Origin of the sequence: Aliiroseovarius sp. S1123 (assembly GCF_023015885.1) — a bacterium.
In the GTDB taxonomy this organism is placed as follows: Bacteria; Pseudomonadota; Alphaproteobacteria; order Rhodobacterales; family Rhodobacteraceae; genus Aliiroseovarius.
The window spans coordinates 224097-281150 of the sequence record NZ_JALKBE010000004.1 but is presented as its reverse complement, the minus strand read 5'-3'; the positions used below and the strand labels follow the sequence as shown (position 1 = coordinate 281150).

Sequence of the window (57054 nt, the reverse complement as noted above, 5' to 3'; positions counted from 1 at the left end):
GCGCCTGAACGCCTGCTGCTCGAGGGCCAATCGCGCAACACCGCGGAAAACGCCCGTCTCAGCCTGACACTAGCCGACCCCGCCCCGGATGAAACCTGGGTTCTGGTTACCAGCGCCTTCCACATGCCGCGCGCTATGCGCAGCTTTGACGCCGCTGGCTGGGATGGCCTTGTGGCCTGGCCGGTCGATTATCGAACGTCAGGGTTTGGGGACCGCATCGGCTGGGATCTCACCCAGAACCTGTCTGTCCTGAACACCGCAATCCGCGAGCATGTTGGCATGCTTGCTTATCGTTTTACTGGTCGCTGACCCAGAGGCATTCGACGAAATAGCCTGCGGAACATGCGTCCTGAGAAACGCGCCTATCTAGCTTTTGAGTGCTCAAACACAGTGCACATTACTCAACCGTTACCGACTTCGCTAGATTTCGAGGCTGGTCGACATCGGTCCCACGCGCAAGAGCGGTATGGTACGCCAGCATTTGCGCTGGCACCGCATATATGAATGGAGAAATGAAAGATGGCACTGAAGGCAGCGTGATGGCGTGTTCTGATTGTCCGGCCTTATCGTGACCTGCCTTGTCCGACAGAAATATGATCTGGGCACCGCGTGCCATAACTTCCTGCATGTTTGATACCGTCTTGTCGAACAGGCTATCACGCGGAGCAAACACCACAACTGGCATATCTTTATCGATCAATGCGATCGGGCCATGCTTTAGTTCCCCAGCGGCGTAGGCCTCGGCATGAATATAGCTGATCTCTTTGAGTTTAAGAGCGGCCTCGAGTGCAAGCGGATACATCAGACCGCGACCCAAGAAAAGAACATCATCATGGCTTGCGAGCGTTTCCGCGATACGTCGATAGTCTTCATCATGATTCAGCGCCTGTGTCATATACTCAGGAACGCTTTGAAGTGTTGAGATGTGCTGGCTACAAGTTACGGCGTCGAGTTGCCCGCGATCCATTCCTGCCTTCAACGCAAGAAGCGCGAGAACAAGGAGTTGCGCCGTGAAAGCCTTGGTTGAGGCCACCCCGATTTCTGGGCCCGCGTGCAACGGCAATGGCGCGTCTACTTCGCGTGCAATAGAAGAGGTCGAAACATTTACCACAGCGATGGTCTTTGCAACGCGATCTTTTACATAGCGCAGCGCTGCCAGCGTATCGGCGGTTTCTCCGGACTGGCTCACGAAGACAACCATCGTTTTTTTAGTGAGAACCGGAGTGCGGTATCGGAACTCCGAGGCCAGATCGATCTCGACGGGTACACCCGCAATCTCTTCGAACCAATATTTCGCGACATGGCAGGCATAATGCGCGGTTCCACAGGCCACCATAATCACCCGGTCTGCGTCTTTGAAATCAACAGCTTCTGGTAATTCAATTTTCTTAAAATCTGCGCTCAAATAAAAGCCGAGTGATGCTTGAAGGACTGCAGGTTGCTCTGCCATTTCTTTGGCCATGAAGTGCCTATGGCCTGATTTATCAACCCGCGTGTTCTCAACAGCGACACGCGTGACGGGACGAGTCACGATCTTTCCATGCGCATCGTGAATGATGACCTGGGTGCGCGTAAGCGCCGCCCAATCTCCCTCCTCAAGATAAATCAACTGATCTGTCAGCGGCGCCAGTGCGATCGCGTCCGAGCCAACATACATTTCGCCATCACCGATGCCGATCACCAAAGGTGAACCACGCCGCGCAGCGATCATCAGATCCTCTTCTCCCTCGAAAAGAAATGCGAGCGCAAATGCGCCGTCGAGCCGCGCCAATGTTGCGCGCGCTGCATCAAGCGGTGACATTCCCTGTTGCATGAAGCTACTGGCAAGATGCACGATCGTTTCGGTATCGGTTTGTGAGGTGAATTCTGCACCGTCCGCCCTCAATTCATCACGCAACGCGCGGAAATTTTCGATGATGCCATTATGAACGACGGCAACACGGCCAGCATGATGTGGATGCGCATTGGCCACCGATGGGCCACCATGAGTTGCCCATCTTGTATGGCCAATACCAGCTTTACCTTTCAGTGGTTCATGAACGAGCAGATCGGACAGATTGATTAGTTTGCCGAGAGCACGACGGCGTTCTACACGACCATCATCAACAGTAGCGATACCTGCGCTGTCATAGCCCCGATATTCCAGCCGCTGCAAAGCGTCGAGAATGATTGGGGAAACTTCGTGCTTACCGAGAATGCCGACGATGCCGCACATAGGCTCTCCTTAGGAATGTTTTCTGGTCTCTGCGCCAGTGTCTGCCTATAGCGTTTGAAAGCAGGGAACCATATCTGAATGAGTTGAGTGATTTATTAGCCTGCCCGGATATGCTCCGCACTGACTGCAACGCGGGTCTGTCCACCCATGATGTCCATCAGCACCCAGACGCGCCGGTCCGGTGCCACGGACTCGATTGTGGCAATCACATCCGCAAACGGCCCCTTGGTCATCGTCACCTCGTCGCCGGGCTTGAGAAGCTTCGGGGGCAGCATCTTGCCCTCCTGATCGCAGCGCAGCATCAACTGGCTGACCAGATCAAGCGGGACAGGCGTTGGCTCCTTGCCAAGGCTGACGATGCGCGTGATGCCATAGGTGGAATTGACTGCGCGCCAGCGCCCCTGCAGCATATCGAGGGCCACAAAAAGATAGCCAGGGAACAGCGGGCGCTTCTGAACGGTGAACTTGCCCCGGACGCGCGTGGTCTCTTCATGAAGCGGCAGGAATGTTCTAAACCCTTGCCGGACCAGATTGCGTTCAGCGATCCTGTGGCTGTTGGGTTTGAACTGCGCCAGAAACCAGGTCGTTCCGCTGTCGTGATAGCTCATTCAGGCCCCCTCGCTCAATTCTGAGCGGACGTTGCCTTCAAATTCACCCGCGTTCAACCCCGAACTTTCTGCGACTGCGAAAGACCTTGATGCGCCTCGTCAGCTTATAGCAGAAACCTATTGAAAAGATGAGATAAAAGACACTCACGGCTTGATAGCCTGCGAAACCTACGCAAACGTCACCCCGACTTGAAACGCGGGGAGAACAATACCTTGGACGGTGGGAGTGGCAAAGTAACAGAGTTCCGGGCAGCGCAGTACGTGCGCATGTCGACCGAGCATCAGCAATACTCAACCCACAACCAGGCCGATAAGATCCGCGAATATGCAGACAAGCGCGGCATCGAGATCGTGAAAACCTATGCGGATGATGGCAAAAGCGGCCTTTCGATCGGCGGCCGCGCCTCCCTGCAGAAACTGATCTCGGATGTCGAGTTGGGCGTGGCGGATTTCAACGTCATTCTGGTCTATGACGTCAGCCGCTGGGGCCGGTTTCAGGATGCTGATGAGAGCGCCTATTACGAATACATCTGCAAACGCGCCGGGATAAACGTCGCCTATTGCGCTGAACAGTTTGAGAATGACGGCTCGCCAGTTTCGACCATCGTTAAAGGCGTCAAGCGCGCCATGGCGGGCGAATACAGCCGCGAGCTGTCAGTCAAGGTGTTTGCAGGCCAATGCCGTCTGATTGAGCTGGGGTTCCGCCAAGGTGGAGCGGCGGGCTTTGGTCTGCGCCGGGTGCTGGTCGATGAGCGCGGCACCATCAAGGCTGAGCTGAAGCGCGGCGAGCACAAGTCGCTACAGACTGATCGCGTCATTCTGATGCCCGGGCCCGAGGAAGAAGTGGCGTGGGTCAACAAGATGTATCGCTGGTTGATCGACGAAGATCTGAGCTTTCGCGAAATTGCTGACCGGCTCAACGAGGCAGGGATTGCCACCGACCACGAACGACCCTGGACATCGGGCACGGTGCGCACGGTTCTGACCAATGAGAAATACATCGGCAACAACGTCTACAATCGCAGCTCCTTCAAGCTGAAGAAGCTGCATGTCGATAACCCGCCCGATATGTGGGTGCGCAAGGAAGGCGCGTTTGACGGCATTGTGCCGCTGGAGTTTTTCCTGACCGCACAGGAAATCATCACAGCACGCTCGGTGCGGCTGTCGGATGAAGAGCTGCTTCAGCACCTCCAGCGTCTCTATGCCGATGCGGGCGAGCTGTCGGGCGTGTTGATCGATCAGGCGGCCGACATGCCGGGGGCCTCCACCTACCGCACGCGTTTCGGATCCCTGACACGCGCCTATGAGATGATTGGTTATCGCTCGGACCGTGATCAGGAGCGGATCACGCTGAACAAGCGGCTGCGTAAGATGCACCCGGAGATCATTGCCCGCACAGAAGCCGCCATCGCCGCTGTTGGTGGGCAGGTAGCACGCCACCCCAAGACCGATCTGCTTAACATCAATGACGAGTTGCGCGTCAGTCTGGTGCTGGCTCGTTGTCAGCCAATGAATGACGGTCGGCATCGCTGGCGCATCCGCTTTGACCCCTCTCGTTACAAGGCTGATGTCACGCTGGCGATCCGGCTTGATCATGCAAATGAGGCCGAGCTCGATTACTTTCTGCTGCCCTGGCTCGACCTGCCCAGTCAGGAAATCCGCATGTGCAACCGCAACAGCATCGCTTTTGAGGCCTTCCGCTTCGACGATCTCGACTTTTTCTACGGAATGGCCGAGCGGGTCGGCATCTGGAGAAAGCCAAAATGATCCATCACCCCCATCCCAACCCCAGCAAGGAGTACAAACCATGAACGATACGCATGCAGACAGGAGGCTCGCCCATGATGACTGATACACCCGACAGCGTGACCATGGTGCCGATCGAGCGTGTCGAGGTGCTGAACTCGCGCGATCGCAACATGAAAGTGTTCGAGGAGATCGTGGAAAACATCCGCACCATCGGCCTCAAAAAGCCGATCACGGTGACAGAGCGCGACGGCGCGGACGGCAAACCCGCCTTCCTGCTGGTTTGCGGGGAAGGACGATTGAATGCCTTCCGCCTCTTGGGTGAGACGCACATCCCGGCACTGGTCGTGAATGTCAGCGATGAAGACGCCTTCATCATGAGCCTTGCGGAAAACATTGCCCGGCGCGGCCACCGCCCGCTGGAGATCCTCGCCGACATAGAATTGCTGCTGGCGCGGGAATACACCATCGATGACATCATCCAGAACACCGGCCTGTCGCAGAAATACGTGCGCGACATCGTCTTCTTGCTGGAAAAGGGCGAGGAGCGGCTGATCGAAGCCGTTCAACATGGCACGATCCCTCTGACCACCGCCCTCGAGATCGCCCGCGCCAAAAATGATGACGACGATCTGGGCGACATGCTGGAGGAGGCTTACAAGACAGGCCAGCTCAAGGGCCACCAGATCACCGATGCCAAGCGGCTGATCGAGAAACGCCGCGAGAAAGGCCCGAAATCGGCCGCGCGCCCTAAGCTGCCCAATTCCGCCCATTCACTGGTCAAGACCTATCAGAAGGAGGTCGCCCGCCAGCACAAGATGGTGCTGAAAGCAGAACATGCGCAGCAACAACTTCTGCTGGTGGTCCAGGGCCTGAAATCCCTCTTCACCGATGAGAACTTCGTCACCCTGTTGCGCGCGGAAGGGTTGGACAGCTTGCCCAAGTACCTCGCCGAGCGCGTTGAAATCGTCTGAGAAAGGACAAAACCATGACTCTGCATAACACCGTCAAGCCGATCTACCCCGGTGCCTTTCCGCCACCCAGTGCCGAGGAGGATAGCGATCTGACCTATCCCAAGGGGCCATTGAACCTGACCCTCGGCTTTGATCTCGAGACCTACCAGATCCCGCTCGAAGAGCTGATGCCCAGCAAGAAAGTGCCAGATGGTGTCATGACCACCCGCAAGTTCAAGCAGATCGTGTCTTCAATCCGCGAGATCGGGCTGATCGAACCGCTGTCAGTGATCAAGCCGGATGCCGAAGCGCCAGGATTTCTGCTTTTGGATGGCAATCTGCGCGTGCTGGCGCTCAAGGAGTTGGGTCAGGAAACAGCCCCCTGCCTGATCGCCAAGGATTTCGAGACCTACACCTACAATCACCGGATAAACCGGCTTTCAACGGTGCAGGAGCATTACATGCTGCGCCGCGCCATCGACAAAGGCGTCGCCAAGGACCGGCTGGCGCGCGCCTTCAACGTAAACCTGTCGACCATCAACAGTCGGATCAACCTTTTGCACGGGATTTGCCCTAAGGCGGTCGAGTTGCTGCAGGACCATCAGTTCGCACCTGATGTCACACGTCATCTGCGCAAAATGAAGGCTGCGCGCCAAATCGAGGCCGTGGAGTTGATGATTGCCGCCAACAGCATCACCGCCTCCCACGCCGACGCGCTGCTGAAAGCCACCCCGTCTGAGCAACGCAGTGACACCCCGGCGCCGAAACCGGATCAACCCAAGGGTGATCCGCTGGAGCAGATCGTGCGCCTTGAGCGCGAAATGAGCCAAGTCCAGACCAAGTACAAGGATGCCGAGCAGAACTACGGATCGGAGCTGCTGAACCTTGTCGTCGCGAAAGGCTATCTGACGAAGCTGATCGGGAACGATGCTGTGAAATCCTACATCGATCGCCACGCCCCGGAGATTCTTGAACAGTTCGAGTTGGTGGTGAACACGCTCAGCATGGAAGAGGCCCTGCAACAAGAAGCAGCATCAACATCGGAGAACCTGCTGCCGGACGCTGCGGTGGGCCCAGCAGAGGAGGCCAATCAGAGTGACGCACAAGACGGTTGACGGCGGGTCACACCAGAAATCAGCGTACAAGACCGGCGCTTGCCTGTCATAATCAGGCGGTGCCGTCAGATCATCTCTTGCGCCCCCGCGTCCGCTCATTTACGAGCGGCTTATGATCGATGCTACGGCACCGGCGGTGACGCCTCTGGCTTGCGCATCGGCCCCGCGCACTTGTGAAGCGACTTCATCCTATCGACTGCCGTTCTGCAGTCCGGGTGTCATATAAAAATCATATCATTTGAGCAATTCGGGCTTTTCGCGGATGCAGCATTGTGATATCGTTCAAACCTGAACGATTATGCTTAAATTAAAGCAACCCATTCGAAACAGAGCAAACCCGAGAAGAGCCAAGGGCACTTCTTGTGCGGCAGCCTGCGAAAAGGACCCCACCTAATGGCCGGACAGCGCAGTAAAGCGCAAGAGGACGTGCGTTTCCGCGTCCTGCGCCTCCTTCAGGAAAACCCGGAAATGTCCCAGCGTGACATTGCCTCTTCGGTCGGAATTAGCGTTGGCGGGGTTCATTACTGCCTGAACGCGCTGATCGACAAAGGAATGGTCAAGTTGGGGAACTTCTCGGCTGCCCAAGATAAAAGGCGCTACGCATACATCCTGACGCCAAAAGGTCTATCCGAAAAAGCCGCACTCACATCGCGGTTTCTCAAGCGCAAGATGGAAGAATACGAGGCGCTCAAAGAAGAAATTGATGCGCTGCAAAGCGAAATGGAACTGGGTGCCGACATGGCACCTCGTCCACGTAAGTAAGTTTCATGCAAATCCAATTTGAATCAAAGGCCCTCTATCAATGAAGATTGCAATGATTGGCACGGGATACGTCGGGCTTGTTTCCGGCGTGTGCTTTTCTGACTTCGGTCATGAGGTCACATGCGTGGACACCTCAGCTGAAAAAATAGCCAAGCTGAACTCCGGAGAGGTTCCAATCTACGAGCCTGGTCTCGATATTGTTATGGCGCGCAACGTTGCTGCGGGACGCCTACAGTTTTCCACGGAAACAGCCGCTGCTGTGGACGGTGCCGATGCGGTGTTCATCGCAGTTGGCACACCTACACGGCGTGGGGACGGCCATGCTGATTTGACCTATGTGATGGCTGCTGCAGAAGATGTCGCCCGCGCTCTGACCGGATATGCGGTCGTTGTGACCAAATCAACGGTTCCGGTCGGCACCAATCGGCGTGTGGCCGATGTGATCCGGCAAACGCGCCCAGACTCCGATTTTGACGTGGCCTCCAACCCCGAATTCTTGCGTGAAGGCGCCGCAATTGAGGACTTCATGAAACCTGACCGTGTAGTTGTCGGTGTCGAAACCGATCGCGCCAAACAGGTCATGGGAGAGATCTACCGGCCGCTATTTTTGCGGGATTTTCCGATTATCTACACCGATTTGGAAAGTTCCGAATTGATTAAATACGCAGCCAATGCGTTCTTGGCGACAAAGATAAGTTTCATCAACGAGATCGCGGCGCTCTGTGAGCGCGTGGGCGCTGACGTAAAGTCTGTTGCCAAAGGCATGGGGATGGACGGACGCATCGGAAACAAGTTTCTGCATGCGGGCCCCGGATACGGAGGATCATGCTTTCCAAAAGACACGTCTGCACTTGCGCGCATCGGACAAGAGCACGGGATGCCGATGCGCATCACGGAAACCGTCATCTTGGTAAATGATGCAGTCAAGCGGCGCATGCTCGATAAGGTGATGGAGCTATGTGACGGCACCGTCAACGGAAAGCAGATCCTTGTTCTCGGTGTGACCTTCAAGCCAAACACAGACGACATGCGTGATGCGCCAGCTCTCACAATCGTGCCCGCGCTTGTTGGTGCCGGGGCAAAGGTTCGCATTGTCGATCCGCAAGGCAAACGCGAAGGTGAAGCTTTGCTACCAGGTGCATCCTGGCACGAGGATCCCTACGAGGCCGCTATCGATGCTGAGGTGATAATCATTCTAACCGAATGGAATGAATTCCGGGCGCTGGATCTCAGCCGCTTGGCAGGCGCAATGACGTCACCAAAAATGGCGGATTTGCGCAACATTTACGAAGAAGCGGACGCAGTCGCGGCCGGGTTTAGCGCCTACGCGAGTGTTGGGCGATGAAAGAAAGTAACAATATGCAACGCGTTCTAATCACAGGCACCGCCGGGTTTATCGGTTTCCATCTTGCGAAACTGCTGCTTGCCGAAGGGTTCATCATCCACGGCTTTGACGGGATGACGGATTACTACGATGTGGCGTTGAAGCAGCGGCGCCATCAAATGCTGCTGCAGAACCCGAACTTCGCAGCCAGCGAAGGCATGCTTGAGGACCAGGCGGCCTTCGACCGTGTGGCGGATGAATTCGCGCCGGACGTGATCGTCCATCTCGCGGCCCAAGCAGGCGTGCGCTACAGCCTTGAGAACCCGCGGGCTTACCTCGACAGCAATGTCATCGGTACGTTCAATGTGATGGAGGCCGCGCGTCGCCTCAAAGTCCAGCACCTGATGATGGCTTCGACTTCCTCCGTCTATGGTGCGAACGTAGAAATGCCATTCATCGAGACCGAAAAAGCTGACACACAGCTGACGATTTATGCTGCCACCAAGAAAGCCTCGGAGAGCATGGGGCATGCCTATGCCCACCTCTACGATTTGCCGACCACGATGTTCCGGTTTTTTACCGTCTATGGACCGTGGGGGCGGCCAGACTTGGCCCTGTACAAGTTCGTTGATGCCATGCTCGATGGTCGTCCGATTGATATTTATAACAATGGCGATATGTACCGCGACTTTACCTACGTCGATGATCTGGTGCGCGCGATCCGCCTGCTGATCGACGCGGCCCCGGTGCGCCCCGAGGACGGCGTGGTTCCCGAAGGCGATAGTTTGTCGCCTGTTGCACCCTACCGCGTGGTGAACATCGGCAACTCCGACAAGGTACGTTTGCTGGATTTTGTCGATGCCATCGAGGACTGCCTCGGCCAAAAAGCGGACCGGAATTACATGGGCATGCAAACCGGCGATGTGCCCGCGACATGGGCCAATGCAGATCTGTTGAAAACATTGACCGGCTATCGTCCCCAGACCGATTTTCGTGATGGCATCGCGAAATTTGTGGACTGGTATCGGGAGTATTCTGGAAAATGACCACTACTGAAATCCAAATTGCAGCTTACTCAGCTAAGCGGAAACTAGGTACACTGGAAGTTGGCCGTGGCTTGGCGGCATTAGCCGTGGTGGCACATCATGCGAGCATTTCAAGCGACGCATTCACCTCATCAGATCACGCGAGCATGTTCCACTTTGGACTATATGGGGTCGACTTCTTTTTTGTTCTGAGCGGCTTCATAATTTATCATATCCATCAGAATGACTCGAGAGAGTATGGCGCAGCGCGACGCTTCCTCAGCAAACGTATCCGACGGATCTACACGCCCTATCTGCCAATCACATTTGCCTTGATCGCCTCCTATTTGCTTTTCCCTGGTCTGTCTCAGGGGGATCGAGAATGGGGTTGGTTTACTTCGCTTACATTGATGCCGTCGAATTCTCCGCCAGCGCTGTCAGTCGCTTGGACGCTGACTTTCGAAATGGTTTTCTATCTGTTCTTTCTTTCTTTCTTTGTGACCCGATACTTTTGGCACATTGTCTGTGCATGGGTCGCTCTGGTGCTCGGTGCCGCAGTGCTTAACGTGGATGAACAGCTCTCAAATCCTCTCGTGAGGACAGCGCTTCATCCACTGATCCTTGAGTTTGTGGCCGGCATGGTAGCTGCGCATCTGTTCGGTAGAATATCCCCAGCGCGATGGTGGGTACCACTATGTCTGGGCCTTTCGGGAGTAGTGGTATTTTCTCTTTTATACGATCCCCATCGTGTCGTGCTGGGTATCGCTTTGGCCCCAATGGTGCTTGGCTTAGCTCTCTTTGAACAGCGATACTCGTTTAGATTATCCAATTCGTGGGCATTGCTTGGAGCATCAAGCTATGCGGTTTATCTCATCCACAACCCGCTACAATCGATCATCGCACGTTTTTTTCAGGCCTACGATATTTGGTCTCTAACATTTGCGGCATGCGTCCTGATCAGCCTTGCTGCCGGTGTTTTCTACCACCTCATTTACGAACGCCCGATACTGCGCACTCTGTCCCAAAAGCAGCGCGCAAGGGTGCCCACAAGCACATAGGAATTCTATAGGGTTGCTAAATTGAACATGAATAAGACAATCGCTGTTATTGGCCTTGGCTACGTCGGCCTTCCGCTTGCGGTGGAGTTTGGCAAGGTCCGACCTGTGATCGGCTTTGATATCAACCAAGGCCGCATTGATGCGCTGCGCAATGGTAGCGACAGCACACTGGAAGTTTCCGGGGATGAGCTTCGTGATGCCGCGCATTTGTCTTTCACGACCGATCCGGCGGGTCTGGCTGAGGCGAACATCTATATCGTCACGGTCCCGACGCCGATTGACGCGCACAAACGCCCAGATCTTGCCCCACTGGTCAAGGCTTCTGAAACTCTGGGCAAGGTTCTGAAGCGCGGCGACATCGTGATCTACGAATCCACCGTCTATCCCGGCGCCACAGAAGAAGACTGCGTTCCGGTGCTGGAGCGCGTCTCGGGTTTGACCTTCAACAAAGACTTTTTCGCTGGGTACTCCCCTGAACGGATCAACCCAGGCGACAAGACCCATCGTCTGCCTGATATTCGCAAGGTAACGTCTGGATCGACGCCAGAGATCGCCGAAGAGGTAGACAAGCTTTATGCCAGCATCATCACCGCTGGAACCTACATGGCCGAAAGCATCCGTGTGGCCGAGGCAGCAAAGGTTATCGAAAACACGCAGCGCGACCTCAACATCGCGCTGATCAACGAGTTGGCAATCATCTTCAACAAGATGGGGATCGACACCGAAGCCGTGCTGAAAGCGGCCGGGACCAAATGGAACTTCCTGCCCTTCCGGCCCGGCCTGGTCGGCGGACACTGTATAGGGGTCGATCCATATTATCTGACCCACAAGGCCGAGGCGATGGGATATCACCCGCAAGTGATCTTGGCGGGGCGGCGCATAAATGACGGAATGGGCGCCTATGTTGCAGGGCAACTAGTCAAGGCCATGCTCAAACGGCGGATCCAAGTCGATGGTGCGCGGGTGTTGGTTCTGGGTTTGACATTCAAAGAAAACTGCCCAGACCTACGTAATACTCGTGTTGTCGACGTCGTGCGCGAGTTGCAGGATTACGGCATTCAGGTTGATGTGCACGATCCGTGGACGAACGTGGATGAGGCGCGCCATGAATACGGGCTGGACCTTGTGCAGACCCCGCAAGATGGCGGCTATGACGGGATCGTTCTGGCCGTCGCGCATGACCAGTTCAAGGCGATGGGGGCGGACGTGATGCGCGGTTTTGGCAAGGCTGACCATGTCCTTTATGACCTGAAGAATGTTCTTGATACGCAAGAAAGCGATCTGAGGCTATGAGACACCCCGCTTTGTCTAAGATCGACGGAGTTCAGCTTTCTCTGCGGCTCGTCCAGCCAGAGGATGCCCCGTATATTCATGGGTTGCGGACGGATCCGACCTACAATGGCCACCTGTCCACCGTGACTGGCACAGTGGAAGATCAGCGCAGTTGGATCGAAGCTTATAGAACGCGTGAGGCCGCTGGTTCAGAATATTACTTTGTGATCGAGCGTAAGGACGGTTTGCGCTGCGGCGTTGTGCGCCTTTACGACATAACCGGTGATCAATTCACTTGGGGAAGCTGGATCCTCGATCATAACAAGCCGCGGAAGGCCGCTTTAGAGAGCGCTGTTTTGTCATTTGGCGTTGGTTTTGACACTCTCGGGCTCGATATGGCGAACGTCGATGTGCGGGTAGAAAACACTCATGCAGAAGCCTTTTATCGCCGTCTTGGTATGACCGAAGCTCACCGGACACAGCAGGATATTTTCTTCATCTATTCGCGGGCGCAGTTTGCAGCAGACAAGCTGGCGCACATGGATGTTCTGCAATCGGGAAGTAACAATGATTGAACAAAACACACCTTTAGCCGGTCATGTGCGGCTCATCGACCTGCCCGTTGTGACCGACCCACGAGGCGATCTTACCTTCATCGAAGGTGAGCGCCACGTCCCGTTTCCGATCCGACGTGTCTATTATCTCTACAACGTGCCGGTCGACGCGGAACGTGGCGGCCACGCACACCGTGATCTGGAACAGGTGGTTTTTGCCCTATCCGGCAGCTTCAGAATGAAAATAGACGATGGTAAAAACAAGTCTGAATATTGGCTGCGCGATCCGCGCAAAGGTCTTTACATCAATCGATTGATCTGGCGTGAAATGGATAGCTTCAGCCAAGGTGCGGTTTGCATGGTTTTGGCATCGCACCCCTATGACGAATCTGACTACTTCCGCGACTATGATGATTTCATGGTCGTGGTAAACGAGGGCGTAAAATGAAAATTCCCTTCCTCGATCTTGGCGCATCCTACCGCGAACTGAAGCCTGAAATCGACACGGCAGTCTCGCGCGTGCTGGATAGCGGTTGGTACATCCTCGGACCAGAGGTTGATGCATTTGAGGCGGAATGGGCCGAATATTGTGACGCCAAACATGCTGTCGGACTGGCCAACGGACTTGATGCGTTGATCCTTGCGCTGCGCGCGCTTGAAGTGGGTCCGGGTGACGAGGTGATTGTGCCGTCCAACACCTATATCGCCACATGGCTGGCCGTTTCTGCAGTCGGCGCTACGCCGGTGCCGGTCGAACCCGATCCAGCCACCCACAACATTGACACGACGCGGATCGCTGCGGCGATCACGCCGCAGACCAAGGTGCTTTTGCCGGTGCATCTGTACGGGCAACCCGCCGATATGGATCCGATCCTGACCCTCGCGCGGCAGCACGGCATTGCGGTGGTCGAGGATGCGGCACAGGCCCATGGCGCACGTTACAAAGGTAAGCGCATCGGCGCGCATGGCGATATTGTCTGCTGGAGCTTTTACCCCGGCAAAAACCTCGGCGCCTTGGGCGATGGTGGTGCCATTACCACAAACCGTCCCGATCTGGCTGACAAGGTGCAGGTGCTGCGTAACTATGGCAGTCGTGTGAAGTACGTGAACGAGGTGCAAGGCGTGAACTCGCGCCTTGATCCGATCCAGGCGGCAGTGCTGCGGGTGAAGCTGAAGCATCTCGACGACTGGACCGACCGTCGCCGGACGATCGCGGACCTCTATACCAAAGGGCTGGAAGACAGCGGGCTGATCCTGCCCCATGTTCCCGACTGGGCCGACCCCGTTTGGCACCTGTACGTCGTTCGCAGCACCGAACGGGATGCGCTGCAACAGCGCCTTGGAGCGGCTGACATCGGCACACTGATCCACTATCCGATCCCCCCGCATATGCAGGAAGCCTATGCAGGGCTGGGCATTGCCGAGGATGATTTCCCCCTCGCACGCCGGATGGCGGATGAGCTAGTGAGCCTGCCGATTGGGCCGCAGATGCCTGCTCAGCAGACGACAGCCGTCTGTAATATCGTTTGTGCTGCAAGTTGACACAGCCTGTGTTCGATAATTCTTGCGGCCTGATCCGTTCCATGGCGTTTATTGGCAACGCGCAAGCAGTCAATACCATGATTTCGATTTCGTCGATGAAAGTGTTGGCAATTCTATCAGGACTTTCCGGCGTTGGCCTGATTAGCATGGTTTGGTGCCGGTCAATTGCGGCACAATCCCTTTACCGCAGTGCTGTCGATCTTCGCCCAGCAGTTCCTAAACGGAAATGATAATGTGGTATTATAGATGATTTATCGCCCAGAGATCGACGGACTACGCTGCGTAGCAGTAATTCCTGTCATTCTATTTCATGCAGGTTTACCTTTGTTTTCAGGTGGTTATGTTGGAGTAGACGTATTTTTCGTGATCAGTGGTTATCTGATCACTTCAATAATTCTATCCGATCTGGAAGCAGATCGCTTCTCAATTAGAAATTTTTATGAGCGTAGAGCGCGCCGCATACTGCCTGCACTAGTTTTTGTTTTGATATTCAGCCTTCCCTTCGCTTACATTTGGATGCTTCCAGGGGAGCTTATCGCCTTTGGTAAAAGTTTGATTGCAACGGTGTTTTTTGGCTCAAACATCCTATTTTGGCGGGAGTCTGACTATTTTGGCGCTGCTGCCGAGCTTAAGCCATTATTACACACTTGGTCTCTAGCGGTAGAAGAGCAATTTTACCTTTTCTTTCCACCGATTTTTGCGTTTCTGGTTCGACGAAGGAAGATGCTGCTTATCCCTACAATGCTGGTGACAATCCTAGCCAGCCTTGCTTTGGCTGAATGGGGCGCGCGCCATGCGCCTAGTGCCACGTTCTATCTGCTGCCAACACGGCTGTGGGAACTTCTCATCGGCTCATTGCTGGCAGTTTATAGTGTTCATTCGGTCCGTCAGGTTCCAAAATTGCTTGCAAACTCTTTAAGTTTTGTTGGACTTTCACTAGTTATGTTGGCTATTTTTGGGTTCAATTCTTATACTCCCATGCCAAGCGTTTGGACACTCGTGCCAGTAGTGGGCACTGCGCTAATTTTAGGATTTGCACACAAACAAACATGGACAGCTCGTTTGCTTAGTATGCCGCCACTCGTCGGAATTGGTTTGATTAGTTATAGCGCTTATCTATGGCACCAACCTGTATTAGCTTTCGCACGAATTCGTCTAATCACTGAACCGGACGGGATTCTACTAATTGGCATATTAGTGCTAACGTTTTTTTTGGCATGGCTAAGTTGGAGATTTGTAGAGCAGCCCTTCCGAGGGTCGTCACCTTTACTTGAGGGAGGCCAGAGCATCGGCTTAGCGACTGTTGCTACAATAGCCATTGTTACCTTAATAGGCGCAACACTTATCATAGGGGACGGTTTAGACGGACGTAGAACACCGTCCGGGAGTAACTTTAGTGATTTTGCAGATTTCGATGATGTCTTAGCTCCTAACTATGGCCTTCACCCCGATTGTGATGTCGGCCAATTCACACTTTCACCCAACTGTCGCACATCAGACGAGCCGGTACTGGCACTTTGGGGTGACAGCTTTGCGATGCATTTAGCGCAAGCTCTTCAAGTCCGCACCTCGTCGCCTTCAATGGTTCAACTGACACTCAGCCAATGCGGTCCTATTCCCAACTTAGCGGCCCAGGGTAGCATCACATCATGGCAAGACTGTCTTGGCTTCAATGACTCGGCGTTGAATTGGATATTGAACCAACCATCTATTAGAACTGTTGTAATTAGCTCTCCTTTCGACCAGACGCTGCGTGACTTGCGGGATCGAAATGGAAACATCATCGCAGATCCGGATGTACGCAGGGACGCAATTTCCAATGAATTGACGTCGCTATCTACTTTGTTGGCTAGCGTCGGCAAGAACTTGATTGTAGTGTCGCCACCTCCAAGAACTGGTGCAGATCTAGGATTATGCTTTGTGCGCAATCATCTGATGGGTAACGCTGTTGACACATGCGATTTCCCCGTCGAGGACCATCACATTTTTAGCTTTGCCTCCCGCCATTTATTACAAGTCGTTTCACAAACAGTACGGGTGGTGTGGTTGGAAAATTTTCTTTGTGAGGCTGGCACATGTCGAGTAACGCTAGACGGTGTTCCAGTTTACAGAGACGTAGGGCATTTGTCGGTTGATGGCTCGACAAAACTTGGAGCAACGTTTGATCTACTCGAATAGTCGATATCGATGTCATTCAATTCTCCTACCTCATATAAACGACAATGATAAATGAGTTTTCAAAATGAATCCCTGCCTCGACGGCAGCGCCGCTTACTTAGGGCTGACATTGACACAGCCATTCGTCGCGTTCTTGGGTCAGGCTGGTACGTCCTCGGGCCTGAAGTCGATGCATTAGAGGAAGATTGGGCGATTATGCGCAGAGTGTTTCAAAAGGTCTTGACGCATTGATCCTAACACTGCCATCGCTAGACATCGGGCCGGGCGACGATTTGCTCGATCCGTCTAACACTTACATTGCTAATTGGCTGGCGGTGACGGCAGTAGGACCGCGATCCGTGCCGGTGGAAAAGTACAACGCCGATCTTTCTAACCGGTCCCGTGTGCTGATTAAATATGGAAGCCGCAAAAATTATGTGAATAAGCTGCAGGGCGTAAACTCTCGCCTTGACTCAATTCAAGCCAATGTGTTGCGGGCAACGCTGCCGGATTTTGACGCTTGGACCGATCGACGCAGGCCGATTTCCACGGTCTATTCCGAGGGGCTGTTGGAAAGCAGACGGCTCTTACCGCACGTGCTAAATCGGGAAAATTCAACTTGGCATCGATACGTCGTCCGCTCACCCGATCGCGATAGATTGAAACAAATACTGGCGAAAGTAGGGATGAGAACGATGAACCAACGCACATTACTTTCCCACACACGGGTGGCGTATGCACGCCTTGTGCCTGGAGCGCTACCACTGGCCTATAAGATGAAAAATGAAGAAATAATCCTGCCTATGGGTCCACATCTTAAGTCTGCCGATGCGGCAAAGGTGGTCATAGCGGTAAACGCGGTGACGGTATGACCGGCCCCTCGTCCTATCGCACGATCCTGCGGTCCTCCTCAATTATCGGTGGCGCACAAGTTATTAACATCGCGGTCGGACTTGTGAAAATGAAATTCGTAGCGGTGTTGCTAGGGCCAGCAGGTGTTGGGCTATTAGGTCTCTATTTGATACTTATGCAGACAGCGTCATCCATTGCGGCCTTGGGAATAGGCAGTGTCGGAACTCGTCAGATCGCGTCCGCCCATGCCTTGGGCGGCGACGAAGCGGTAGGTCGCACACGTCGGGCGCTGTTCTGGGGAACGATGGCGCTCGCACTGATCGGCGCTGTGATATTTTTTCTTTCGAGCGGTTTGATCGCTCGAACGATCTTCAGAGACGAGAGCAAGACTACTGCAGTCGCTTGGCTCTCATTGGGCGTGGCGCTAACGGTTGCGGCTGGATCACAGAGCGCACTCTTGACTGGTCTGCGCCGCATCGGCGATCTGGCGAGGATAAACGTGGGCGCGGGTATCTTGGGAGCAACACTTGGCGTGGTGGCCCTCTGGCTATGGGGCGCTCAAGGCCTAATAGCCATGGTGGTCTTAGCGCCACTTACATCATTTCTCTTGGGCCATCGTTACGTCTCTCGCCTTGGTCCGCCCGCAGGGCCGAACGCGCGCTTTCCCGAAATGTTGAGCGAATGGAAGACGTTGGCCACCCTGGGCTTTGCCATTATGCTCAGCGGTCTCGTAAGCACATCGAGCAACCTTGCCGTCCGAACACTGGTGCAGCATGATCTTGGGTCCGAGGGAATGGGCCAGTTCCAAGCAGCATGGACAATTGGAATGACATATCTGGGCTTTGTGCTTGCCGCAATGGCAACAGATTATTACCCAAGGTTGAGCGCCACAATCAATGACCATGCTAGCGCGACCCGTCTGGTCAACGAACAGACAGAAGTGGCGCTACTGCTGTTTGCACCGGTGCTTCTGGCCATGCTGGGACTTGCGCCATGGGTCATCCAACTACTGTATTCGGCTGAATTTGGGGCAGCAGTCGATGTACTTCGCTGGCAGCTTCTAGGCGATATCCTGAAGGTAATGAGTTGGCCACTTGGCTTTGTTCTGTTAGCTAAAGGGGCAGGCAAAACCTTCGTTGCTATAGAAAGCGTTGCAGCGAGTGTTTTCGTACTGGGCGTCGTAGTCCTGCTGCCAATCATGGGCGTTTCGGCAACGGGCATCGCGTTCCTTGCCTTATATGTGGCGTACCTACCGCTCGTCTGGTGGCTGGCATCGCGAGCCATCCGATTCCGCTGGACACGCGCGGTCAAGATCCAGGGGCTTGCGTTGATAAGTGCCGCGCTGACCATAATGATCGCCGCTTATTGGAGGGAGATCGCAGGTGCCGTGCTTGGGATTACGTTAGCTGCTGCCGCTGCTCTTTGGGCGCTCCTAAGATTGTCGGAAATGTCAGGGGCAGGTGGCAAACTGCGTAGCGTTGTGTTAATAGGGAAACAGGTAAGGCGATGGATAATCAGGTAAAGATAAAGAACTGCGATAGCACTGCGCCGTTATTAAGTACGGAAGATCCCCCACTCGTCACCTTTGCGATCTTCGCTTACAATCAAGAGCGGTACATTCGCGAAGCGGTAGAAGCCGCTTTTGCGCAAAGCTATTCTCCTCTAGAAATTATTCTTTCGGATGATTGCTCCAGTGATCGAACTTACGAGATCATGGAGAGCATGGCAGCAGATTACAATGGAATTCATAGGGTACTACTTAATAGAACTAAAAATAATTGCGGGACGATAGATCACATCTTGAGCGTAAGTAGGCGGGCGCAAGGGGACCTATTTATTGTAGCTGCTGGTGATGATATTTCGCATATTGATAGAGCTATGGAAACCGTGAAGGCTTGGAGGAGTAGCCGAGCCCAAGTCATTCAATCTCATTATGATGAGTTTAATGATGCGGGTGATTTAGTAGCTAAAAATCTCGGTCAAAGAAGATCTGCAACCATACAAAAGTGGTTTAATGGTTGTGATTTTCAGGAGCAGAGTGATTATCTTCCAACCATAATAGGTTGCTCGGCTGCTTATGAAAGGACTAAGCTTGATAAGCTTCCCTTCAATAATAGAAAATGCCTTAACGAAGATGCAATGATGACAATTTTAGGAATTTTGGAAAATTATAAAATTGAAACTATTCCTAAAGTCCTGATGTTTCATCGACGACACCAAGAAAACGTGTCATCTGATGAGAATGCAAGAAGCTTTAAGGGAGTAAAGAGAAATGAATTTATAAAATCTAGGTTTGCACAGTCAACCGTCGACTTCATTGATTACTTTTCTGAATTTCTATTGTTGGAAGGTTCACGTGAGCGAGGGCGTAATTGGTCTATTGTCGCACAAAATTTGCTAAATGATCGAGAGTTTTTGAATCTACATGCAGATTTTTGGAGTCTCCATTTTGTTGGGAGAGTAGAGAGCCTAATGCGCTCAAGAACGTCAAGCGAGGTGCGATTTATTCTGCCTCGATTATTTGGGGTGAACTTTTTTTCCCTGATTAAGTTGACATTTGGTAGGAATTGAAAATGACTGAAGGTCATAGAGTTTACTCTAAGCAAATCGATTTTAGTTCTAGGAATAAAATTTTCGAAAAATTCGATTATATTGAGTATACTCCTAGCGCAAAATATATTAACCGCAAAATCACATTCGTCAGGCTCGGGCTTTCAGTCTCGAATTTTGAGTTGAATTTGATGTTAAGTTATTGGTACCCTATTGTTCTAATGAAGAACCTTTTCCTCCCTTACCTTTCTTTTATGCGGCGCGGAGCAGAGAAGGTTGAAGCTCCTATTGGCAAAATACCAGCAATCATTCACAGTGGCTGGGCGAGCGGTTATTACCATTGGGTAACCGAAACTCTTCCGCGCGCAATTATTTTAAGGGATCGCTTTCCTGATGCATTGCCTCTTATTCCGCTGGACGTGTATGGGCGCTATATAGCAACACTTGAAGCAGTTGGTTTTCAGGAGGTGTTGCCCTACCCTGACCATAAAAATGCAGTATGCGATCGCATCGTGCTTACGGATTGCCCCAAAATATTTGGAACGACTTCCCCAAGCCTTATGTGCCAAGTGCGAAAGGAAGTATTTAAAGGTCTAGGAATAAACACCGCAGATGGAGCTGATTTTGTATATGTCTCAAGGTCAAAGTCGCGCGGTCGCAAAATTGCCAACGAAGATGAGATCATTTCGCTGGTGAAAAGATTTGGTGGTGAGATAATTAATTTTGAAGACTATGATTTTCCTAGTCAAGTTAAGCTTATGTCTTCCTGTAAAGTTATTGTCGGCATTCATGGCGCTGGTCTTACAAATATGGTTTTCATGCCCCCTGGTGGAACAGTCATTGAGCTACTTCCTGTAAGAAATGGTTTGCGCGATTACCGCAAAATTGGGAACTCATTCAAGCATCAAGCATGCTACTGGCGGCTTTCTGAGGCGATGGGGCACACCCATGATTTCATTCTAGGAGAGCCCACTACCTCATGGTTTCAAAGGACAGACATGGCAGATGTAGCGATCTGCCCATCTGATTTCAAATTAGCCTTAATTAGAAGTGGTCTTGTAGAGAGATGACTATTTCGATCATTCTTCCTGACCTCCGCGGCGGTGGCGCAGAGCGAGTCATGCTGGACATAGCCCATGAATTCGCACGGCTTGGGCACGAAGTTGAATTGGTACTCATGCAAGGAGTGGGTGATTATTTGCCCGAGGCGCAGAAAAACTTCACCATCGTTGATCTGGCAATCCCGCGCGCGCGTTCCATTTTCTCTCCGTTGGCACGTTACCTTCGTCGGCGGCAACCTGCGGTGCTGATTGTGGCAATGTGGCCGCTGACTGCCGTTGTCCCGATTATTGCGCGTTTGTCTGGTTATCGGGGTAGAATCTTGGTGACCGAGCACGGTATATTGTCAAAGCAATATGGAGATTGGGGTGTTTTGCACAACCTGATACTGCGTCTGTCCACGTTTGTTGGTTATCGGTTTGCACACTGCCGTGTGGGCGTATCGCAGGGTGTTTGTTTAGATATGTCTAATGTGGCCTGCCTAAAGAGAGATCGTATTGTTACGATATACAATCCAATCCGTCGGGCAATATCCCCCAAAAGCGTGGACGTCAAAGTAGCTAATAGTATTTGGAGGGGGAAGGGGCCTCGCATTCTGACCGTCGGTAACCTAAAGCTTGTAAAGAACCACCCCCTCCTTCTGCGCGCGTTCGCCGCGTTGCCCCTACACGAAGCGCAATTAATGCTGCTTGGGCAGGGTCATAACTTGGCTGAATTGCAGGCACTTTCGGTTGAACTGGGAGTAAGCGATCGGGTAATATTTGCTGGTTTTCATCCTGACCCGTCGTCGTTCTATGCCACAGCTGACTTATTCGTTCTTTCGTCCGACCGCGAAGGTTTCGGCAACGTGATTGTCGAAGCACTGTCTTTTGGCCTACCTGTTGTATCCACTGATTGCCCATCTGGTCCCGCCGAAATCCTTCAAAAAGGGCAGTTCGGTCGTCTGGTTCCGGTAGGAAATGCGTCAGCGCTAGCCTTGGCGATGACGGAAGCGCTGGAAGCCCCAGTTGACCAAAACGCTCTCATCTGCCGCGCGGAAGAATTTGCGCCTGAGATCGCGGCTCAAAAGTATCTTGAATTGTTAGGCTTGACATGATCTCCAGTCTCTACATAACCAGGAACGGTCTGCTTGAACCACTCGGCCAAAGTCAAGTATTTGGTTATTTGCGCGGGCTTTCCCGGGATTATTCCATCACATTGATCACATATGAAAAATCGGAAGACTGGGCCGATACTGCAGCAATAGCGCGTGCCCATGCCGACTGCGCTGCGTATGGGATCCGCTGGCTGCCGCAACGCTTCCGACCGCATCCAAAGATCATTTCCCCCGCACTCAGCATGATGCGGATGATATGGCTTGTCCGGCGCGAAGTGCGTCGTGAGGGGATCAGGTTGATTCACGCCAGATCTTATATCCCAGCGGCAGTCGCATTGGTCGTCAGCCGGATGACTGGAGTGCCATTTTTATTCGACATGCGCGCCCTTTGGCCGGAAGAGCTGATTACCGCTGGCCGGTTGCGGCGTGGGTCATTGATCCACAGCGCCATTGCGGGGGCAGAGCGGGCCTGTTTGGTTAAGTCAGCCGGGGTGATATCCCTGACCCATGCGGCGGTGAAGCATCTAAAATCAGTGTATCCTAGGGAATTGGCCAACCAGCGCCTTGTCGTGATTCCCACCTGCGCCGATCTGGATCGCTTCACGCCCAAGGCTGAAACGCGGACAGGCCCCATCGTGCATGGCTGCATTGGCACAGTCCTGTCTGGCTGGTTCCGCACGGATTGGTTGGCAAACTGGATGCGTGTCGCGGTAGCACGCGATCCCGACGCTCGGTTCGAGATCGTAACGCGCGATGAGGCGCAACGCGTGCGCGCGGAACTTGACCCGACAAACGAACTGGCGAGAAGGCTCATTATCGGTCCGCGGCCTTCCAAGGACATGCCAGACGCTGTGCGAGGTCACGATCTTTCCGTCATGTTCTATGCGGGTGGCGAAATATCAGAGCTTGGACGATCACCGACCCGAATGGCCGAGGTTCTGGGATGTGGCCTTCCTGTAGTGGCAAATGAAGGGGTCGGTGACGTGGCCGATATTGTTCGCAAGAACAATGTCGGCGTGATTGTCGAGGGGGCTAGCGTTCAGCAGATGGGAACAGCATTCGCTGCACTCCAGACCCTAATGAAGGATCCTGATTTGCCATCACGATGCCGCGCCACGGCCGAGGCTGTATTTTCTCTCGAAACAGGGACCGAGGCGTACCGCGAAATTTATGCGTCGATCCTCAACATGAAAGACGCCTGATGTGTGGCCTGACAGGACTTCTCCGCTCAGCACCGAGGGATGACATCATTGGTCAGGTGGCCAGGATGACTGCCCTCCTTGTCCATCGTGGTCCCGATGATGAAGGGGTCTGGTCCGAGGGCCAAATCGGCTTGGGCCACAGGCGACTTGCAATACTCGATTTGAGTGCAACGGGTGCGCAGCCTATGCACTCGGATTGCGGACGTTATGTGCTGGCTTACAACGGCGAGATTTACAACCATCTCGACTTGCGTCACGCACTTGAAATCGAAGATGCCGCTCCGCCATGGCGTGGACAGTCCGACACCGAAACCCTGCTGGCCGCAATTGAGCATTGGGGGCTCGACGACGCGCTGTGCCGCGCGCATGGTATGTTTGCGATCGCATTGTGGGACCGGAGCAAGCAACGCCTCAGCCTTGCGCGTGATCGGATGGGTGAAAAACCGCTTTACTGGGGTTGGGCAGGGAAGGATCTGATATTTGGGTCTGAACTCAAGGCGCTCCGCGCCCATCCCGACTGTCCGCGGGAAGTTTGCCGCGAAGCATTGGCTCAATATCTGCGGTTTATGTATGTGCCCGCCCCGCGCAGCATCCATCCAGGCCTCTACAAGCTGGAACCTGGCACGATCCTCTCTATCGACGGTGGGCCACCCGCCGAACCACCCAAAGAAACAATCCGCCCAGGTGGGCATCATGGCAGTCTTAGCATCCGCCGCTATTGGGACCTGAACGCAGAGATTGAGGCAGGCGCGCACAACCTAATTCAGGACGAACGCGAAGCTGTTTCAACGCTCGGCCAAGTTCTGGGCAAGGCGGTCCAGCGACAGATGTTGTCGGACGTGCCTCTTGGCGCATTCCTGTCCGGCGGTGTGGACAGTTCGGCCATCGTCGCGCTGATGCAAACTCAAAGCACACGGCCGGTGCAGACCTTTACCATAGGATTTGATGAAGCTGCTTTTGACGAGTCCCCTCATGCCGCCGCCGTAGCTCGGCATCTTGGCACTGATCATACCAAATTGCGCGTGACCGATGGCGATGCGCGCGAGGTGATCCCAGATCTGCCGCAGCTTTACGATGAGCCATTTGCGGATTCATCGCAAATTCCTACTCATCTTGTCTGCCGTGCAGCGCGCCAACATGTGACTGTCGTGCTTTCTGGAGATGGTGGCGACGAGCTGTTTGGCGGCTACAATCGCTACATTCGCGGTCCCGGTTTGTGGCGGCGCATCTCGAGGGTGCCGACCCCAATGAGGCGGCTTGCGGGTCATGCCGTCCAGGCGGTGCCTGAGCACGGCTGGAACAAAGTTGGGGCTGCTTATAATCGGATCAGAACTGGAGCTGCGGGAATTTCTAACTTAGGCACCAAGGTTCATCGATTTGGCGAGAGGCTGCGCTTGACCGACAGTCTTGATGATCTGTACCGCAATATGGCGAGCACATGGATCGAGCCCGAAATGTTGATCGTGGGCGATGTAACCGAACCAACTTCACAACTCAACGACCCGCTGCCAGAATTCGGCGCTGGCGATCCGGCGATGCGGATGATGGTGCAGGACATGCGCACCTATATGCCTGACGATATTCTTTGTAAGGTCGACCGCGCCGCCATGGGGATCAGCCTGGAAACGCGCACGCCTTTCTTGGACCCGGATGTTATCGCGCTCGCCACGCGACTGCCGATGGGCATGAAAATTCGCAACGGCCAAGGCAAATGGGCACTTCGACAGGTGCTTTACCAACACGTGCCACGCGAGATCATTGACCGCCCCAAGGTGGGCTTTGCGATTCCGATCGGGCTTTGGTTGCGCGGCCCATTGCGAGATTGGGCCGAAGACCTGTTGTCACACAAGCGCCTCGCTGAGGACGGGCTGTTCAACCCCGACATCATCCGCCAGACATGGTCTGAGCATCTTTCGGGAAACCGGGACTGGTCTGCACGGCTCTGGACTATTTTGATGTTCCAAGCGTGGCACGCGGCGCAGGCGCACACATGAACATTCTGCTGTTGTCGCGTTACACTCGCATGGGTGCGTCTAGCCGGTTGCGAACGATGCAATATCTGCCTGCTTTGACGAGCGAAGGCTTTAACGTTCAGGTCGCGCCTTTTTTCGATGACGCCTATTTGCATGCACTTTATTCTGGGCAAGGAGCAAAAGGATCAAAGCTAGGATACGTGTCCCAACGCATCAGGCAGATGCGAACGTACCCCCAGCCTGATTTGATCTGGCTGGAGTATGAAGCCTTGCCATGGGCTCCATGGATGATCGAACGCTCCTTTCTTCCACGAGGAGTGCCGATTGTAAGCGATTACGATGACGCCGTCTTTCATCGTTATGACAAAAACCGACGCGGGACTGTCCGCAGCATTCTTGGTGACAAAATAGGACGGGTAATGGCGGCCTCGGCCCTGGTAATGGCGGGCAATAGATATATTGCGAATTACGCCGAACGCTTTGATGCGCCAAGGTTAGAAATGGTGCCAACGGTTGTAGATCTCGACTTATACACCATTGATCCAAAAGCTAGAAATACGGACGATCTGCGCGTAGGCTGGATCGGCACTCCTGAAACCTGGGAGGCGTTTGCCAATCCCATTCACCATGTGCTGGACCCGCTCCTTGCAAAGCACCGGGCGCTGTTTCGTGCAGTTGGAGCAGCCATGCAGCCCGCAACCAGCGGAACGCTTGAAATCCTCCCTTGGACGGAAGAAACTGAAGTTTCTTTGATACAGAGCATGGATATTGGCGTCATGCCACTGCCCAACACAGATTGGGCACGGGGTAAATGTGGGTACAAGCTGATCCAGTACATGGCGTGCGGCCTGCCGGTCGTGGCTTCTCCGGTCGGCGTGAACAGTGAGATTGTCGAGCATGGTGTGAACGGCTTTCTCGCCGAAACCGACCCGGAATGGCGTTCAGCAATCGAAACGCTTCTGGCGGACGGAGAATTGCGGCGCCGAATGGGAGCCGCAGGACGTAGGAAGGTAGAAGAACACTATTCTCTACAGGTCTGGGGGCCACGCGTGGCACAGATGTTGCGCAGTGTCGCGGATGAGGGGGCGCGCGCGTAATGCTCTATGTCGGGTTGACCAATTTGCTGTTCCTCTTGCGCTATGCGCTTGCGCGGAATGGAGGATTGCGCAAGCAGATCTATTTCCTGGTTCTGGCAACCCTCTTTGTGTTCTCAGCCTTCCGCTATCAGGTTGGCTGCGATTGGTCTGGGTATTATTACCAGTATCTGAGCGCTGCGAATTTTGAATGGTCGTCTGTTACAGAAATCCGAGAGCCAATCTGGTGGGCGATCCTTGGGTGGATCCAAGATATGGGTTTGCCTTACCCGGTCGCCAATATTGCCTCTAGCGCGATTTTCTTTCTCGGCGTTCATGTTCTGGCGCGACGGCAGCCTGATCCACTCGGTTTTCTGGTTCTTCTGTTTCCAATTCTGATCATCAACTTGCCGATGTCCGGAATCCGCCAGGGCGCGGCGATTGGCTTGTTGTGTATCGCCTTCGTGGCCTTCATCGATCGCCGCCCGTTGTGGTTTGCGTTCTGGGTTGTGCTGGCCGCCGGGTTCCATTCGAGCGCGCTGATATTCATGTTGCTCTTGCCAGTTGCAACCGGACGCTACACTCGAAACCGCTTGATGCTTGCCGCGATCCTTGCCGTCCCAGGCGCGTTCTTTCTCGCCTCGGGCGACGCCGCAGAAGTTGCCACCAGTCGCTATGTCGGGACAGGGGTTGACGCAGCAGGCGCTGCATTTCGCGTCGGCCTCCTTGGACTTTCAGCGCTGTATTTCTTCCTGTTCGTACGCAAAAAATGGCTGTGGACATGGCCTCAGGATTATAGCTTGGCCAGCATCGGAGCTATCGGGATGGCACTGGCGCTACTTCTCGTCGCGGTCTCCTCAGTGATCGGCGACAGGTTCGGCTACTATCTAATTCCGATCCAAGCCATGATCTTCGCGCGACTTCCCTTTTTACCATTTCGCGCCAACGCGGCGCTGCATTCTGCTCTGCCATATTTGGGGCTGTTACTGGTTTTCACAGTCTGGTCGCAACTGTCCGGGCATTTCAACCTATGCTACATCCCATATCAGACTTGGTTGTTTGGTTTCCCCGGCGGTGATCCGTTTGGTTTCTAACATCCACAGCAGAAAGGCGTACTGAACAATGCGGGTTCGCAAGACCAGTTTAGCAGGGATCTTAATGATAGAGCCCGATCGCTTCGGTGATCATCGAGGCTTCTTTGGGGAGACCTACAGTCAGCGCGTTTATGCGGAGCTGGGGATCGATGAAAATTTTGTGCAGGACAACCACTCGCTGTCAGCTGAGATTGGCACCGTGCGCGGCCTCCATTTCCAAGCTCCCCCTGCCGCGCAGGCCAAGTTGGTTCGTTGCGGGCGCGGTGCGATCTTTGATGTCGCCGTCGATATCCGCAAGGACAGCCCGACATATGGCAAATGGGTTGGCTACGAACTCAGCGCCGAGAATGGTGCGCAGCTGTTCATCCCTGCAGGCTTTGCTCATGGGTTTGCCACGCTGCAGCCCGATAGTGAGATCATCTACAAATGCTCGGACTATTATGCACCAGAAACCGAGGGCGCGCTACGCTGGGATGACTCGGCCATCGGAATAGACTGGCCATTGCAGGAAACGGCGATCCTAAGCGACAAAGACGCCGCGGCCCCAATGCTGACCGATCTCGACAGCCCGTTTCACATGGAAGGATAGGCACAGATGAAGATCCTTGTGACAGGAGGTGCGGGCTTTATCGGCTCGGCGGTGGTGCGGCTGGCGGTGGCACGGGGCCATCAGGTAGTGAACCTTGACGCGCTGACCTATGCCGCCTGCCTGTCCAATGTGGCGTCCGTCGCAGACAGCCCGCTTTATGCCTTCGAGCAGGCTGATATCCGCGACCGCGCGGCGCTGGATCGTGTCTTTTCCACCCACAAGCCCGATATCGTCATGCATCTGGCCGCCGAAAGTCATGTCGATCGCTCGATCGATGGGCCGGCCGATTTCATCGAAACGAATATCACCGGCACGTTCAACATGCTGGAAGCGGCCCGCACCTATTGGATCGCGCAAGGCCGACCTGAGGGCTTTCGCTTACACCATATCTCAACGGACGAGGTGTTCGGCTCACTGCCCGCGGATAAATCAGTCATGTTCACCGAGGATACGGCCTACGATCCACGCAGCCCCTATTCTGCCTCCAAGGCAAGCTCCGATCATCTGGTGCGCGCCTGGGGTGAGACCTATGGCCTGCCCGTGGTCCTCAGCAATTGTTCGAACAATTACGGCCCGTATCACTTCCCTGAAAAGCTTATCCCGGTGGTCATTCTGAACGCGCTGGCGGGCAAGCCGCTGCCGATTTATGGCGATGGCAGCAACATCCGCGACTGGCTTTATGTCGAGGATCACGCCGATGCGCTGCTTTTGGTGGCGCAACAGGGCGAGATTGGGCGCAGCTATAATATCGGCGGCGAGAACGAACGCAGCAACCTGCAACTGGTGCAAACGATCTGCGCCATCCTTGACCGGCTGCACCCGCGCGAGGCCGACTGCTATGGCGATCTGATCACCTTTGTCACCGACCGCCCCGGCCATGATGCACGCTATGCGATTGATCCCGCACGTATCCGCAAAGAGTTGGGCTGGCGCCCCTCGGTCACTGTAGAAGAGGGGCTGGAACGCACCGTGCGCTGGTATCTGGAGAACGAGGACTGGTGGCGCCCATTGCTGGTGCGTGCGGGCGTCGGCCAACGGCTGGGCACCACTGAGAAAGCCGCTTCATGAATACTATTTTGGTCTTTGGCCGCAGCGGGCAGGTCGCGACCGAGTTACAACGGTTGGGCAGTGTTGTGGCGCTAGGGCGTGATCAGGTCGATCTCACTGATCCTGCGGCTTGTGCAGCAGCAATTTACGCCCACCGGCCCCGCGCGGTGATCAACGCCGCTGCCTACACCGCCGTGGATCGTGCCGAAGAGGTAGAGGCGCTGGCTACCCTCATTAATGGCGAGGCCCCCACCGCCATGGCGCAGGCCTGTGCGGCATTGGACATTCCGCTTGTGCATATCTCAACCGATTATGTCTTTGCCGGTAACGGCACCCATGCTTGGGCGCCTGATGACAGCGTCGACCCACAAAACGCCTATGGCCGGTCAAAGCTGGCGGGCGAGGCAGGCATTCGCGCCGCGGGCGGAGCCCATGCAATTTTGCGGACCTCATGGGTGTTTTCCGCCCATGGAGGCAATTTCGTCAAAACCATGCTACGCCTGTCGGACAGCCGCGATGAGTTAAGCGTTGTAGATGATCAGATCGGCGGCCCAACCCCCGCCCGCGCGATTGCCGACGCCTGCTTGTCTATCGCCCAGCAACTATGCGACGTGCCCACCAAGACCGGAACGTATCATTTCAGCGGCGCGCCCGATGTCAGCTGGTGCGAGTTTGCCCGCGCAATCTTTGCCCAGGCGGAGCGGGGCACCCGCGTTATCCCAATTGCCACGCGCGATTATCCCACACCCGCAGCGCGGCCGCTGAATTCGCGGCTGGATTGCAATACAACGGAACAGGTTTTCGCCATCCCCCGCCCAGATTGGCGCGCAGGACTGGCCGATATAATGACAGAGATAGGTATTACCCCGTGACAACACGCAAAGGCATCATCCTAGCAGGCGGGTCTGGCACGCGGCTTTATCCCATTACCATGGGTGTGTCGAAACAGCTCTTGCCGATCTATGACAAGCCCATGGTCTATTACCCTCTGACAGTGCTGATGTTGGCCGACATTCGCGAGATCCTGATCATCACTACCCCGCATGACTTGGAACAGTTCAAACGGACGCTTGGCGACGGCAGCCAATGGGGTGTGTCCCTGAACTATATGGTGCAGCCCAGCCCTGATGGGCTGGCGCAGGCGTTTATTCTTGGGGAAGAGTTCCTTGATGGCGCGCCCTCGGCGATGGTGCTGGGCGACAATATCTTCTTCGGCCACGGGCTGCCCGACCTGTTGCAAGAGGCCGGACAAGCGCAGGCGGGTGCCACTGTCTTTGGCTATCGCGTGGCTGATCCGGAACGCTACGGCGTGGTGGATTTTGACGAAGATGGCACTGTGCGGTCGATCATCGAGAAACCAACCGTGCCGCCATCGAACTACGCGGTGACCGGGCTTTATTTCCTTGACGGCACAGCACCAGCACGGGCCAAAGAGGTGCGGCCATCGCCCCGCGGTGAATTGGAGATCACCAGCCTGCTTGAAAGCTATCTGGCCGACGGCACACTATCGGTCAAAAAAATGGGCCGCGGCTATGCTTGGCTGGATACTGGCACCCACGCCAGTCTTCTGGACGCCGGAAACTTCGTCCGCACCCTGACCGAACGCCAAGGTCAGCAAGTGGGCTCGCCCGACGAGGTCGCCTTTGAGATGGGCTGGATTGACGAAGACCAACTGAGAGCCCGTGCGGAACAGTTCGGAAAGAACGACTATGGCTCATATCTCAAGGGGCTCGCCCGGTAATCTGTGATTTGACGTTGGCGCCCCAGAACAAAGCGTTTACATCTTGCTGGCACACGCGCAGTTGCCCCCGCAGCACCATATAATCCGCGAGCCAGCCGACGATGACACTGCCTTCGGGCAGCGCGTCGATCTCATCAGCCACGCGCCGCTGCTCTTCGCGATTATACGCCACGACCGGCGGACAGACAGAATTTGAACGCTGCTCAGAACTCCCCGTCGCGCAGCCTGTCAACGAGATCATTGCGGTTGCGAGGACGGCGGCTGGCTTCGTCCAGCATCTGACGTTGGGCATGGGTGACAGCCTCCAGGGTGTCGAGCCGCTCGGCAGCGCGACCAGCGCGCTCACCTGCACGGCGCAAGTTGAAGAGAAAAAACACGATAGTGAGAACGGCGAGCGCCGTCCTGATGAGCCGCCGCGCCAAGGGCGAGGCAATCAGTCCGCTCAGCATGGTGCCCCACATTAGCGACGCCCCTTTCGCCAGTCGTCGACGCGGGCCCATATCGCCACCGCGATCCCTGCCAAGGCCAGAAGGATGAAAATCCAGCGCAGGCTGTCGAGGTGCGTCACCAGCGGCAAGACAGTTCCCTGCGCTTCGGCCAGCACCTCTTGCACCACCTCGACGCCCGCCGCACCCATTGTCGCGACGCCCGCAGTGCCTGCGCCCTTGAGCGTCCGGCTTTCAGCGAGGACTTCCCGCGCGGTCGGCACCTCAGCTGCAAAGGGCACCGCCCGTACCGGAAACCGCTCGCCCCACTGACGCGTGGGCCCGAGATCGACATGGATGAAACCCGAGCGCGGATAAAAGCCGAAGCCCAGGTAGCCCACAGCGCGCGCCGCCGCTTCGAATGCAACGGGATCGTGGTTTTCCATCGCGATGTCGAAGGCCGTCGCCTCCATGTGCTTCGAGCGTGTCGCGCCACCCACCGCGCGATTGTGCTCTGGACTGCGATAGGCTGAGCGGATGATCAGCGGCTTTCCCAGCCGGTCGCGCAGCGCCTGCAATTTATCCAGCGCTTCCGGGTGCAGCTTCAGCTTGCCGGTGCCGCGGCAGGCAATCTCGGCGGGCGAAAAGTTGGTCCAGCGCCAGTCGCGCTTGGGCACATCGCGGAAATGACGGTAGGTTTGGACAGTATCAGGCATGGTGGCCTCCTCTGGAATAGAAAAAGCCCGCAACAAGCACTGCGGGCGGGACGATGGTTAGGGCCTGGGCGGGTGTGATCAGCCGGGCGGGCCGCGCTGGAACGCCTCGAAGATCATGTCGCGAACAGCGCGGATGTCGATCTCGATGCGGTCGAGCCGTTTTGCATCGGTGTGGCGGTCTTCAGCGCGCTGCGCGTCGAGACGTTGGCGCTCTGAACTGAGTTCGCGATCGAGCCGCTGCAGCAGTGCGTCATTGGTGAAGGCGCGACGGGTGATGGCGGCGAGCAGCGCCAGGAACCCGCCGATCAGCGCGGTGATGGCCGCCGTCAGCCCGTGATCGCGCACGGCGATAATCACGCTGCCAAGCAGGCCGGGCGAGGAATTGTCGTTCATGTCGGGCCCCCCAAAGTAAGGGTGTGACAAGCCAGCTGCAGCGCCCCGCCGGTGAAACTACTGCCCTCGGCCGTCACGACTACCGGCGTTGCCGTCGCGAACACCCTCGGGCCGATCACGCCCGCAGCTTCTGTGCTTGTATCCGGTCCGTACCCCGCCCCAAACAGCTCCGGCTCCCCTGCAATACCAAGCGCAAAGCCCGTGGCACCTGCGATGGTCGTGGAAACCCGCGCTGTCACGCCAAGGATCAGCGTGTTGGCGGGCAGGATCAGGGATGTCGTGACAGCAGAGCCTGTCATTCCGGATACGGTGGCATCAATAATCCCGAGGCCTGTGTTGCTGCCTGTCGCACCTTGAGCCAGCACGACATTGGCCGCGCGCGTCACCAGCCCCATAGCGACGTCGAGCGACAGCCAATTTGTCCCGATCCGCACCAGCATCACGCCCTCGTCAATGACCCAGAGCCGCCAGCCGGGTTGTGCGGGGAGACGGAGCCACGAACCGTCCGTCCAGACCGCGATGTCGCCTGACCAACCTGCCCACAGGCCACTGGCCCCACCCGCGACCAGATGCGCCTGACCCTCGGTCGGAGTGGCGGGCGGCGCGGTCCGCGTCCTGTCCTTCACGGTGAGGTTGATCAGCCCATCGAGCCGTCGCAGGGCCTCGTTATGGGTGACGTGCTTCTGGGCCTGCGCTGCCAGAATGTAGGGCAGAAGCAGGCGGGTGGTGGTGTCTGACACAGGGAACTCCTTCAGAACTGGAGGGTGACGGTCTTTGCTGCGCCCGGCCCATAAAGGGCTGAGAGCTGGGCAATGCGCAGCGTGAGGGTGTCGCCGGGCCCCAGCAGCCCGCCCCAATCGGCAATCTGGTCAGCGGCGCTGTAGGTCGCTTGCGGCGCGCTGACCTGCAGGCGGCGCTTGATCGCGGTGCCGTCCAAAACTTCCATCAGATAAGCCTCAGTCTCTTCGCCAAGCGGCACTTCCGCCGCGGCCCAGCTATCGGCAGCCAGCGCCCGCGATCGCCGGACCCAGCGGACCTCCAAGTCGCCCGGCACGCGGCCGCTCAGCGAGGGTTGCGAAACATGTCCAACCGCGAATGGCCGCAACCCCGCGCCTTCCGGGGTGAAGGTCTGCGCAATATAGGTCTCATCGGTAAAAGGCCTGCTGGCGGGTCCGATGCGCCAGTTCCACGGGATGCCCAGATCAGCCTCGGCGATGGGTAGCGGCGACAGGGCCTCATTCAGCACCACAACGCGTGCACCAGCGGCTGTTGGATTGCCCATGGCGAGTTCCGTGCCGCGCTGACCGCGTAGGAGGCGGGTCAGGCGATAGCGCCCCGGTGCAATCAGTTCGGCTGACCCGGCCTGGAGCACCTCCCAGAGACCTGGCGAACTCTCGACAGCCAGCGCATTGGCGCCGCCAAATAGCGCGAGATCGGTGACGCTTTCCAGCGTACCAGACAGCACATCGACGGTCAGCGCGTTGCCCAGATCAAAGCGCGACGTGGGGCCAGATGACAGGTCGGCGACGAGCGTGCCGATCCTGGCGCGCGCCGAAAGTGATGTCAGCAGCGTGTAACCATCGTCAGTTGGGCTGCGAAACACGGCCATCTCGCCGGGCCAAGGTGCGGCATGCGCCGCAGCAAGCGGTTGATGCGTGGACAATTCATCGCGCAGCTGCGGCAGATCAAGGATCACGGCGACCGGGGTGCCGAAGATCGTGGCAATGCCAGGTGCGGCGTTGCGCGGCACACCGGATGGCAGATCATAGACGTTGCGGTCATGGCGCACCGCCTCTATCGCGCGGGCGTCGGCATCACCGATGGACACGAGCCGGAAATCGGCCTGACGGTCGCCCTCGATGAGCGTGACGACATCCGCTGGATCCAGCGCAAGACGTGAGGGCGGCAGTCGGAACATTGCACTTTCGCGCCCCGTCCAGGCTTCCATCAAGGCACGCCGACAGCTGCGTTCGGCCTCCTCGGGCGGCACCGCAACCGGAAAGCGCTCAGAGGCGATGCGACTGGCGGTGACAGTGATGCGGCGGGCTTCAACAAGCGCGGCCTCATAATCCTCATCGGCGCGGGCGACCTGCCATTTGAGGGCTTGGGGCAGTTCGGTTTCCTGGCCGCGGGTCTTCTCGATGGCCTCGCCTTCACGACCGGCGGGAACGAGTGTGTCCAGATCAAGGACCGCACTGGCCCCACGCCCACGCATGACAAAGCGGATCATGCCTTGTGTCTCAACGGCATCGAACCCGAAATGCCGTGCGAGGATGCCAATGGAGGCGCGCGGGGCTTCCAGCGCGCTGATGACATAGCCCTCGACCGCGCCCCAAAGGCTGGAGACGTCGATGCGGGACGCTGGCAACCCGGCGCGCAGACAGAGATGGCGCACAAGAGCCGCGAGCGACACCGCTCCGAGCCGTCCCGTCAGCCAAGGGCCAAGCCGCCAGTGGGGCGCATCGGCCCAGCCTGCGGCGATTTCTGGGAAAAACGGATAGGGCCGTGCGTCCCAACCCCAGGCAGTCGTTTCTGATTTGTCGACCATCCGGCCACCAAAAATGGATGACTCCGGATTGTTCGCAGCCTCGCCCCACCAGAGGTATGTGGCCTCGAGATAGGCGCGCTGGATCGCGTCGTCGCGCCAGCCCCGCGAGGCATGTGGCAGCGCCGAGCCAGACGGGCTCAGATGCGCTGCAACGCTGGGCTGGTTGGCCCCACGATCGATGGCGGGGCAGCCAAGGGCGGTGAACCGGATCGGTTTGGATTGCGGCACCCATGCGGTGGGCGAACCGCTCTCCACACCGCCCAGCCGATCGAAATGCGCATTCGACCACCAGCTGCGCAGATCCTTGGGCCGAAAGACCCACGGCTTGTCATGGTCAGGATCAGTGATTGGCGCGCGAACCTGTGCCGCCCGATTAGCCGCGCTGGCATAGAGCCAATCAAAGCCTTCGCCGCCAGCAATGTTCGCCTGCAGATAGATCCGATCATAGATTGCAGGCCAACCCTCGTTCGCATCTGTGTGCTCAAACCCGTCGCGCCAGTCCGACAGCGCCATGTAATTGTTGATGCCAATGAAATCGATCTCGGCATCGGCCCAGAGCGGGTCGAGGTGGAAATGCACATCACCACTGCCATCGCCGGGGTGATGCCCAAAATACTCACGCCAGTCAGCGGCGTAGCTGATCTTTGTGCCCGGCCCAAGAATGCCGCGCACATCGGCCACCAGAGCGCGCAGCGCCTGCACGGCCGGATAGGTGGATGCGCCCGAGCGGATTGTGGTCAGCCCCGGCATTACGCTGCCAATCAGGAAGGTATCGACGCCGCCAGCAACTGCGCCGAGATGGGCGTAGTGCAGTACCATGCGCCGCAGCCCCCAGTCATCGGCGGCGCCAGTCCAACTGACGCTCTCCCCAGAAACCACGAATTGCGCAGATGTCGCAGTGCCAAAAAAACCGGCCAATTGGGCAGCAGCCGTGCCAGTTTTATCCACGGTCCCGGCATAGCCCGCTGCCGGAGAACAGGTGATCTGCCCTTGCCACGGATAGTCCGGCTGACCCACGTCCCCCGCATTGTCGGAATACGGGTTGGGTCGGGTGTTCCCAGGCGGAACATCCATCAGCAGTGTGGGCGAGAGCGTGACCCGCAGCCCGCGCGCCTTTGCCTCACGTATCGCCTCAATCAGCGCAAAATCCGCCGGTGTGCCGCCATAGGCCGGGCGGCCATCTCTGGTTTGGCTCACCAGATGAGCAGTGACGCGCGCCACACCATTGACGCGCCAGGTCTGCGGGCTGGTGATCTTCACCGCGACTTCGACACCCGGCTTGATCTGACAGACCCCCGCGCGCAGGTCATCCCCGAACCAGGCAACAGGCAAAGTCACACTTTCCACGTTTGGCACGCTGGCCTGCAGCTGATCCAGCGCCACCAGCATATCGGTGGTGGCGGTGAGCACGGTCAGGTTTTCTGGGGTCTGCGCCCCGTCGCTGCCCTTGCGAATGCCAGTCGTGGCATAGGCGAACTCGCCGGTGCCTGGCAGGAACGCAATGACGCGCGTGAGCCCCTCGGCGGTGTCGGTGTCAGCCAGCGGCCGATAGACCTCGAAGGTCAGCTGCGGCAAGCGGTTGCCGTAATTGGCAAGCGCCAGATCCTCAAGAACGACATAGGCGGTGCCGCGATAAGCGGGCGTGCTGGCCGCACCCATCTTCGCCGCGATGAACGGATCGGCTGTCTGCACCTCGTCGCCCGGATACCAGCGCCAGGTGATGCCTGCGGTATCGAGCAACTTGCCATCAGCCCAGATGCGCCCGATCCCGGTGATTGGCCCCTCGCAAAGGGCCACAGCAAAGCTCGCAAAATACAGATACTCGGTGGTCGTGACCTTACCACCGCCGCCGCCTTTGCCGCCACCTTGCGTGGTTGTGTTGGTCTCTTCGCGGAAATCCGTGGCCCAGATCACGTTGCCGCCCATGCGCATGCGACCGTAAACGCGCGGGAGGACAGCCCCTTCGGTTGAGGAAGTGATGCGCAAGCTGTCGAGCCGTGGACCTTCGATGCGCTGACTTGGTGCCAGGGAGGACACGATCCAGCTGTCAACGGCTGAGCCGATGGTGGAGCCGACAAAGCCACCGATGGTGGCGGCGCTGACGCCAAGAATAGACCCGCCAATGCTGCCGCCGATGGCGGTGCCGACGGCCCCGAGAACAAGCGTGGCCATGCAGACACCTCAGCGTTGCGGAAACAGGAAGGCGAAGGCGATGCGCCGACGCCAGGACGAGGTGAGCGGTTCCTCGATGACACCGAGCCGTTCATAAGCGTGCAGGAAAGTGCCAGGACTGGTCACGATCCCGACATGTTTGGCGATCGCGCGCGGTGCCATGCGAAACAGCACGAGCGCACCGGGCACCATATCAGCAGGTTCAACCTCGATCATCATGCTTCGCGCACCCTCAGCGAGCACTTCGCGTGGACCGGTCTCGCCCCAGTCGCGACTGTAGGGCGGGACCTCAAACACCTCCGGCCCAACCACATCACGCCAGACGCCGCGTGCCAGCCCGAGGCAGTCGCAGCCGACGCCACGCAGGCTTGCCTGATCGTGGTACGGTGTCCCGAGCCAGGCACGCGCTGCGGTGATGACGTGGTCGGGATCAGCTGGTGCTCTCGTGCATCCCGATGCGATGCACTGCCGCCCGTCGTTTCCGCTGGAAGCGACGTTCATCACAACACCCCTCCCTCATGCCCGCCATCGCGCGTGGCGTAGCGCAGGATCGTGTCCTGCCCCGGGATATGCGGAAAGCCTCGGAAATTGGCGCTGTTGGCAAACTTTGCTGCACAGGTCTCGATCCGCTTGTCGCAGCCCGCGCGGGCCGTGAAGGTGTCGCCGGTTGCGATCGGCCAGACGAGGGCTTCAAGCAGGGTCAGGGTAGCAATGCCGTCCGTGACCTCATGTGACAGGACCTCGATCCGGCGTCCTACATTCTCACCGCTGTCCCACTCAACCGTGCCGAAGGCAAACCAGCCGGGATCAAACGCGCCGAGCCCTGCGGCCCGAAACACCCGATCGCGCAGAGGTTCGAGAACCGCCCCGGTGCCCGTGAAGGCCGGGTCATTGAGATCGATCCGGCAGCGCCCATCGCCAAGATCGGCATCGCAGCTGCTCTGGAACATCCGCCCAACGGTCTGGCCCAGAATATGAGCAAGGCTGCGGATCTCGGCGATGAAGGCGGTCTGGCCCCGCCGGATCTCGCCAATGGCCCCACGCCGCATGAGCACCCGCTGGTCGGGGTCGGCCCAGTTCACGCGCCAGACATCAACTTCAGCCGCGTCCCAGAGCCCGGCCAGAATATCAGCCTCGCTGATGCGATCAGAGGTCAGCGCGCCTTCGGCGTCCTGCGCATCCACCGACAGATCAGACCCGGTGCGGATCTCCGAGGCGGTTAATCCGCTCTCAGGCTCGAACGCGGTGCTGTCAAACGCGAGCACCCGGTCATGATCGGTAAACCCAAAGCTCACGCCATCGGCACGGGTCAGCCGCCAGCACCAGGCCAGCGTTGTGGTGCCGCTATCGAGATGGGCTTGCAGGTCGGGTGAGAGGCTCTTCATTGTTGGCTCTCCACCTCTGCGACTGGCGCTGCTAAATCTTCACGCGCGATGATCTCGTCCATCACGGCCAGCAAGCATGCGAAGGTTGCTCTTGCCTGCGAAGCGAGATCATCTCGGCCGCGGGTCTGCTTGACCCAGGCCTGCACAGCCTCGGGATCTCGGTAGGTAATGTGCGCACAGGGCAGACCGCGCTTGACCAGCGTCGGGGCAAGAACCCGCCCGCCTGAGCGGTGCGCGCCGTGCAGCACATAAGCCGCGCCGGTCGTGTCCACCCCACAAAGATCAAGCGCAAACCGCAGCGCCGCCCGACTTGGAGGCACCGACGGCAGGACGGACAGGTCCGCAGCCAACAGCGTATCGCGTTGCATATCCGCAGGCAGCGCCAGATCAACCACTTGGTGCAGCGTTCGAAACGCATTCAGCCAGGCCGCCCACTCGGCGCGGGTGATATTGCCTGCCGCCATGCGACGCCCCAGCGGATGTTGCTCGCAAGCGTGATGCTGATCACGCGTGGCTTCAAACAGGGTCATTGCGTCACCTCCAAAAGGTATGCTGCCTCGAATAGCCCGGCCACATCGGCGCTCTCGGAGTCGACCATGGCCTCAAGCTGCGCCGCCACTCCGCGCTCGGCCCTGAAGCAGGCTTTGACATGGCCGCCCACCGCCTGCGCCACCGCTGTCACTTCAGCCGCAGTCAACTCTGCCCATCCGCTGTCGAGCTTGTAGGTGACGGGTTCGGAAATGAGGCCCATCTGCAGCGAATTGACCATTGCGGTGATTTGCGCCTGGCTTTCGCGTGTGGTCTGGATGCGCTGCCCGCCCGGCAGATCAAGACCCGCGGTCTCATGTCGCCAGCGATGATCGGCCAGCATTGCAAACGGATCGCGCAGGCGCAGAGTCTCGCGCCATGCGGCGACCGCGCTGACATAATCCTTGCGGAGTGCTGCAATCCGGAGGGTCCAGGCCCGTGCGGAGGTGTAGGTCTCAAGATATGCCTGCCCAGTATCGATCCGTGTGCCCGGATCAAGGATGCCGTGTTCAAGCGCGCCTTCGGAATGCGCGATCCAGAAGGTCTGCTCGGTTGCCGTGAAACTGTTGGTCATGCTGCGATATCTCCCGTGATGGTCCAGGCCGCGCCCGCGTTGCGCAGCGTTGCGGTGCTCAAAACGCCGGTCCAGGCTGTCACCTCCCATGGCAGATTGGCGTCCCCGCTGGCCTGGGGGGCATCAGTCGCGTCATAGAGGGTCCAGGTTGAGCCCAGTTTGAGGAAGTACCAGCCGGTCGCCTTGGCATAGAGGCCGGTTGCGGCGTCGAAGGTGTATGTGCCGTCCGCGTCCACGGTGGACGCGCCCGCGACCGAGACGCTGCGGGGTGCGACCAGAAACACACGCGCATCGTCCGCATTCGTAAAGCGCGAGGCGGGTTGGTAGACGGTGGTGTTGTAGACCCGGTCGGCCGTGCCGAAGGGCACGAGAAACGGCCCGCTGACGGCATCAACGCGATTGGCCCACCCCGTGAGCAGGCGCGAATAGTTGGCTTCGGAAAACGCGCGATCGACATCAACTGCCATGAAATCCGCCAGATCGACGCCTGCAGGCCGAAGTGGCCATTGCGAGATGTCCTGATCGAAGCTCTGGCGGTAGCCACGGAACATGTCGCGCATGCTGGTGACATTGGCGACATTCCAGGCGCCAATGGGCTGATTGAACCGATGATAGGGATTGCGGCTGCCACTGTCGCCCGAGCGGAACATGGCGCGCATGGTGGCTACATTGGAGACATCCCAACCGGAGATGGACGGGCTGCCGCCGTTGTTGAAGTCCGCCCGCTGGTCACTGCCAGCGCCGACCGCGCCAAACATTGCCTCCATGTCGGTGACAGATGACACATCCCACGCCCCGATGTCCTGATCGAAGAAGGCGCGTTGCTGGTTGGTGCTGGCGGAGGCGAACATGAAGGCCATGTCGGTGACGCTTGAAACGACCCACGCCCCAATCGGCTGGTTGAACAGCCCGCTGAGAAACATCGCGCGCATGGTGGTGACGTTTGCGACGTTCCAGGCTCCCAGCGGCTGATTGTAATCGCTAAAGGAGAACATCTCACTCATGTCGATAACGTTTGAGACGTCCCAGGCATTGAGGCTGCGGTTGAACCCGTGCACCCCCGCCACACCGCGGAACATCCCGGCCATGGTGGTGACATTGGCGGTATTCCAGCCGGATATGTCCTGGTTGAAACTGCGGGCGAGCGCGAACATGCGGGTCATGTTGGTTGCGGCAGAGGTGTTCCACTGGCTCAAGGGCTGATTGAAAGCATGGGTGTTCAGGCTGATCCCCGGATTGCCGAGATGCCCCATGAACCCCTCAAAACTCTGAACCGCGCGCACGTCCCAGCCGTTGATCGGCTGGTTGAAGTCGGCCCCGATCTTGCCCGCATTGGCGCGCATGGTGCAGCCGAACATCAGCCGCATGTTAGTGATGCGGCTGACGTCCCAATAGCCGATGGGCTGGTTGAAGCGCACGCGGCCGTCACGACCGCCGTAGTAATCACCGATGGTCTGGACAAACATCTCTTCCATCGAGGTGAGGCTTTCCCAATTGCCAAGGGAGAACGAGCTGTTCATCTGGCTGTCGGCGAAAGCCTGAAACACGTCCTCGACGCGGCCGACGTCCCAGTTTGCGCAATTGGGGCCGGTGCCGTCGGAGCGAAAAAAGATGCGACGCAGTGTGGTGATGTTGCGCGTGTCCATGTCGCGCAGGTCGGCCGCACAGAGGCTTTCTTGTAACAGCTCCTCAAAGCTGGTGACGGTCTCGGGGATGTTGGGGGTAATGTAGTCCAGCGCCGTGGTGGTCTGGCGAAACGCGCCGCGCAAAGACGTGAGCCCCATGGCAAAGCCGATATTCTCGACGCGCACCAATCCGGCCTGATCGATTGGCTGGGTGGTGCCATACCAATCCAGACGCCCGGTGATGGTGACGGTGACGCGTGGGCCTGCGCCTTCGGCGTAGAGATGCGGTTTGATCCCGGCCGTGGTGTAGCGCTCGCTGGTGCCATCGCCCCAATCGATGGTGACATCGAGCGGGTTGTTCACGGTGCCGCCGCCGAGGGGAATGTAGATTGTGCGCGCAGTGGCGAGCTCCAGATCATAGGTCAGGATCAGTGAGGCCGCGCCCAGAAAAAAGCTGCGCGGGCTCGACCAGGCCGAGTAGATCACGGGTGCGGCCGCATTGAGCCGCCCGCCATAACGCGCGCGCCAGAGATAGTTTTGGGCAGGTTCCAAAGCCGGGATCGGCACAGTGGTGATCGCTCCGCCGGTCTGGGTCACGGTGATCAGGGGTGCGTCGATACCCGGCGTGGCGTCTGCAGCATAGAACTCGGTCTGGGTCTCGGCATAGCCATAGCCGAAGATCGCGGCGCTCTCGAAATCCGTCACACGCACGGTGCCGGTGATGGCATTCTCGCGGGTTATTGGGCTGGGGCGCGAGATCAGGTCCGGAAAGGTCTGCGCATAGGGAACCGAGAAGTTCGATTGCGCCCCGCCGGTGCCGGTATAGGCCGCGCGCCAGAGCACGCGGTCACCGGGGCCAAAGCCGTCCTCGGGAAACTCGATCTGATAGGCATTGCCAAAACCCGGAACGATCCGCGTCAGCGATCCCTCGAAATCCGCGCCATTGGTGGAAATCTCGAAGATGGTGCCGATCTGCTCAAGGCCCGCAGGCGAGCGAAACGTGGTCAGGCGCAGCTGGGTGCGCTCATCGACGCTGAAGGGCACGAGGGCCGAGGGACGCAGGATCTCGTTATCCTCGATGGGTACGATCCATTCGAGCCCGTTGGAATAATAGAACTGGCCGTTCTCGCCCACCACCGCCGCCCCGAAGTACTGCGCAGCATCCAGCGGGATCGGGACGGGGTAGATGAGGGACTGGCCGACAAAGCGGCCGCGGCCTGTGGCATAGCGCAGGATGCTCATGCGATCACCGTGAAATCTTCGCGTTGGTTGAGGATGAAGGAGAAATGCGCGATGGCGGTCTCGCTGGCCTCAACCTTCATCTGGAAACGCTCGCCCGCGCGCAGCACCTGGCGATCGAGCCCGATGGAGAGAACATCACCTGCGGGGGCGAAGGCGCGGTCCAGCAAAAGCCAGGATGTGTTATTGAGCGCGAGGATCCGGATCGAGACGCGCACGGCGGCCTCAGCGGTGGGGGTGATCAGCACGCCAGTCATGATGGCGGCGGTGCCGATGCTGCGCGCAGGGTTTGGACCCTCGGCGGGGATCAGGTAGTCGGGCACGTCATAGATGGTCGTCCACTCGACGCCGATTTCTGCACGGACGACCTCGAACAGATTGAGGGGTGGACGCGGTGTGGTGATGGTGACCATAGGTTCAGGCTCCGAGACCGATGATGAGGGGAAGCGCGATGTTCTGGACACCGCGCGAGAAGGCCTGGCCTTCGATGGTGTTGCGCTCGAAATCCACCCGCAGGTCTTCGCCGAGATAGGTGTCGCCGACCTCGGTGGAGAAGGTGGCATAGATCCGGCCACCGCCGGTCTTGAGCAGGGTGCTGGCGGGATCGGGGGCGCGGCCGGTGCCACGCTGGCTGAAGGGCAGCGCGTTGTAATTGACGCCGGAGCCTGCGTAGCTGAACTGCTGGCCGGTAGCCTCGATCACGGAGGCAAAGCCCACACGGTAATCCTGCGGGCGCATGATGACATCCGAAATTAATCCGATCATGGCGGTGATCATCGCCTGTGCCGCGTTGTTGGTGATTCTGTCGACCAGCTCGAGGCGGACCTGCTCCCAAGTAGCCAGAAACAGCGGCACGAGGGCGACGGAAAAGGCGTAATTGGCGTTCCAGTCAAAGAGCCCTTTGGCAAAGGACTGCGCGCCGCGGTCCTGGCCTGAGCGGAGATCATTGATGAGACTGCGCAGCAGGGTGCGGGTGTCCCGCTCGGTGAAGGCCTTGTCGCGGTCAGAGAGGCCATTGAAGCCTGCAAGGGTTGGATAGCGCGTGCCCATCAGGGCGGTGATGATGGCCTCGGTCTGAGCGGTTAGAGTGTTGGCGGCAGCGGTGTGCGTGGCCAGCACGCCGGTATCGGCCAGCCCTTCGATCTGGACCGTGTTGCGAAACCCGGTCGCCGCCAGCGCGTAATCGCCAAAAGTGTTGTTGGAGTTGGCGACGGTGATCTGGCCGCCGTCATGGGCCCAAAGGCCGACGCGGGCCCAGTTGGTGAAGACCGAGACCAGCTGGACAAAGGCGTTGCGGGTGACGGCATAGCCCACGCCATTGGGGTTGATCGCGGTAAAGCTGTCGACCACGACCGAGCGCAGCGGGGAGGAAGGCGCCAGCACCGAGCCGTCGGCCAGCAGGTTGCCCCCGCCGCGCGGCATCAGGGGATTGCCTGCGGCTTTGTCGATGGGCAGGGCCATCTGGTCTTGGGTGAAGCCATGCAGCTGCGAGCAATCGGCGATATAGGGCGATCGCGTGAGCAGCTCGCCGGGCTTGAAGACGAAGGCCCAGCCCTTTTGCGGTGGCCCGCCCGCCAGGGTGTAGGGCTCATGGCGCAGATTTGCGAAGGTGAAGCCGCGGGCTTTGATGCCGTTGGACATCTGGAACATGTTGTTCACCTCTTGGCCGGGCGGCAGGCTCAGCTTGGTGACGCGCAGGTCGTAGCCGTAAAGGGTGCAATTGGCGGGGATCACCGTATCTGGCGGCACGATGTATTCGCCAGGCTGGACGATCACGATGGCGGGCAACGCGAGGGCTGCAGCGCGCGCGAGGCCCTCGGCAATGCTGGCCAAGGGTGCGGTCAGCGAGGAGCCCTCGTTGAGGTCCTTGCCGTCCATGGTGACATAGAATGTGCGCGCGACGGGCAGCGAGACAAAGGGCAGCCGCTCGAGGCTGCAGACCTCGACGTCGGTGGCGTGGTTGATCCCGAACGTGCGCACCCAGGGAATGGCGTAGCGTGCGCCGATTGGGGCCACGACGCTGGAGGGGCCATCGGCTTCCGCCACGACCGAGGTGCGGACCTCGCGGCGCCCATTGGCGACGCTGAAGTTCAGGATGGTGTTCACGGTCGTGCTGGACAGCACGGTCTTGTCCGCCGCCAGCCAGTCGATGCCGCAGGCAATAGCGTCGTCGGACGGATCGGGGCTGTTGGTGGCACGCCGAAACACCGCGCGGAATGCATAGCGTTCCTCGGCCTCGATCGGCACTGGCGCGACGGCTGTGACCTGCTGGCTGGAATTGAGGCGGACGACTTTGCCGTTTGCGTTCTGCGTGACGAGGCCGCCGTCAATGTCGTACAGCTGGGGCGTGTCGCCCGGGCGATGCTCAAGGGGCGTATAGGTTTGCATGGGCGGGGTCCTTAGCTGAGGCGGAGTTCCACAAGCGGGATTGAGGTGATCGAGCCGAGGCGCTCGATATCGAGGGTGACGTCCATCAGATCGCTGTCGAAGCGGACGGGGACGTCGAAGGCGAACCCGGCAGTGAGGACGACGCCCGGATCGGGGGCGACCTCAAACGTAACGATTCCGGTGGTGGGGTCGCTCGACCAGCCGTTGAACTGCTCGGCACCGCCCAAGGCAACGCGCACAGAGTCCGCCACTGGCTTTTCGATCCGGCGCTGGTAGATGTGGGGCGCAGTGCCATAGGCTTTGGTCAGCGCGAACGCTGTGGTCTCGCCATCGCCGTTGCCGATCAGCTGATCCATCTCAGAAACGCCCTTTGAGGGCGCGCAGGATTTGTAATCTGCCCAATCCTTGAACCGGAAGCCGTAGAGCCGCCCGAGGCGGGCCTCAAAGAAGGCGACCACCGCGTGCAGATCATCCGCGCGCCGGATCCCGTAGGAGACGTCGTAGCGGCGTCGGGATGCAGACCAGGAAGCGTTCCGCTCCTCGTGACCAGAAGCAAGCTCGACAATTTGCGTGCGGCGCTGTGGCCCGCCGCGCGCGCCGCGGCTGATGTTGTCGGGGAATCGCACCTCGTGAAACGCCATTACATGCCCCTCCGGCCCATGGAGACCGCGCGAGCGATATCGGCGGCGACCTGCGTACGGCTCTGCCGAAAGCTCTCCGCGTCGCGGGTCTGGATGTTGACTGTCACGCTGCCACCATTGTTGCCGCCGAAGTCCCGCGTTTCTCGGCGGGACAGAACGCGTTCGCCACGCTGCAGGATCGCCGGGACCTCGTCTGATTTGAGCCCAGCCCAGCCACCCTCGTGCATCCGGGGCGCGTTGGCGAATGCCATGGCAGGCACCATGCGCAAGGGCGCAGGACCACCGACAATACCGCCCTGGTGGAAGACACCGGCAAACATGCCGCCGAGGTTGCCCAGCGCGCCGGAGAGGGCATTGGCGATGGGGCCTAGGATGAACTTGCGCGCGCCGAGCTTCGCGAGGTCCGCGATCATCGATGTAACCAGGCCTTTGAAGTCCAGCTTGCCGGTCTTTACGAAGTTCCTAATCGCATCTTCCGCACTTTGAAACGCGCTCACCAGCACGTTGCCGATGTCTGCACCTACATCGCGGGCTTTGTTCGCGTATTCGCTGACCGCATTCACCACGGCCTGCCAGCCAGTGGCGGCTGCCCCTGCACCCTCCGCTGCGTCGGCGCCCGCCTGCTTTGCCGCACCACCTGCGCGCCCGGCCTGTCCCTCGGTCTCCTCCAGCGCATCGTTGAACCGGTCCGCTGAATTGGCGCCACTTTCCAGCGCTGCGCCGCCTTCATCGCCCGCGCCAGAAATGGCATCCTTCAGTGCCTGCCAGGCGGTCATGGGGCGCGAAGCTGCGTCTGACAGCATGCCTGCCGCCTCGGAATAGCCTGCTGCCCGATCGCGCGCATCATCTGCCATGCCGCCAAAGAGTTCAGGCACCTGGAAGGGATTGTCCGAGAAGGCGCTGTCGTAGGCCTCCCGCGCACGCTCTCCCAAATTGACGGCTTCGGGGACCGCAGACTTCCATTCCGAGAGATCAGGTGCTGCGATGGCCCATTCAGGACGTAGGCCTCCAAGGGTCAGCACGCCGTTGATCGCCTCGGTGATGCCTGCAATGCCGGTCTGCATGACCTCGACAAGGCCATTGATCGCAAGGGCCCCAACCCGGTCGAACACATCCGGCAGCGCGCCCCAGATGGCCTGCACGGCAAGGAACGTGCCCTCGAAGGTGTTGACGGTGCTGTTTGCCCAACCGACCACCGCCGCTGTTGCATCTTGCAGACCGTCATAAATACCAGCCTGCGCTGTGGCCCATCCGGCTTCCACGCGTGCCCAAGCCGCATCTGCGCTAAGCGATACCCGGTCCCAGACCTCGACCGCCACGTCCTTGAGCAGGTCCAGCGCATTGCCAAAGCCGCCCGCACCGGCCACAAGCCGCGTGAACTGGTAGACCAGCTCGCCCGCGCCAACGATCAGTGCCCCGATGCCGGTGCGGATCAGTGCGGCCCGCAAGAAGACCAGGCTGGTCACCAGACCGCTGACCGAGAAGGTCGCGGCCACAAGCCCAGCCACCCAGCGGCCCGCCATCACGCCTGCGAAGGCCACGGCGAATGTGGTCAGCCGTCCGATGTTCTCAAACAGACCCTGAATGGCACTTCCAAGAGGCCCGGTGGTGCGCGCCATAGCCGCCAGCGCATCTGCCACCGCCTCAAGCGCGGGCGCGGCAGCGACCGCCAGCTGGTTTGAGACGCCGCGCCAGATTAGGCCGAGGCGCGAGATCGCGTCGTTGGTGCGCTCAATCTGGTCCGCGTCCTGCTCGGAGACAACAATGCCAAAATCATTCACATCAGCGGTGGCCTGGCGCAGCGTCGCGGTATCAATGCGCGTGAACACGAGGGCCGCGCGATCGCCAAAGAGCTGCGAGGCGACAGCTGCACGCTCTGCCTCGGGCACGAACTCCGCCAGCCGGTCCTGGATCAAAGCGATGCGCTGATCGAGCGGCAGATTTTGCAACTCGCTGACCGACAGCCCAAGGCGGTCCAGCGCATCGACGGCAGGGCCCGCACCTGCGGCAGCCTGGCTAAGCCGCCGTGTCAGCTGCACCGTTGCCTGCTCGACATTGCCCATGGAGACGCCCGAGAGGTCAGCGGCCCGCTCCAGCACCTGCAGGCTTTCGACGGTTGTATCCAGCGATTGCGCCAATTTGGCGGTCTCGTCGATGGTTTGCAGCCCCGAGCGGATCATTGCAGCACCTGCCGCCACCACAGCGGCACCTGCCGCCGCGGCTGCGATCGTGGCCCGGCGCGTGAAGGCAGCAAGGCGTGCATTGGCCACATCGACCTCGCGCGACAGACGGCCGAGGCCACGGGCCCCGGCATCGCCGATGCCCTGCAACTCGGCCTTGACCTGGCGGCCGCCCACGGCGGCGAGACGCACAAAGACGCGTTTATCGGCCATCCAGCCCTCCAATTTGTTCATTCACGCGTTTGACCATGATGGCTTCGATCTCGGGCAGCAGCTCCATCGCTACGAGGCCGTTCACGCCCAGCGCCTGCGCCATGGCCAGCGCGGCGCCCATGTCCCAGCCGAGAATTGTCTGCTGCGAGGCGCGCAGCTGGCCGCCCAGCCGTCCGACCAGATCCCAGACCTGCGCACCCTCGAAGGTCTGGGGCTGGTTCATTTTTTGCGGGCAGTCCGGGCACGGGACTTTGCAGGCCTCGAGGGCTTCGCAAGCCTCGCAGTAGCGATCGCCCCCGCTGAAGTGCCAGTCGGCAAGGGCGCGGAGACGTTTTTTTCCTGATCCAACACCAGTGCTTTGGCGACGTAGCCTGCCTGGAAGGCCTCGAAGATCGGATAGATGTCGAGCAAGGCGTCGACACCTTCGGGGGTGAGGTCCAGAACGTTGCCGTCCATGTCGCCCACGCCCTCCCATTCCACCACGGCGCGCCGCCCTAGCGCCTTGGCAAAGACCAGCGCGCGGTCCTCGTTGCTGGCGTCCTCGGGGAGCGCTTCGATGCTGGGATCGTTGCGGGTGGTCACCATCAGCGCGGTGGTAAGCGGGAGCAGGCGCACGCGGACGCCGGGGGCGAGATCGAGCCAGCGCGGGTCGGTCGAGAGGTCAAGCTTCAGCATGATCAATAGGCCTCCACACCGTTGATGAGCGTGACCGTGCACATGCGCCCGGTGACTGCGTCCTTGGCGGCCTGCCAATCAAACGTGGCCTGCACGCCTTGCGGCCCGCCGATCTCGACCCGCGGACGCGGGAGATAGACGGAGTGCATGGTGAAGGTCAGGCTCTCGCCGGTGGGCAGGCTGTAGGCGAACTCAAGCGCGCAGGTCGTGCCGTTGATCGCCTGGTCCATCAGCGTGGTGTCGGCAAAGCGGACCTCCATGCTGCCCGAGAGCATTGCCATGGAGGGATCGGCCCCGTCGATCTTGCCGTCGGCGCGGATCGTCTCGATGCGGTCGAGATTGTTGCCATAGGTGATCTGGGTCGAGACCACATTGCCCAGCTCTACCCCGTCGCGCTTGATCGCCCCGTTGAAGTGGCCAAACCGCTGCAGCGCGATCTCGGTCGGTGTGCCTGCGCTGGTGGTGGTCGCCGGGGTCTCGCCCTGAGCAATGAGGCTGACGGAGGCAGTCAGCAGACCGGAGCGCTGCATCTGCCAGGACAGCTGGTCCACCACGCAGCCAGCGTACATCGCGAAGCGCGGCACTTCTGGCATGCCGATTTCGATGGCGAGGCTTGGAAGGGTCCAGCTGCCCGAGCGGAACTCGTGGGTATAGGGAGCCTCGGCGCCGGTCGTGATTGGATCGCCGAATGTGGCTTTTAGCCAATAGCCGAACGCGCGCGCATCAATCGGAACCACCACGTCGCCATCGCTGGTCAGCGCGTCCTTGATTGGCGCCAGCGGATCCCGGCCGTAGCCGAGCAGCTCGGACTCGAGCAGTGGTTGTTCCGCGCCAAGCGTCGCGCTGGCAAAGGGCATCTTGAAATAACCGCTCGCGGGCGGCGTGCCGTAGACGGATTCGTAGGCGAGCGCCATCTGCGCCCGCGCTCCTTGTGCGCGTGCCATTGTGTTCTCCTCAGGCTGTGGGGTGGGTTAGTCTTGTTGTTTAGGCCGGTGAGTCAGGCCAATTGTTCATCCCAGCGGGTCTGATGTGGAATAATGCAGCACCACCGGGATCACCGCCGCCTTCAGGCTGGCCGCCCCCTCAACCGGCAGATCCACGGGCTGCGGCGCTTCCGCCTCAACCCAATCGCAACGCCCGCCGAGCGTGCGGTCTGCACGAATGACAGCGCCGATCTGGGCGCAAAGGGCTGCAAAGGCAGAGTCGCGATCCGCGCCCTGCACGATGACTTCAAGCTCGGCGCGATGCTGGTAATGGTAGGCGAGCGGCGACAGCGTCACCGCAGGATCGCCGGGATCACCGTCACGCAGGATCATCAGACCCGCGGGGGAGATGCGCTCCGGCAGGACCTCGCCACGCAACACTGGCACATGGGGCACGGTGCGCAACATGTCCGCTAAGGCGGTGAGGATGGGTTCTCGGGATGGTGGCATTGTAGTATTCCATCGTTGGTTGGATGGTCGAGGGGATCATCATCGTGGTTAACCTGATACTTCCGATGTGGCCGACGCTGATCATCCCCATGGTAATCATTGACATGTACGGCGTTATACCGTACGCGTGTCAGCGAAGGAGACTGACTATGTTTGCGATCGAAACCGCCACACCTACGCCAGGCAAGATGGAAGCGCGCAAAGAGGTGCGCATGCATCGTGCTGATGAAGAGCGCATAAAGGCTGCAGCTGCTGCCACGGGTCTCCAGGAAGCTGACTTTATTCGTCAGGCGGCCCTTCTGCGTGCGCAGGAAGTGGAACAGCGAATATCTCTCTCCGTTCTGCCCATTGCCGCGTTTGAAGCTTTCAGGGCCGCTGTAAAGGCACCGGGAAAGGTTGTGCCCGGTCTGGCACGTGCTGCGGAAGCGTCGAAGGGCCTCCTGAAGGATGCCGACTGAGACCGCGGCGGACACGCCCGCCCTCACAATCGCCAAGTTTGACAAGGCGCTGCATGACCGCAGCGCCTTTTCTTGCGGATTTGCGCCCATCGATAACTTTCTGAAATCCTCGCTTTCGGATCAGATCAAGGCTGGAATGGTCACAGCATATATCGCAACAGCTGGCGACGATCCCGCCGTGCTCGGCTTCTATACACTCGGTGCGATGGCCGTTCGGGCCAATCTTGGCCCGCAAAAGTGGCAGCGCGCTGGTATACCCGACATTCCGGTTATCTACATCCGTGCCGTAGCCGTGCACGAAAATTCACAAGGTATAGGCCTTGGAACAGCACTTGTGATCGATGCAATGAAGCGCTGCCTCGAGATTACTGACCAGATGGGTGCCGCAGCCATCACACTCGACGTACTCCAGGACGACCATTTCGAGCGCCGCTGGAAATTCTATGCTGAACTCGGTTTCCAACCCCTTGAAGATCCCGACAACCCGCACCGCGTCTTTATTCCGATGGCGGATGTACGAGCAACTCTTGGCTGAAGCGCAATACTACATCAAAATCTGCCCTCCACCCAATTTGCCACGATCGCCGCGGGTATGCGCTCTTGCGCGGCTTTTGCATCCCGGGCCAGATCCAGCCGTTTGCGCAGCTTGACTTGGCGGACCAGTAGAAAGATTGGCACGGTGGTCAGCCCGCGCCCCGTCTTTGAACGAGATGCAACACCAACCCCGCGTGCATTCAGCCGCCCTTCTGCCACCAAAAGGCTCGGTCCCCGCCTGCGATAGATAAATCGGAGCCTGAGCCCGCGTCGCCGTTCCCATTCACCGGGCGTCAAACGTCTGCCCCTCGCGCCTTTGCCTGCAGCCTCTGTCGGGATCGCCAGCCAGAACCCGTCATTGGACCGGATCAACGGGCCAGTGTCATGGGCACCGATGATCACAGGCGCTTTCGACCATACTAGCGCTGCGGCATCGATGCTCTCCCCGACTTTTGGATAGGTCTGACTGCGGATCGAATTGCCCAGCCGTCGCCCAAGCCCCGCTTGTGTGATCTGGCCCCGCCAGTCGGATTTGAGCTGCGTCCCGGCTGTACGCATCGCCGCTGTCACTGCCTGTTCCCCAGCCTTGATTTCTGCGGCCATGAGTGCGGCGAGGTTTGGGGTGATGGTTACATTGAGTTTCATGCGGGTCTCAAATCTATGGTCCAGACCAGCCGCTCGCGATCGCGCGTGGGCTCGCCCTGAATAAGGAAGGCGTCGCCGTCGATCTCAAGGCGATCGCCAGGACGCGGGGTCGCCACCTCTGCCACGCGCAGGTCGATGCGGGTTGTCTCCGACCAGATGCGCGCGTCGCCAAAGCTGGTGATGTCATCCGCGCGGCGCGTAACCACTCGGACGAGTTGGGTCGGACCATCCTCCGCGATGTAGATCGCATCGCGGGCGATGTTGTTGTCCGCGAAGAGCGTGTCGATCACTGCGGTAAACACCGACAAGCTGGCCACCCATCAATTGCCACTGTGCAGGCGGATCGCCATGCGGGGGCGCTTGTTCACCGGCAGGATCGATGTTTCAGTCATCAGATCGATCCAGCGGCCCTTGGCGTCGATCATCTGACGCGCATAAAGTGGCAGGCCGATGGTATTTGCGGTCTCGAGCAGGTTGGCCGGTCCGCCGTAAGTGGTAAAGGTATCGAAGGTGCCCAGCGGAAAGGCGATCCCTTCACCGGCGGGGATCAACCGCTCTGAGGTGCCGTTCGAGAGCGTGACAGACCCATTGTATTCCTCGAACAGAATGCCCGCAAAAGGAAAGGCCCGGCGCATGTCTTCGCGCAGGGGCTGTCCACCGGTGGCCGAGAAGAACTTGTAGGCTTCCTCTGTCTTGGGGTGGCTGATCAGCTTGTCGAAGAATTCCGAGCTGACCAGCGCATGGGCGGTGGTCATGGTCTCGCCGAGCAGATTGTCCTCCATAGCGCGCAGCACGCTGCGCACCTTGCCCTGCACGTTTGTGCCAGCAGTCCCAAACACAAAGTCGATCGAGATCTTCTCGAGGCCAAACTCGGTGAAATAGTCGTAAAGCGTGGTGCCTGCGCCGTCCTTGACGATACCGCGCAGGGCATTTATCTCCATGTATTCTCGGGTCTGGGCATGTTTGCGGCGCATCAGCGTGAGCTTGCGGTTCATCACCTCGACCAGCGGATCAGCAGCATCCGAGAGGCCCAACGCAGGCATGCCTTGGATATCTGCGGGCAGGATCACGTCATCATGGGGGATCCAAGGCAGCGCAAAACTGCGCATGGAACGCTGCTCGCGATTGCCGACGGTGGCGGGGGCACCCAGTGGCACCGAGGGCAGCAGGCTCAGCACCCCTTCACGCTGTTCGATCACGATGGAGCGCTGCGATACGCCTTCAAAGCGAAACAGGCCGATCTGACCCAGGCGAGTGTAGAGGTTGGGCAGGATGTTGATGGCCTGCGTCATATCGGCGAGCGAATAGCCGCCCGCGTCGAAGGGATTGCGGGTGAGGGTCATGGGAAAACTCCGAAGGAATGAGGGCTGAAACGTGGTTTGGCGGTGATCGACGCTAATGTGTCGGCGCAGGCGGGATGCTGCGAGCCATCAATCAGGCGGTGTCGCGCGGAATAATGCCCAGCGCAGTCAGCTGACCGTGCTTTGTGGCGGTCTTGGCCGCGTCATCGACGGTGGCATCAAAGACGAGCGCTGCTTTCGACACGATGGCCGGGCCGCGGGCGAGAATGATGGCAGTGGCATCTGCTTCCGCGGCTTCGACAGCGTAGAGCAGGACGGCTGCTGCTGTCTGTGCGCCATCCGTAGCGCCTGAGGTAGCAAGCTTGTATTTGCCGCTGGCGGTGATCTTTCCGAGCACGGCGCCGACGGGATAGACGGCGCCCGCCAGCAGGGTGATGGTTTCGCGCGTGAAGTTGGGGTTCAGCTCATATTTGAGCATATCGCCCATGGTGGTGGGCTGTCGGAGCACAGTCATGTCGGGGATCCTTGTCGGTTCTTGGGCAAAAGAAATCCCCGGCCGGGGAGGAGCGGCGGGGGATCAGGTGGCAGGGTTTCAGGGATGCGAGGGGTTTCAGCCCTTTGCACCTGCAGAGGCCGCGCGTTTGGCGGCGGCCACGATCGGGCTTTCGGCGCTTTTGGGGGTGACCGGCGATGGCGGCGCTGCGACGATATCGCGGGCATCTGCGGCGGCGCTGGCACGTTCCAGAACCAGGCGGCGCAAGGCTTCGGGGGCGGTGCCCTCGCGCAGAGCCTTTGCTGCATCAATCGCGATGCCAAGCCGTCCAGCTTGTGCTGCGATCTCGGCAATATCTGCGGCCTCGTTGCGCAGTTTTGCCGACAACTCTGCCAGATTGCCCGGCTTCGCTGCGTCCGAGACCGGCGGTGCGGGTGCCGCAGGGGGCGTGGCCGGGGCGGCAGGTTGATCATCACCGGCAGTGGAATGACCATCCTGCGGAATTGTTGCCTCATCGGGGGTTTCTTCAGCATCATTCTCTGCAGTGCTTGCTGTGGTGTCAGTTTGGGTGGCCATCTGTGCCTCCTTTTTCGGTTGGTTTGGTTTGCGGAACTGGAGTGCTGTCGCGCGCGATGCGCGCGCGGGTGCGAGTGTCGGCGTGTTTGCCACGCGCTGTCGGAACGCAGCAAAACCGCGCGGCAGATCGATGACCTCATCGGCGAGACCCGCGGTGACAGCGTCTGCCCCCCGATAGGTTGCGGCTTCGGTCGCGAGGGCGGCCTCCTGGCTCAACCGTTCCGGACGTCCCGCCGCGACGGTCTGCGTAAAGAGGAACCGCAGCACATCGATTTCCCGCTGGATGTCATCACGAACGGCATCCGGCAGGGGCTGATATGGATTACCATCCACTTTATGGTGACCAGAATGGATCAAGGTCACGCGCACACCATCTTGATCAAGCTCGCCACTGAGGTCGGCATGCATCACGACGACACCGATGCTGCCAACGGCCCCGGTGCGGGGCAGCAGAATACGATCAGCCTGGCTGGCCAGCGCGTATCCTGCCGAGAAGGCGTGCTCAGCCACGAAGGCCCAGACCGGCTTGCTCGCCCGAATTGCACGAATGCGATCTGCGAGGTCGAATACCCCCGCAACTTCGCCGCCAAAACTGTCAATTTCCAATGCAACGCCACGGATGGACGGGTCCCCCGCCGCCGCGTCGATCTGCGCTGCGATCCCTTCATAACTGGTCTGGCCAGATGACTGGCCGATCCAGCCGCCGCGGTGGATCAACACACCGGATATCTCGATCACGGCGATGCCGTCCACGACCGGATAGGGCGCGTCGCCATTTTGATGCAGGCGCACAGCGAGGTTTCCGGCGATGATGCTGGCGCGGGCGCGTTGGAGCACTGCGCCCTCGTTCGCGCCATCCGGCTCCACCATCTCGACCTGTCGCCCGAGAATGCGCGGCCCGAACCCCGACAGAAACGCCATGGCTTTGGAGGGCTCAACCAGCAGAGGCGTGTTGAAGGCACGCGTGGCAATGCGGGCATGGAGCATCAGGGCTGGTCCTCAGGCTTGCGCGAAGGGTCTTCCGCGTCATCGGTTTCATCTAACGGGTCGGTGTCTTCGCCGTCATCTTCATCTGAGCTCGGCACCGCCTGCACGCCTTGCGCGGGAGATCCAGGCCTGCGGAAATCCAGCCCCAGCAATCGTTCGCGTTCGCGCTCCGCCGCGATCTCACGGTCGACCTGTTCTGCGTCATAGCCACGCTCTGCGATGGCTTGTGTGCGGGATTTGAGACCCGCTTCGATCTGGGCGATTTCAGCATTGGCGTCTTTGAGTGGATCGACCCAATCCCATTTGGTTGGCAGCCAGTTTGCTGCAAGCAACCGCGATCGGTCGACCTCATAGGCGGGCAGAACCAATGCGTCCGACAGCACGGCCGCGTCCATCCAGCGCGCATAGACAGGACGGCACAGTTGAAAGACCATCACCGAATGCTGCCAGGCCGAAACGCGACGCCGAAATTCGATAAGTGCAAGGCGCGAGTTCGAGAAGTTACCTTTCACCATGTCGTTTGTTAGATATGGATAAGGAATGCCCAGCGCCGAGGCGACCTGAAGCAGCGTACGGTATTGGAACGGCTCATAGGTCGCGCCTGAATCTGCAGGTTGGCCCACGGTCACATCCTCGCCCGGATCCAGTCGCACAACCTGGCCGGGGCTGATCTCGAAGCCGCCCAGCGTGTCGTCATCCTCGGACGGCAGCAGGGGGTTTTCTGGTGCGGGCGACGTGACGAACATCGCGTACATCGCGGCGACCTTTTTGCGGTCGAGCTCGGCATCGTCGTATTGATCGAGCAAAAACAGCTTCACGATGGCAGGTGCAAGCTTTGAGACCCCACGTAATTGACCCGCTTCAACGGGGTCGATGACATGGATGACCTCTGAGGCGGGTACGCGCACCATTTCGCCCGCCATTCCTGGATCGGTGCTGTCGCCGGGGTGCCGCCGGAGGAAGTGATAGGCCACACGGCGTCCGACCAGGTCAAACTCGATACCCTGACGGATGGCATTCCCATTAGCAGCCATACCCGTTTGGTGCAGCGGCAACATTTCGGCGGGCAACATCTGTAGCTGCAAGGGAACAGATAATCCGTCGCTGCTGCGCCGTGGCCTGATCCGAAAGAAGACCTCACCGGCCAGAAACACTTCGCGCGCCGCGCGCCGTTGCAGCCCATAGAAATCGGTCAGGCCTTCGCTGTCTGCTTCATCGGTCCAGGCCAGCCAAAGGCGTTGCAGTTCTTCCTTGTGCGCCGCATCTGCAATTTGCGAGATTGGTTTGATCCCGTCGCCTACGGTATTTGCAGCCCAGCTCTCAACCGCATTGGCCGCATAGCCATTGTTGCGCACCAACCAGCGGGCGCGCGCAGTGATATCAGGTCCAGATGCCGCAATCAGCGCATTCACATGGGCGCGCGTCGCCTGGAACCCGCGCAGACGGCGATGATGCTGGCCTGCATCAAAGCCACCGACAAAAGCCCCGAGGCGCTGCCTCCAGTTCATCACAGGTCCTTTACGGCATGGGGGCGAGAGATGCGCCCAGTGCCCCGCTCGGCCTTTGCGATGCGCCGTTCGATGTCGAAGACGGCGGCCGCTAATTCAGCATCGGTGCCATAGGTCAGGGTCTTGCCATCGTAGCTCACAGAGCGCGTGCCGCTATACCGGGCCGCCAGCAACGCGCTGTGGCGTGATTTGAGATCATCGAGGGTCATAGGTCATTCCATGTATTTTGGCGTGCTTACCCGCCAACCGCGCTTGCGCGGGGCGGCAATCCTTCCGGCTTGAGGCTCGGACAGTGTGTCAGTGTCGGCTTTGGTGGCAGCTGGGATGGTCTCCACCCCGGCCTGTTTTTCCAGCTGTCGCCACATCCGCTCATCAAAGCGGTCGGCGCCGAGAATCCAGGCCGCGGCGCGGGCATAGACACGGGTATCCAGCGCCTCGTTGCGTTCGCGCATCTTTTGCCATTCCTGACGCGCGTAGCCCCGCTTGTTGCGGATCGTGACCAGTTGCTCTGCCACCAGCTGCTTTAGCCATTCGCTGTCTGCCCAGTCCGGCAGGTGGATCGTGCCCGCTGGATTTGCTATGCCCAGCGCGCGTTCTTCATCATTGGGCCGCTCCAGACGCAGATACCGATAGGTCTCCGCCTTGAACGTGGCGGTGGCCACTGTCCAAAGCCGCGCGCCACGCTTGAGCTTTCGTCCGTTCACGGTCGCATCAACAAAGGTTGGCCCCGAGACGGGCGTGGCCCGATTGAACCCCTCGAGCCCCTTCACGGGTGCGACCTGCGCGATCCCTTGCTTGCGAGACCAAGCG

57 protein-coding genes (2 of these 57 running past the window's edge) are annotated in these 57054 nt (G+C 58.6%); 28 read left to right on the top strand and 29 right to left on the bottom strand.

The annotated features are described in order from the left end of the window. Positions 1-309, top strand: the end of a protein-coding gene (locus MWU53_RS10350) for a YdcF family protein (RefSeq protein WP_247093001.1). It extends 474 nt beyond the left edge of the window; 309 of the gene's 783 nt are visible here — the last part of the coding sequence; its start codon lies beyond the left edge, outside the window; its stop codon occupies positions 307-309. 88 nt (positions 310-397) lie between these two features. On the opposite strand, the gene glmS is transcribed toward MWU53_RS10350, so the two are convergent. Both glmS and MWU53_RS10340 read right to left on the bottom strand, forming a co-directional pair. Further along, entirely contained in the window at positions 398-2215 is a 1818-nt protein-coding gene (glmS, locus tag MWU53_RS10345) for a glutamine--fructose-6-phosphate transaminase (isomerizing) (RefSeq protein WP_247092999.1), read from the bottom strand. Between the two features lie 95 nt (positions 2216-2310). Further along, positions 2311-2823, bottom strand: a complete 513-nt coding sequence (locus MWU53_RS10340; protein ID WP_247092997.1) for a transcriptional activator RfaH — start codon at positions 2821-2823, stop codon at positions 2311-2313. A 261-nt stretch (positions 2824-3084) separates the two neighbouring features. Here MWU53_RS10340 and MWU53_RS10335 point away from each other — a divergent pair, with 261 nt between their 5' ends. The 25 genes from MWU53_RS10335 to rfbA all read left to right on the top strand — a co-directional run bounded on the left by MWU53_RS10335 (position 3085) and on the right by rfbA (position 30607). Further along, positions 3085-4590, top strand: coding sequence for a recombinase family protein (locus MWU53_RS10335; RefSeq protein WP_348647038.1), 1506 nt, complete (start codon positions 3085-3087; stop codon positions 4588-4590). A gap of 74 nt (positions 4591-4664) precedes the next feature. Continuing rightward, positions 4665-5543 (top strand): ParB N-terminal domain-containing protein, encoded by an 879-nt coding sequence (locus tag MWU53_RS10330; RefSeq protein WP_247092993.1) that lies wholly within the window; start codon positions 4665-4667, stop codon positions 5541-5543. Positions 5544-5557: 14 nt separating this feature from the next. Further along, positions 5558-6637, top strand: coding sequence for a plasmid partitioning protein RepB C-terminal domain-containing protein (locus MWU53_RS10325; RefSeq protein ID WP_247092991.1), 1080 nt, complete (start codon positions 5558-5560; stop codon positions 6635-6637). A gap of 393 nt (positions 6638-7030) precedes the next feature. Further along, positions 7031-7399: a MarR family EPS-associated transcriptional regulator gene (locus MWU53_RS10320; RefSeq protein ID WP_247092989.1), complete on the top strand. Its 369-nt coding sequence runs from the start codon at positions 7031-7033 to the stop codon at positions 7397-7399. A 40-nt stretch (positions 7400-7439) separates the two neighbouring features. Continuing rightward, the gene (locus MWU53_RS10315) at positions 7440-8744 is read left to right on the top strand and encodes a UDP-glucose/GDP-mannose dehydrogenase family protein (RefSeq protein WP_247092987.1); all 1305 of its coding nucleotides are present in this window, start codon (positions 7440-7442) and stop codon (positions 8742-8744) included. A gap of 14 nt (positions 8745-8758) precedes the next feature. Beyond that, entirely contained in the window at positions 8759-9769 is a 1011-nt protein-coding gene (locus tag MWU53_RS10310; protein WP_247092985.1) for an NAD-dependent epimerase/dehydratase family protein, read from the top strand. Continuing rightward, a complete protein-coding gene (locus MWU53_RS10305; protein WP_247092983.1) occupies positions 9766-10806 on the top strand; it encodes an acyltransferase in 1041 nt (346 codons plus the stop codon). The genes MWU53_RS10310 and MWU53_RS10305 overlap by 4 nt, the downstream gene beginning before the upstream one ends. 27 nt (positions 10807-10833) lie before the next feature. Next, the gene (tviB, locus tag MWU53_RS10300) at positions 10834-12099 is read left to right on the top strand and encodes a Vi polysaccharide biosynthesis UDP-N-acetylglucosamine C-6 dehydrogenase TviB (protein ID WP_247092981.1); all 1266 of its coding nucleotides are present in this window, start codon (positions 10834-10836) and stop codon (positions 12097-12099) included. A gap of 11 nt (positions 12100-12110) precedes the next feature. Beyond that, complete coding sequence (locus MWU53_RS10295) at positions 12111-12653, top strand: GNAT family N-acetyltransferase (protein ID WP_247092979.1); 543 nt, start codon at positions 12111-12113, stop codon at positions 12651-12653. Further along, positions 12646-13080 carry an FdtA/QdtA family cupin domain-containing protein gene (locus MWU53_RS10290; protein ID WP_247092977.1) on the top strand — a complete coding sequence of 145 codons (435 nt, stop codon included), beginning with the start codon at positions 12646-12648 and terminating at the stop codon, positions 13078-13080. The genes MWU53_RS10295 and MWU53_RS10290 overlap by 8 nt, the downstream gene beginning before the upstream one ends. Further along, the gene (locus MWU53_RS10285; RefSeq protein ID WP_247092974.1) at positions 13077-14174 is read left to right on the top strand and encodes a DegT/DnrJ/EryC1/StrS family aminotransferase; all 1098 of its coding nucleotides are present in this window, start codon (positions 13077-13079) and stop codon (positions 14172-14174) included. The genes MWU53_RS10290 and MWU53_RS10285 overlap by 4 nt, the downstream gene beginning before the upstream one ends. 246 nt (positions 14175-14420) lie before the next feature. Beyond that, positions 14421-16352, top strand: coding sequence for an acyltransferase family protein (locus MWU53_RS10280; protein WP_247092972.1), 1932 nt, complete (start codon positions 14421-14423; stop codon positions 16350-16352). Between the two features lie 185 nt (positions 16353-16537). Then, entirely contained in the window at positions 16538-17203 is a 666-nt protein-coding gene (locus MWU53_RS10275) for a DegT/DnrJ/EryC1/StrS family aminotransferase (RefSeq protein WP_247092970.1), read from the top strand. Then, the gene (locus tag MWU53_RS10270; RefSeq protein WP_247092968.1) at positions 17200-18705 is read left to right on the top strand and encodes an O-antigen translocase; all 1506 of its coding nucleotides are present in this window, start codon (positions 17200-17202) and stop codon (positions 18703-18705) included. Before MWU53_RS10275 ends, MWU53_RS10270 begins: the two co-directional genes overlap by 4 nt. Continuing rightward, positions 18690-19754 carry a glycosyltransferase family 2 protein gene (locus tag MWU53_RS10265; protein WP_247092967.1) on the top strand — a complete coding sequence of 355 codons (1065 nt, stop codon included), beginning with the start codon at positions 18690-18692 and terminating at the stop codon, positions 19752-19754. Before MWU53_RS10270 ends, MWU53_RS10265 begins: the two co-directional genes overlap by 16 nt. A gap of 2 nt (positions 19755-19756) precedes the next feature. After that, positions 19757-20803: a glycosyltransferase family 61 protein gene (locus MWU53_RS10260; RefSeq protein ID WP_247092965.1), complete on the top strand. Its 1047-nt coding sequence runs from the start codon at positions 19757-19759 to the stop codon at positions 20801-20803. Then, entirely contained in the window at positions 20800-21888 is a 1089-nt protein-coding gene (locus MWU53_RS10255; RefSeq protein WP_247092963.1) for a glycosyltransferase, read from the top strand. The genes MWU53_RS10260 and MWU53_RS10255 overlap by 4 nt, the downstream gene beginning before the upstream one ends. Beyond that, positions 21885-23090, top strand: coding sequence for a glycosyltransferase (locus MWU53_RS10250; RefSeq protein ID WP_247092961.1), 1206 nt, complete (start codon positions 21885-21887; stop codon positions 23088-23090). The genes MWU53_RS10255 and MWU53_RS10250 overlap by 4 nt, the downstream gene beginning before the upstream one ends. Beyond that, complete coding sequence (gene asnB, locus MWU53_RS10245) at positions 22994-25084, top strand: asparagine synthase (glutamine-hydrolyzing) (protein WP_348647037.1); 2091 nt, start codon at positions 22994-22996, stop codon at positions 25082-25084. Before MWU53_RS10250 ends, asnB begins: the two co-directional genes overlap by 97 nt. Continuing rightward, positions 25081-26160, top strand: coding sequence for a glycosyltransferase family 4 protein (locus tag MWU53_RS10240; protein ID WP_247092958.1), 1080 nt, complete (start codon positions 25081-25083; stop codon positions 26158-26160). The genes asnB and MWU53_RS10240 overlap by 4 nt, the downstream gene beginning before the upstream one ends. Further along, a complete protein-coding gene (locus tag MWU53_RS10235) occupies positions 26160-27230 on the top strand; it encodes an EpsG family protein (protein ID WP_247092957.1) in 1071 nt (356 codons plus the stop codon). Before MWU53_RS10240 ends, MWU53_RS10235 begins: the two co-directional genes overlap by 1 nt. A gap of 28 nt (positions 27231-27258) precedes the next feature. Continuing rightward, positions 27259-27819, top strand: a complete 561-nt coding sequence (gene rfbC, locus MWU53_RS10230) for a dTDP-4-dehydrorhamnose 3,5-epimerase (RefSeq protein ID WP_247092956.1) — start codon at positions 27259-27261, stop codon at positions 27817-27819. 6 nt (positions 27820-27825) lie between these two features. After that, on the top strand, positions 27826-28887 hold the full coding sequence (gene rfbB, locus MWU53_RS10225; RefSeq protein WP_247092955.1) for a dTDP-glucose 4,6-dehydratase: 1062 nt from the start codon (positions 27826-27828) through the stop codon (positions 28885-28887). Continuing rightward, positions 28884-29738, top strand: a complete 855-nt coding sequence (gene rfbD / locus MWU53_RS10220) for a dTDP-4-dehydrorhamnose reductase (RefSeq protein WP_247092954.1) — start codon at positions 28884-28886, stop codon at positions 29736-29738. Before rfbB ends, rfbD begins: the two co-directional genes overlap by 4 nt. Further along, on the top strand, positions 29735-30607 hold the full coding sequence (rfbA, locus tag MWU53_RS10215; RefSeq protein WP_247092953.1) for a glucose-1-phosphate thymidylyltransferase RfbA: 873 nt from the start codon (positions 29735-29737) through the stop codon (positions 30605-30607). The genes rfbD and rfbA overlap by 4 nt, the downstream gene beginning before the upstream one ends. Here the strand turns inward: rfbA and MWU53_RS10210 are convergent. From MWU53_RS10210 to MWU53_RS10120, 19 genes are all read right to left on the bottom strand, one after another. Beyond that, complete coding sequence (locus MWU53_RS10210) at positions 30588-30749, bottom strand: hypothetical protein (protein WP_247092952.1); 162 nt, start codon at positions 30747-30749, stop codon at positions 30588-30590. The two genes, rfbA and MWU53_RS10210, sit on opposite strands and share 20 nt — an antisense overlap. Positions 30750-30810: 61 nt before the next feature. Then, complete coding sequence (locus MWU53_RS10205; protein ID WP_247092951.1) at positions 30811-31056, bottom strand: hypothetical protein; 246 nt, start codon at positions 31054-31056, stop codon at positions 30811-30813. Between the two features lie 11 nt (positions 31057-31067). Next, positions 31068-31748: a D-Ala-D-Ala carboxypeptidase family metallohydrolase gene (locus MWU53_RS10200; protein ID WP_247092950.1), complete on the bottom strand. Its 681-nt coding sequence runs from the start codon at positions 31746-31748 to the stop codon at positions 31068-31070. 78 nt (positions 31749-31826) lie between these two features. Next, complete coding sequence (locus MWU53_RS10195; RefSeq protein WP_247092949.1) at positions 31827-32141, bottom strand: hypothetical protein; 315 nt, start codon at positions 32139-32141, stop codon at positions 31827-31829. Then, positions 32138-32881 (bottom strand): DUF2793 domain-containing protein, encoded by a 744-nt coding sequence (locus tag MWU53_RS10190; protein WP_247092948.1) that lies wholly within the window; start codon positions 32879-32881, stop codon positions 32138-32140. The genes MWU53_RS10195 and MWU53_RS10190 overlap by 4 nt, the downstream gene beginning before the upstream one ends. 11 nt (positions 32882-32892) lie before the next feature. Further along, on the bottom strand, positions 32893-36861 hold the full coding sequence (locus MWU53_RS10185) for a glycoside hydrolase/phage tail family protein (RefSeq protein ID WP_247092947.1): 3969 nt from the start codon (positions 36859-36861) through the stop codon (positions 32893-32895). 9 nt (positions 36862-36870) lie between these two features. Further along, positions 36871-37362: an NlpC/P60 family protein gene (locus MWU53_RS10180; protein WP_247092946.1), complete on the bottom strand. Its 492-nt coding sequence runs from the start codon at positions 37360-37362 to the stop codon at positions 36871-36873. Continuing rightward, complete coding sequence (locus tag MWU53_RS10175) at positions 37362-38246, bottom strand: DUF2163 domain-containing protein (RefSeq protein ID WP_247092945.1); 885 nt, start codon at positions 38244-38246, stop codon at positions 37362-37364. The genes MWU53_RS10180 and MWU53_RS10175 overlap by 1 nt, the downstream gene beginning before the upstream one ends. Continuing rightward, positions 38243-38776: a hypothetical protein gene (locus MWU53_RS10170; RefSeq protein WP_247092944.1), complete on the bottom strand. Its 534-nt coding sequence runs from the start codon at positions 38774-38776 to the stop codon at positions 38243-38245. Before MWU53_RS10170 ends, MWU53_RS10175 begins: the two co-directional genes overlap by 4 nt. Then, on the bottom strand, positions 38773-39348 hold the full coding sequence (locus MWU53_RS10165) for a DUF4376 domain-containing protein (RefSeq protein WP_247092943.1): 576 nt from the start codon (positions 39346-39348) through the stop codon (positions 38773-38775). The genes MWU53_RS10170 and MWU53_RS10165 overlap by 4 nt, the downstream gene beginning before the upstream one ends. Beyond that, positions 39345-42215, bottom strand: coding sequence for a BspA family leucine-rich repeat surface protein (locus MWU53_RS10160; RefSeq protein ID WP_247092941.1), 2871 nt, complete (start codon positions 42213-42215; stop codon positions 39345-39347). Before MWU53_RS10160 ends, MWU53_RS10165 begins: the two co-directional genes overlap by 4 nt. After that, positions 42212-42625 (bottom strand): hypothetical protein, encoded by a 414-nt coding sequence (locus tag MWU53_RS10155; protein WP_247092939.1) that lies wholly within the window; start codon positions 42623-42625, stop codon positions 42212-42214. Before MWU53_RS10155 ends, MWU53_RS10160 begins: the two co-directional genes overlap by 4 nt. 4 nt (positions 42626-42629) lie before the next feature. Beyond that, positions 42630-44600, bottom strand: coding sequence for a hypothetical protein (locus MWU53_RS10150; protein WP_247092938.1), 1971 nt, complete (start codon positions 44598-44600; stop codon positions 42630-42632). A gap of 11 nt (positions 44601-44611) precedes the next feature. Then, positions 44612-45241 carry a DUF2460 domain-containing protein gene (locus MWU53_RS10145; RefSeq protein WP_247092936.1) on the bottom strand — a complete coding sequence of 210 codons (630 nt, stop codon included), beginning with the start codon at positions 45239-45241 and terminating at the stop codon, positions 44612-44614. Next, the gene (locus tag MWU53_RS10140) at positions 45241-47634 is read right to left on the bottom strand and encodes a phage tail tape measure C-terminal domain-containing protein (protein WP_247092934.1); all 2394 of its coding nucleotides are present in this window, start codon (positions 47632-47634) and stop codon (positions 45241-45243) included. Before MWU53_RS10140 ends, MWU53_RS10145 begins: the two co-directional genes overlap by 1 nt. Continuing rightward, positions 47624-47857: a hypothetical protein gene (locus MWU53_RS10135; RefSeq protein ID WP_247092932.1), complete on the bottom strand. Its 234-nt coding sequence runs from the start codon at positions 47855-47857 to the stop codon at positions 47624-47626. Before MWU53_RS10135 ends, MWU53_RS10140 begins: the two co-directional genes overlap by 11 nt. After that, a complete protein-coding gene (locus tag MWU53_RS10130) occupies positions 47854-48309 on the bottom strand; it encodes a hypothetical protein (RefSeq protein ID WP_247092931.1) in 456 nt (151 codons plus the stop codon). Before MWU53_RS10130 ends, MWU53_RS10135 begins: the two co-directional genes overlap by 4 nt. Before the next feature lie 2 nt (positions 48310-48311). Next, entirely contained in the window at positions 48312-49253 is a 942-nt protein-coding gene (locus MWU53_RS10125) for a phage tail tube protein (protein WP_247092929.1), read from the bottom strand. A gap of 66 nt (positions 49254-49319) precedes the next feature. Next, positions 49320-49742 carry an acyl-CoA transferase gene (locus MWU53_RS10120; protein ID WP_247092927.1) on the bottom strand — a complete coding sequence of 141 codons (423 nt, stop codon included), beginning with the start codon at positions 49740-49742 and terminating at the stop codon, positions 49320-49322. Between the two features lie 149 nt (positions 49743-49891). On the opposite strand from MWU53_RS10120, the gene MWU53_RS10115 reads away from it, so the two are divergent. Beyond that, positions 49892-50200, top strand: a complete 309-nt coding sequence (locus MWU53_RS10115) for a DUF1778 domain-containing protein (protein ID WP_247092925.1) — start codon at positions 49892-49894, stop codon at positions 50198-50200. Continuing rightward, on the top strand, positions 50190-50735 hold the full coding sequence (locus tag MWU53_RS10110) for a GNAT family N-acetyltransferase (protein ID WP_247092923.1): 546 nt from the start codon (positions 50190-50192) through the stop codon (positions 50733-50735). Before MWU53_RS10115 ends, MWU53_RS10110 begins: the two co-directional genes overlap by 11 nt. Before the next feature lie 14 nt (positions 50736-50749). On the opposite strand, the gene MWU53_RS10105 is transcribed toward MWU53_RS10110, so the two are convergent. From MWU53_RS10105 to MWU53_RS10070, 8 genes are all read right to left on the bottom strand, one after another. Continuing rightward, positions 50750-51379, bottom strand: coding sequence for a DUF6441 family protein (locus tag MWU53_RS10105; RefSeq protein WP_247092922.1), 630 nt, complete (start codon positions 51377-51379; stop codon positions 50750-50752). Next, positions 51376-51687, bottom strand: coding sequence for a hypothetical protein (locus MWU53_RS10100; protein ID WP_247092920.1), 312 nt, complete (start codon positions 51685-51687; stop codon positions 51376-51378). Before MWU53_RS10100 ends, MWU53_RS10105 begins: the two co-directional genes overlap by 4 nt. Positions 51688-51699: 12 nt before the next feature. Beyond that, entirely contained in the window at positions 51700-52722 is a 1023-nt protein-coding gene (locus MWU53_RS10095; RefSeq protein WP_247092919.1) for a major capsid protein, read from the bottom strand. A gap of 91 nt (positions 52723-52813) precedes the next feature. Continuing rightward, a complete protein-coding gene (locus tag MWU53_RS10090; RefSeq protein ID WP_247092917.1) occupies positions 52814-53194 on the bottom strand; it encodes a head decoration protein in 381 nt (126 codons plus the stop codon). A 96-nt stretch (positions 53195-53290) separates the two neighbouring features. After that, complete coding sequence (locus MWU53_RS10085) at positions 53291-54736, bottom strand: S49 family peptidase (protein ID WP_247092915.1); 1446 nt, start codon at positions 54734-54736, stop codon at positions 53291-53293. Beyond that, positions 54736-56244 carry a phage portal protein gene (locus MWU53_RS10080; protein ID WP_247092913.1) on the bottom strand — a complete coding sequence of 503 codons (1509 nt, stop codon included), beginning with the start codon at positions 56242-56244 and terminating at the stop codon, positions 54736-54738. Before MWU53_RS10080 ends, MWU53_RS10085 begins: the two co-directional genes overlap by 1 nt. Beyond that, entirely contained in the window at positions 56244-56453 is a 210-nt protein-coding gene (locus MWU53_RS10075; RefSeq protein WP_247092912.1) for a hypothetical protein, read from the bottom strand. Before MWU53_RS10075 ends, MWU53_RS10080 begins: the two co-directional genes overlap by 1 nt. Positions 56454-56456: 3 nt before the next feature. Beyond that, positions 56457-57054: the end of a phage terminase large subunit family protein gene (locus tag MWU53_RS10070; protein WP_247092911.1), read on the bottom strand. It continues 1442 nt past the right edge of the window; the window shows 598 of its 2040 coding nt (coding positions 1443-2040); the start codon falls outside the window, past its right edge; the stop codon is at positions 56457-56459.

Coding starts and splice junctions, on each gene's coding strand:
- glmS (WP_247092999.1), bottom strand. CDS start 2,215: ATGTGCGGCATCGTCGGCATTCTCGGTAAGCACGAAGTTTCCCCAATC.
- MWU53_RS10340 (WP_247092997.1), bottom strand. CDS start 2,823: ATGAGCTATCACGACAGCGGAACGACCTGGTTTCTGGCGCAGTTCAAA.
- MWU53_RS10330 (WP_247092993.1), top strand. CDS start 4,665: ATGATGACTGATACACCCGACAGCGTGACCATGGTGCCGATCGAGCGT.
- MWU53_RS10325 (WP_247092991.1), top strand. CDS start 5,558: ATGACTCTGCATAACACCGTCAAGCCGATCTACCCCGGTGCCTTTCCG.
- MWU53_RS10320 (WP_247092989.1), top strand. CDS start 7,031: ATGGCCGGACAGCGCAGTAAAGCGCAAGAGGACGTGCGTTTCCGCGTC.
- MWU53_RS10315 (WP_247092987.1), top strand. CDS start 7,440: ATGAAGATTGCAATGATTGGCACGGGATACGTCGGGCTTGTTTCCGGC.
- MWU53_RS10310 (WP_247092985.1), top strand. CDS start 8,759: ATGCAACGCGTTCTAATCACAGGCACCGCCGGGTTTATCGGTTTCCAT.
- MWU53_RS10305 (WP_247092983.1), top strand. CDS start 9,766: ATGACCACTACTGAAATCCAAATTGCAGCTTACTCAGCTAAGCGGAAA.
- tviB (WP_247092981.1), top strand. CDS start 10,834: ATGAATAAGACAATCGCTGTTATTGGCCTTGGCTACGTCGGCCTTCCG.
- MWU53_RS10290 (WP_247092977.1), top strand. CDS start 12,646: ATGATTGAACAAAACACACCTTTAGCCGGTCATGTGCGGCTCATCGAC.
- MWU53_RS10285 (WP_247092974.1), top strand. CDS start 13,077: ATGAAAATTCCCTTCCTCGATCTTGGCGCATCCTACCGCGAACTGAAG.
- MWU53_RS10280 (WP_247092972.1), top strand. CDS start 14,421: ATGATTTATCGCCCAGAGATCGACGGACTACGCTGCGTAGCAGTAATT.
- MWU53_RS10270 (WP_247092968.1), top strand. CDS start 17,200: ATGACCGGCCCCTCGTCCTATCGCACGATCCTGCGGTCCTCCTCAATT.
- MWU53_RS10265 (WP_247092967.1), top strand. CDS start 18,690: ATGGATAATCAGGTAAAGATAAAGAACTGCGATAGCACTGCGCCGTTA.
- MWU53_RS10260 (WP_247092965.1), top strand. CDS start 19,757: ATGACTGAAGGTCATAGAGTTTACTCTAAGCAAATCGATTTTAGTTCT.
- MWU53_RS10255 (WP_247092963.1), top strand. CDS start 20,800: ATGACTATTTCGATCATTCTTCCTGACCTCCGCGGCGGTGGCGCAGAG.
- MWU53_RS10250 (WP_247092961.1), top strand. CDS start 21,885: ATGATCTCCAGTCTCTACATAACCAGGAACGGTCTGCTTGAACCACTC.
- asnB (WP_348647037.1), top strand. CDS start 22,994: ATGCCGCGCCACGGCCGAGGCTGTATTTTCTCTCGAAACAGGGACCGA.
- MWU53_RS10240 (WP_247092958.1), top strand. CDS start 25,081: ATGAACATTCTGCTGTTGTCGCGTTACACTCGCATGGGTGCGTCTAGC.
- MWU53_RS10235 (WP_247092957.1), top strand. CDS start 26,160: ATGCTCTATGTCGGGTTGACCAATTTGCTGTTCCTCTTGCGCTATGCG.
- rfbC (WP_247092956.1), top strand. CDS start 27,259: ATGCGGGTTCGCAAGACCAGTTTAGCAGGGATCTTAATGATAGAGCCC.
- rfbB (WP_247092955.1), top strand. CDS start 27,826: ATGAAGATCCTTGTGACAGGAGGTGCGGGCTTTATCGGCTCGGCGGTG.
- rfbD (WP_247092954.1), top strand. CDS start 28,884: ATGAATACTATTTTGGTCTTTGGCCGCAGCGGGCAGGTCGCGACCGAG.
- MWU53_RS10205 (WP_247092951.1), bottom strand. CDS start 31,056: ATGCTGAGCGGACTGATTGCCTCGCCCTTGGCGCGGCGGCTCATCAGG.
- MWU53_RS10200 (WP_247092950.1), bottom strand. CDS start 31,748: ATGCCTGATACTGTCCAAACCTACCGTCATTTCCGCGATGTGCCCAAG.
- MWU53_RS10195 (WP_247092949.1), bottom strand. CDS start 32,141: ATGAACGACAATTCCTCGCCCGGCCTGCTTGGCAGCGTGATTATCGCC.
- MWU53_RS10185 (WP_247092947.1), bottom strand. CDS start 36,861: ATGGCCACGCTTGTTCTCGGGGCCGTCGGCACCGCCATCGGCGGCAGC.
- MWU53_RS10180 (WP_247092946.1), bottom strand. CDS start 37,362: ATGAACGTCGCTTCCAGCGGAAACGACGGGCGGCAGTGCATCGCATCG.
- MWU53_RS10175 (WP_247092945.1), bottom strand. CDS start 38,246: ATGAAGAGCCTCTCACCCGACCTGCAAGCCCATCTCGATAGCGGCACC.
- MWU53_RS10170 (WP_247092944.1), bottom strand. CDS start 38,776: ATGACCCTGTTTGAAGCCACGCGTGATCAGCATCACGCTTGCGAGCAA.
- MWU53_RS10165 (WP_247092943.1), bottom strand. CDS start 39,348: ATGACCAACAGTTTCACGGCAACCGAGCAGACCTTCTGGATCGCGCAT.
- MWU53_RS10160 (WP_247092941.1), bottom strand. CDS start 42,215: ATGAGCATCCTGCGCTATGCCACAGGCCGCGGCCGCTTTGTCGGCCAG.
- MWU53_RS10155 (WP_247092939.1), bottom strand. CDS start 42,625: ATGGTCACCATCACCACACCGCGTCCACCCCTCAATCTGTTCGAGGTC.
- MWU53_RS10150 (WP_247092938.1), bottom strand. CDS start 44,600: ATGCAAACCTATACGCCCCTTGAGCATCGCCCGGGCGACACGCCCCAG.
- MWU53_RS10145 (WP_247092936.1), bottom strand. CDS start 45,241: ATGGCGTTTCACGAGGTGCGATTCCCCGACAACATCAGCCGCGGCGCG.
- MWU53_RS10140 (WP_247092934.1), bottom strand. CDS start 47,634: ATGGCCGATAAACGCGTCTTTGTGCGTCTCGCCGCCGTGGGCGGCCGC.
- MWU53_RS10135 (WP_247092932.1), bottom strand. CDS start 47,857: ATGAACCAGCCCCAGACCTTCGAGGGTGCGCAGGTCTGGGATCTGGTC.
- MWU53_RS10130 (WP_247092931.1), bottom strand. CDS start 48,309: ATGCTGAAGCTTGACCTCTCGACCGACCCGCGCTGGCTCGATCTCGCC.
- MWU53_RS10125 (WP_247092929.1), bottom strand. CDS start 49,253: ATGGCACGCGCACAAGGAGCGCGGGCGCAGATGGCGCTCGCCTACGAA.
- MWU53_RS10120 (WP_247092927.1), bottom strand. CDS start 49,742: ATGCCACCATCCCGAGAACCCATCCTCACCGCCTTAGCGGACATGTTG.
- MWU53_RS10115 (WP_247092925.1), top strand. CDS start 49,892: ATGTTTGCGATCGAAACCGCCACACCTACGCCAGGCAAGATGGAAGCG.
- MWU53_RS10110 (WP_247092923.1), top strand. CDS start 50,190: ATGCCGACTGAGACCGCGGCGGACACGCCCGCCCTCACAATCGCCAAG.
- MWU53_RS10105 (WP_247092922.1), bottom strand. CDS start 51,379: ATGAAACTCAATGTAACCATCACCCCAAACCTCGCCGCACTCATGGCC.
- MWU53_RS10095 (WP_247092919.1), bottom strand. CDS start 52,722: ATGACCCTCACCCGCAATCCCTTCGACGCGGGCGGCTATTCGCTCGCC.
- MWU53_RS10090 (WP_247092917.1), bottom strand. CDS start 53,194: ATGACTGTGCTCCGACAGCCCACCACCATGGGCGATATGCTCAAATAT.
- MWU53_RS10085 (WP_247092915.1), bottom strand. CDS start 54,736: ATGCTCCATGCCCGCATTGCCACGCGTGCCTTCAACACGCCTCTGCTG.
- MWU53_RS10080 (WP_247092913.1), bottom strand. CDS start 56,244: ATGAACTGGAGGCAGCGCCTCGGGGCTTTTGTCGGTGGCTTTGATGCA.
- MWU53_RS10075 (WP_247092912.1), bottom strand. CDS start 56,453: ATGACCCTCGATGATCTCAAATCACGCCACAGCGCGTTGCTGGCGGCC.